Raw genomic sequence first — 57671 nt, 5'->3', positions numbered from 1 at the left:
ACCGGCGGTCGGGGTGCCAACAGTCAGCGTACGGGACTGGGTAGCGTCGAGTGTAGCCGTATCCGTACCCGTGCCGGCAGCATAGGTGCCGGAAGTGTCGACGGACTGGGCATTCGTCGTGAAGTCCTGACGCGTGATAGAGATCGTCGAGGTGGAAACACCCGTGGACGAACGGTCAAGCGAAGACAGGACGGAAAGGCTTTCCGTGCCACCTTTCAGCAGGTTGACACCGTTGAACTGGGCAGCATTGACGATGGACGTCATCTGCTCGTTCAGGCGATCGATATCCGTCTGGATCTTTTCCTGGTCCTGACCTTCTTCCTGTGCGGAGATGATGAGGTCCTTCATGTCACCCAGAAGGCCTTCGATCTGCTCGGCGCCAGCGCGCGCGACAGCAACGGAGGAAGAACCGAGGTTCAGGGATTCATTGATCTTGGAGAAGCCACCGACATCGGATTCCATGACCTTGGAGATCGCCCAGATAGCGGCGTTATCTTTAGCGGAACCAACGGACTTGCCGGTAGAAATTTGCGATTGGATGTTGCCGAGGTTCTTGTTGATCCCTTTCAGGGTATCGAGAGCGACGAGCGAGCTTTGATTGAAATTGATACTGGACATAACACTAATTCCTTAATTCAGGTAGACTGAGAGAGAGCGGCGGCCCCGCTTGGGGGCCGCCATTTCTTCATTAGCCGCGGAAGAGCGACAGGATCGTCTGCGACGAGCCGTTGGCGATCGACAGCGCCTGGACGCCCAGCTGTTGCTGGACCTGCAGGGACTGAAGACGGGCCGAGGCCTCTTCCATATTGGTGTCGGTGAGGGCCGAGATGCCGGCCTTCATGGAGTCCATCAGCTTGCCGACGAATTCCATCTGGTTGTCGATGCGCTTCTCGGCAGAACCGAATTCGGCAGCGGCATTGACCACACCCTGAATGGCAGTTTCGATGGTCGCCAAGGCGGCAGTTGCGCCTTCTGTGGTGGTGACGTCGATAGAAGCGACATCGGTCAGTACACCGGCAGCGACGTTGTCATCGGACGTTACCGTGTCGAGGCGAACGGCGATCGTGTCCGTACCGTCGGTAACACCGGACGTGAAGTCGAGGTCAGCGCCGTCAGCGGTGACGTTCAGAACCGATGTGCTGAGCGAGTTGTCAGCGGCATAGGTAGCGTAAGCAGCAGCAAGGCCAGCAGCAACATCAGCAGCTGTGTCACCTTCGCGGGCGACATAAGAGATGTTGGCAGCACCTGTGGCAGTACCCGCGGTCGTGTAGGTCGCCGGAACGAATGCGGAAGAGTCAGCGTCCGTACCCGTCAGACCGATAGAGTAGGCAACACCTGCTGTAGGGGTGCCGACAGTGATGGTCTGGGTTTGCGTCGCGTTCAGCGTTGCAGCCGAACCACCTGTACCAGCGGCATAGACGCCAGCGGCAGTGTCGACGGATTGCGTTGCTTTCAGGTCTTGGCGGTTGACGGAGATCGTCGATGTGGCAACGCCGGTGGACGAACGGTCGAGCGAAGACAGGACAGACAGGGTGTCCTGGCCTTTCAGCATGTTGACGCCGTTGAACTGGGCAGCGTCGATGATGGAACCGATCTGGTCGTTCAGGCGGTCGATATCCGTCTGGATCTTGTCCTGGTCCTGACCTTCTTCCTGCGAGGAGATGATGAGGCCCTTCATGTCTTCCAGAAGGCCTTCGATCTGCTCGGCGCCAGCGCGGGCGACGGCGACGGTAGAAGAACCGAGGTTCAGTGATTCATTGATCTTGGCGAAACCGCCAACGTCGGATTCCATGACCTTGGAGATCGCCCAGATAGCGGCGTTGTCCTTGGCCGAACCAACGGATTTACCGGTCGAGATTTGCGACTGGATCGTGCCGAGGTTCTTGTTGATCCCTTTAAGCGTGTCGAGAGCGACGAGCGCACTCTGGTTGAAATTGATGCTGGACATAGGTTTGATCCCTCATAATGCGCCTTGAAGACGCTTATTTGCGTTTGCCTGCCCAAATGGACAGCCATTTCGAACTGACAAATTTTGTGGTCAGTAACCTACGTCTTCCTGACGTTTCCGGGGTACACCGGCACAGCCAATCCGGGCTGTATGATCAGACTTTAGACAATCAAACGATAAATTTTAGTTAATCGTCTAAACTGTTTTCTGACGGGAGATAATCGCCTCGGTTGAGATGATGCTTTTGCCGGTTACCGAATAGGCACCGACATTGGATTGCTCGCCTGCGATCTGGGCAAGACGGGACTGTGCGGCCTTCGAGCCGTTATAGGCGGCTTTCAGGAGCACGCCATTATGCCGGGTCAGTTTCTGAAGAGCCGCGAGACCACGCCTCAGACTGTCATCGATTTCATCCGGCCGGGCCTGTGCAATGAAAGTTTCGACGTCCCTTACGAGGGCTGTCTTGCGCTCTGCAATATCGCGCAGGCCGGTATACTCGCCGGACAGGAGGATGATATTTTCCTGCTCCAGCAAGCCGTTCAGTTCGGACAGGGATTGTTTTACGGCATCAGGATTTTGCATATCAGAGACCCTTGTCGAGATCGGGCTGTGCATCGCCACGACCCTGATAGACCGCAAGCCGCTTGTAAATCGTGTCAGCGAGACCAAAACCGCCCTGGTCCGACAGGCGTTCCGCCAGCTGGTCGATATAGAAAGTCGTGAAGGCTTCAGCCCCCTCGCCATCCCCGCTCGTCAGCGACTCGGCAAGCCCGCTATAGGTCAGCATCTGGGCAATGAAGCTCTGCTCGAAGCGTTTCGCAGCATCGCGCAGGCGCGCTTCGTTCTGTTCAGCAGCGTCAGCATCCTGCACATCCCTGCCTTTGCCGGTCAGGACATTGGTCGAAATGGCGTTGATCGATGCTGTGTCGGTCATCACGAAAAACCGTCTGTTTACTTCTCTTACCAATTTCTAAACGCCAGTTCGTAAAGGATTGGTAAACTATTTGAAGGTTAACAAGGTTCGTAGAGTTTGAAAGGTAGTAGATGCAACTCCTGTCTGACCTGTTGTACTCCGGGGAAGACCCGCTGCAGGCGTCCGCAGCACCCGCCGCCAAAGGCTTTGGCGCGCGTGGGGAAACCCGCATCTCCCTTCACCAGCAACAGGAAAGCCGCGCCTTTGCGAGTGCCTTTGACACAGCTTCCCGGACGGAAATTTCCGCTGAACCGTTAACAGACGAAATGTCCACTGCCACAGCAGGTACGGCTGAAATCCCGCAAGACATATTGCAGCGCTATGCCGTAACCGGAAACCGGATATCCCCGACTGTTAATACTACTGTAGAACGCAATGAAAGCCGTGGCCTGAACAGCCAGGGTCTGGCCGTTGCGGATATGACGACGAACAACGCTGAACTTGCCATCGCCGATATATCGCCAGCAGCGACACCCATCGCACCCGATACGCTGCGCGTGCCAAACGCCGCATCTGTCCTGGTCGCTGATGTCTATACGTCTACGGCAGCCGATGAGGCGTCAAGCCCTGAGACGCTGCCGATAATGAAGGCCGACAAGGCTGCAGCAGCCGGCTCGCCGAACGCCACACTGGATACTGCGTTGACAGCGAGGTCTGCCCTCACCCTTGCGGAAGACAAACCCGGCAATATGGGGACGATGGCACCTGGATCCGTGCCGACCATGACAGATCCTGCCGAAGGGTTCGCGCCTGCCACCAGGATTGAGGGCGGGGCGAACACCAGCCGCTCAACCAGCTATGGCGAGGGCCGGGTCGACGCCAACATGGCAAGGCCCGCGGAGACTGCGCTGCCGCTGTCGAAAGGTCCGGACAAGGCGAGTATCAATCCGGGCCAGGCCACACAAACGGCTGCAGGCTCATCTGTCACGACACCTCCCCTGAAGACGGGTGCAGCCATCCCGACTGAAAACACTGGCGATGCTGCGACCACGCTCTCCAGGGCTGAGACTTCCTCGCGCATCTTGCTGACAGGGTCCTTGCAGGAACAGGTTGCAGCACAATCCCCTGCCCATGCCCGGCATATTTCACACCCTCAAGGCGTGAGACTGCCGAGCGTTGCCTTCAACATTACTATCGCCAGTTACACACCGCATGCGGATGAAGCAGCCAAGATAGCACCCGCTGCGCAAGTCAGTCCTGGTACGCAATCGCAGCTCTCAGTACCGGTTGATTTCAGTGCACCATTGGCATCAGCCACTCCTGCTGCCAATGCAGCGCCAGCTGGACCGCAGGGCAGCCAGGTCGCCGAGGTACGGGCATCTTTTGCGCAGTCAACCTCGCAGGCAGGATCGCAGTCTGCGTCAGGTCAGCAGGTTGCGAACCAGTCATCTGCAGTACAGGGCGCCACGCAGCAGACATTGTCATCGTCAACGGTCATACCGACCCCGTCCGCGAACACGAGTGCACTGGCTGACGCCCCTGCCGCGACACTTGCGCCGGCGAGCTCGGCAAGAATGCCAGCCAGCGCTCTAGTACAGGGCGAGATTGCGCCCAAGTCTGATAATGCAGCCACGCCAGTCGAGACAGCCGATGCGCCGGCAAAGACCGTACAGCAATCAATACCGGGTCAGGCGACAGGCCAGTCAGAGGCGCAACAGGCCCTGTTCACACCCGGCAGCACGGCTGCGACACAGGCCTCTGCGTCCAATGCGGGTAGCCTTGCACGGATGATTGCTGACCCGGCGACCCAGGGCCAGGCCCTGCAGCAGGTTGCCACTGCCATCGAAACATCCCACAAGGGATCGGGTCGGATGGAACTGCGCCTTGACCCGCCGGAATTGGGCCGTGTCAGCATCGATTTCCGGTTCGATGGCGACAACCGCGTAACCGCCATTCTGCATGCGGACCAACCGGAGACGGCCACGCTGATGCGCCGCAGCCTCGATGTCCTGATGCGCGACCTGGCCTCTGCCGGCTTTACCGACGTCAATGTCACCATGGGCAGTGGCGGGCGCGACACCGGACATGCTGGACAGCAGCAGCTGGGTCAACAGAACACTGGCCAGCAACAGGCCGAACGGCATCATCATTCAGGTGGACAATACCCTTCCACCCGGGACAGCGAAACAAAGGCGCAGAATGCGCCGCAGGCATACAGGCCGGCATGGTCTGCGGATACAATAGACATCAGGCTCTAGGAAGGAGACTGGCATGGATGTAACAGGTGCAACGTCAACTTCGTCGCAAACCAGCGTCGAGGCGATGAAACAGAGTTCGAACCCCGTCTCTGAAGATTTCAATACATTCCTTACACTGCTGACTGCGCAGATCCGCAACCAGGACCCGCTGGCACCGCTGGACTCCACCCAGTTCGTCGAGCAGCTGGCGACATTCTCTTCCCTCGAACAGCAGGTGCGCACGAACGACCAGCTTGAAAGCATCTCGCTGATGATCGCAGAGATGTATTCGAACGCCGCTGGCGAGTGGGTTGGTCAGGACGCAGCCGTGACGACGTCGTGGCTACCCTATCAGGGTGGTGAGGTCGACTTCACAGCCGATATTCCAATGGAAGCCGACCAGGCGCTGATGGTCATTCGTGACACATCAGGTGAGGTAATCGACACACAATCTCTCGATCCGGCGCAATCACCATGGAGCTGGGATGGCAAGACCGCCAACAACGCGGATGCCGATCATGGCCTGTATCAGATGGTGATCGAGCTTTATCAGGGCGGCCAGCCGCTCGGCATGATGGAGCCGAAGATAATCTCCAAGGTAACCCAGGCCTCGATCGAGAATGGCGAGGTCATGCTCGGTTTCGAAAACCGCATGACCCAGAGTGCTGCGAAAGTGACCCGCATTGCCGGGGAATAAGCAGCTATCGACTACTGATCCTGCCGCGCCATGTCGAGGATCAGCACATCCCTGACACCCTTTTGCTGGATGGTCTGGACAGCGGCAAGCAGCCGTGTACGGATTTCTGCATAGTTTGCCGGATCGGTCATGCGACGATCAAAGCGCCCTTCATTCGACAGGGCGATCAACTCCGTCATGATGACATCGCGAAGCTTCGGGTCCATGGCATAGAGGTCTTCAGCAAGGTTCGGCTCGATCTCCAGGTTCAGGTCGAGAATGACCAATGACTGGACATTGCTGTCACTGACGACCGGCACGATGAACTGGCGAGAGAACTTGTAATAGGCCGTTGAGCCGGTCATTGCTGGCTCACCGTGACCGCCGCCATGGGCATCCTTCTTCGCTGTCTTCTTCTCCTTGGCCGGCTCGCCGTGAGCATCGGCGGAGGCTTCAGCTTCGTCGCCGTGTCCGCCACCGGTTTCTGCATTCTCGAAAAAGCGCTTTTCACCCGGCTTCAGGGCATCGGCGGCAATTGCCCCGCCGATCACGAAGATCACCATGATGATACCGCCGACAAGATTCTTTATCATGACTGTTCCCCTAGAACGGGATGACCTTGTTCAGGATTTTCGAGCCATTGCTGCGCGACACGACATCGTTCAGCTGACCGACACCGCCATAGGCAATCCGTGCCTCGGCAATCTTGTCATAAGTGATCGTATTGAGCCGGGTGATATCTTCCGGCCGGATCAGGCCCGTGACCTGCAACTGGCGGGTTTCGTGATTGACCCGGATTTCCTGGGTTCCGACCACGAAAAGATAATCATTCGGCAGAACCTCGATGACCTGGGCGGCGAGGCGCAGGGTCAGTTTCTCCTGCCGGCTGATCGCGCCATTTCCGGAGGCCGATCGCTCACGGGTCAGGTCGACTGCAGGATTGACGGTCGCGCCATTCGGCAGCACCCCATTTGCCCATTCCGGCAGACCGAACAGGGCGCCTACGGAAAAGTTTTCCTCATTGGCACGACCGGCGGTCATGGAATTCTGGAACTCTGCTTCCTCGTCCAGTTCGATGACCACGGTCACGATATCGCCAAGCTTCGAAGCGCGGCGGTCACCGAACAGCGATGTCGGCCCGCTGCTCCACAGCGACGTCGCAGATGCGCCATCACGCGGCGGCTCGGCATAGGAGACAGCCAGCGGCGCATAGGACGGGCCCGGCGCCGTAATCGGCGCCTGTGCCGGGTAATAGGCCGGTGAGCCTGACGCACAGGCAGCGGTGCCGAGCGCAAGGAGGGCGAGAGCGAGGATGGATTTATTCGTCATTGTACGATCACCTGGTCGGGACCTGTTACCAGCGCCCGGACCGTCTTTCGGGATTCAAGGTTCATCACGTCGACCAGCTCCCCCGTCGAGCCATTCCCCAGCGCCCGGCCCGATGTAACGATGGTCAGTGTACCAAACTTGTAGGTCATGGTGACCATGGCGTTACGCTGGACCAGTACCGGTTCCTGCAGGTGCATCGGCGAGATCTCGCTGCCGGCATAGACCGTGCGCTTGAGCTGTTTACCGACATAGGCCTGGTGCACCATATACGGATCTTCGCCTGCGGCCGGATATATGTCGATGTCCGAAACGGACAGGATGCGACCGCGCTCCAGCGTTGTCACCGCCATCACGTCGGCGGCGATGGCTGGTGACCCGGTCCCGGCGATGAGGGCAATGATGGCAACAAGCTTTTTCATCAGCGCACCCGTGTCGCGGCGGCGAGCATCTCGTCGGCAGCGGAGATGACCTTTGAATTCAGCTCGTATCCGCGCTGGGCTTCGATCAGTTCCGAAATCTCGGCGACGACATCGACGCCGGATTCCTCAAGATAGCCCTGACGCATGACGCCGATGCCCTGCGTGCCCGCCGCTGCGGTGATCGGCGCGCCGGAAGCAGCGGTTTCGCGATAGAGGTTGGAGCCCATCGCCTCCAGGCCTTTTTCGTTGGCAAAGACGGTCATGGTGATCTGGCCGATCTGCTGGCCTGCCGGTATGTCATCGAAAAAGGCAGTGACAGTGCCATCGGCGCTGATCGTAATCTCCCGTGCATCGTTGGGTATGACGATATTGTCCGCTAGCGGATAACCATCGGCGGTAACGACAAGACCGTCAGCGGAACGGTTGAACTTGCCGTCGCGCGTATAGCCGCTCTCGCCACTCGGCAGCTCGACCTCGAAGAAGCCGCGCCCTTCGATGGCAAGGTCAAGATCGCCGCCGGTGTTTTCCAGAACACCCTGGATCATCTCCATGGAGACGACGGACGGACGCACACCCATGCCCAGCTGGATGCCCGCAGGCACGGTTGTGCCTGTTTCCGAAGAGACCGCACCCGGCGGCAGCAATTGCTGGTAATGCAGGTCCGCAAACTGTGCCGAACGCGGCGCATAGGCCGTGGTGCTCATGTTCGCGATGTTGTTGGAGATGACCTCGACGCGCATCTGCTGCGCGGCCATGCCGGTTGCGGCAATCTTCAGTGAGTTCATGAAGGCCTCCTGCCTCTACTGCCGGTACGTCCTGTACCCTTCACTAGTCTGCGGATCGATTGATCCGTATGCCCTGTTCGCAAGCGCTATCCTCGCAGCCTGCTGTCTTTTCGCCTATCAGCCCTGACGCATCGTCCTTGCGACATCACTGACACGCTGGTCTTCCTGATCCAGAATCTTCTGGTTCATCTCGTAATTGCGTTGCACCTCGATGAGGCGGGATATTTCCATGATAGGCTGCACGTTTGATCCCTCGAGATAGCCCTGCATGATGCGGACTTCGCCCTCGACAGGATCGAAACCGTCAAGGGGGCGCCAGAGGTTCGAACCTTCGCGCGTGATCATGCCCGGCGGCGTATCGACTACAACGATCTGCCCGACCGGATCACCATCCGTACTGATCGTACCGTCCTGGGCGATAGCGATCTGGGCAACATCGATCGGGATCTGGAACGGCTCACCCTCGGCGCTGAGCAGGGGCATGCCTTCCGGATTGACGATCTGGCGCTGGTTGTTGAGCATGAAAACACCGGCGCGTGTCAGGCGCTCGCCGTTCAGTCCCTGTACGACGAAATAGCCATCGCCTTCGATCGCCAGGTCCAGCACACCGCCCGTCTGGTCGAGAAAGCCCTGTTCGGTTGAATAAAATTGCGTGCCGACACTGCCTTCGGACAAGTCATTGTCCACATTGCCCTCATTGTCGGCGGCCGACAGGCGATCTACGACTTCCGTGAACAGGAAGCCGCTTTTCTTGTAGCCGGTCGTGTTGACGTTGGCGATGTTGTTGGCAATCGACGACATCTCCCGCAACAGGGAAGATTGCCGCGATACGGTCATATAGGCTGCGCTATCCACTGGTCAGCACCTCCCCTAATATCATCATATCGTCCGGATGCGTTGAAAGGATCTTCTCCAGCGCCTGTATGCTGGAGCGGGTCGGCAACTGGGTGAGTGCCCCTTTCTGCCCGGACATGTAGCTGGCAAGGGCATGACGTGCCTCGATCTCGCTATCAGCATTTTCGACGAGCATGGCTGCATAGGCATCGCGCGCCTGCGCCCACTGGCCGGAAGCCCAGGCAATGCTGGCCTGCCGGTCAAGATTGCGCATGGTGCCCGGCCCGCGGCGCAGAACCTCGATGGCCTCACGGTCACGCCCCAGCCGGTGCAGGGCCGTGGCAGACACGGCCATCATCACCGGATCGTCGCTGCCGCGCGCCAGCGACAGCGCCTCGCTATACCGGCGGTCTTCGACATAGGCCTGCGCGAGAAGCTTCCGCTCTTCCTCGCCCAGTGTCTCGAACGGCAGATGCTGCATCAGGGATATCGCATGCTCGGGCAAGCCAAGGTCCAGCGCGGCCTTTGCTGCTGCAATGTTCAAAGCGGCCTCGCGATCAATGCCATCGAAGAAAGGGCGATGGGCCAGATAGCCATTGAGCGCAGAAAAGCGCGTCGAGGCGCTGGTGCGCGACAACGCCGTTTCGAACAAGCCTGCAAGGGTCGACTTCATCGTGTTGCGGTCGGCAATCGTCGGGTACTGATATTCTGCGGCGATATCGACGGCACGGGAGTATTTGCCGGTCTCAGCAGCAAGACGCACCTCCATGAAAGCCTCCGGGAAGCTCTGCGGTGCACCATTCCTGCGTACGGCGACATTCTCCAGGTCGCGGTAATAGCCCGGGTAATGCTCGCCTTCCTGTTGCGGCTGCAGTTCGCTCAGCATCAGGATAGCCTGTGCCTGCAGTGGACCTTCCTGCTGGGCGAAGCGCTCTACCGTGTTGAGGGCGATATCGACATCAACGCCGTTATGGGCACTGATGAGCGCACGAAGATAGATGACCTGCGTGGTACTCGGCAGGCTTTCTTCCGTTGCGATATCATAGAGTTTCTGCGCGAGAAGCCACTGGCCGTTTTCAGCGGCGGTGACGCCAAGACGCGTCGCGAAGTCGACCCGCAGATGCGGCGGCAGCTGTTTCAGCTCGTTATCGAGCGAGCCCGAGAGAAAAACGGCCGTGGAGGGCTGGAAATCGATCAGGGCAACCGCCCGCCACAGACGGGCCGGACCGGAACAGGCAGCGTCGACGGACTTCAGGATATTGGAATCGCTGATACGCCCGGCCACAGTCTCGCCCATATAGAGGATCGTCCGCGCACGGTCATTTGTGGCAAACGGCTTGACGAGGGACATCGCCTCCTCGGCAAATCCGAGGGCCAGATACTGCTTGGCCAGCCGGATCGAGGATTCCGCGTCCGGTGCAGCGGCCGAGCCCGCAATCGCAACCTGCATGCGGGAAGCTTCTTCCCAGGAGTAGGCACGTTCACGGAAGGCAAAAAGGTCATTATCCTGGCACGTGGCAGCAAGCGTTTCGACAGGGCGCGCTTCATCGGATGAGGTATAGCCTGTTTCCTGAAGGATGGCGCCGATATCGGCATAGCCGTCATTGGAGGGGGGCGTGAGGACAACCGTCTGGCCCTGAGGTGCACTCACGGGGGATGGTTCGGATGCACCAGCGTCTTGCGCCTCGCCCTCTTCTCCTCGCAGGGACACATAGCCCTCTTCCAGTGCGTCCTGCAGGATGCGCTCCAGCGCATCTTCAGTACGCGTCAGGTTGCTACCGGCCTGTTCGCCATTATCCTGGTTCTCGCCCTCATCCTGCGCCAATGCCCCGGCGGTGAGGCCGAGGCTGATGGTCGTGGAGAGGAGTAGCGATGCAAATATCCGCGTCATGCAGCCGCCTTCTTGGATTCTTTCAATGCCTCGTCGATCTCGACAAAGCTTGGACGAACCCTTTTTGGAGCGTTTCGGCGTGCAACCTCAATACAGATATTGGCAGGGTGCTGGTGCAGGGAGGCGACGAGCACTTCACGGATCAGCGCATAGAAGCTGTGCTCCTCTTCGCGCACATGTTTCACATAGGCAGCAAACGGGCCGACGATACCATAGGCGAGGAAAACGCCAAGGAAGGTACCGACGAGCGCGCCGCCGATCATCTGGCCGAGAACCTCTGGCGGCTTGTCGATCGAGGCCATCGTCTTGATGACGCCGAGAACGGCAGCGACGATGCCGAGGGCCGGCAGAGCATCCGCCATGTTCTGCAGGGCATGGGCGCCGTGCAGCGCCTCTTCTTCCATCGTCTCGAGCTGCTTTTCCAGCAGCTCCTCGACCTGATAGACATTGTCGAAATTCATGATCATGGAGCGGATCGTGTCGCAGATCAGCTCGACCGCGTGATGGTCCTTCTGGATCTTCGGATATTTCTGGAAGATCGAGGATTCCTGCGGCGCTTCGATATGGGCTTCGACATCAACCGGGCTCTGGCGCAGCACGTTGACGAGGTCGTGCATCAGGCAGAGCAGGTCGCGGTAGTCGTTCTTCTTCCATTTCGGGCCCTTGAACACGGCCATGATGTCGCCGCCGACATGCTTGATCGTGCCAAAGGAGTTGCCGGCGACGAAGGCGCCCATCGCCGCGCCACCGATCATCATCATCTCGTATGGCAGCGAGTGCAGAATAATACCCAGTTTGCCGCCGGCGAGCATGTAGCCGCCGAAGACCATGACCAGAGTAATGAAAAGGCCCAGCATTGCGTTCATGGTACTGCATTAACCTTTTGATGGTTTACAAAGCGTAAACACTTCTTAACGAAAGCCGGATTGCCTTAAGAAACCTTACCTGTCCCTTGCCGGCCACACTCTTGTTGTCATCCCCCTCGCCTCTCGGCGCCCAGTTCCTCAGGACGCGTTGGCGAAATCGGCAATGAATTCCTCGCACGGATCGCTCATCAGCTTGACCGCCTTGAACTGTTTCATCACGCCCAGTGCCGCCGTCGCCACCGGCAGATGCCCCTGATCGGCCCAGGCTGCGAGGCAAAGCTCGTTCAGGCTGACGCCCGGCAGCGGAATGACCTGGCCGACCTCAAGGCGCGCGCATTCGGCAATCGTCATCGGGCAGCGCTCCAAGACGGCGCGCAGCTGGACGCGGGCGGACATGGCCGCACTCAGCATATGCGGCGGCCACGGATCTTCCGGATCATCGACGGATTTCGACGGCGCATTGGCGAGCAGGATCGAGAGTTTCTCGATCGGCTGGTATGGCATCAGGAAAGTCATCGGCGCGCTCTTGTCGAGGCCGATGGTAAGATCGAAAGTCAGCGCCAGCAGCGGTGCCTTTTCATCCTCGATCGCGATGGCGGAAAGCCTGGTCATGCCGTTGCGATAGGCCGCACCGGAAAACGGGCTCGCCTTTTCAAGGCCATCGCAGGATTGCTTGAAGCCATCGAACAGCGCCGTCATGATCGGCTGCAGCAACAGCACATCGAGCATGCCCGGCTCATGGCTCTGGGCATCTTCACCGGACAGGCTGTCATCGCCAGTCTTGTGGCCGAGAATAATGGCGCTCAGCTCCCTCGACACATGGCCGATGCAGGCGGCGGGCACATTTTTCGACGCCATCAGGAACACGGCCTGCGCCCCATCATTGCCTGTGCGATATTCCTCGAACGTTACGCGCCTGGATGAAATCGACTTGACCATCACAGCGCCGATTTCCTCCTCCTCGAGGCGGCGGGTGACGAGGCGCGCAAAACCGTCCCACAGGGGCTGCAACCCCTTGGTCTCGTCTGTGACAGCCGGCTGTGCCGTCAGTTTCTGGCGCAGGATGGAACCCATGTTTCCGGCATGCTCTGATTTGCGTGACACCTGAAGCCGCGATTGTCTTCATTCACCGGTTTAGGAAAGGTTAACAGCCATGCGGAAATGCCGACTATCCGTGTAAATGAGTATTTACGCCAATCGGTTAGTGTTCACCCTGTTATCGTGTAGTTGCGTATGGGTATCGGGGCGTTGTCAAACCAGGTTCAACCAATCATCAAGCGTAAGAAGAAGGTCATCGCCGCTGGCCACCATGGTGGCGCGTGGAAGGTGGCCTATGCCGACTTCGTCACCGCAATGATGGCTTTCTTCCTGCTGATGTGGCTGCTTAACGCCACGACCGAAGACCAGCGCAAGGGTATCGCCGACTATTTCAACCCGTCGATCCCGATCAGCCGGATTTCCGGCGGCGGTTCCGACGCGCTCAATGGCTCGTCTGTCTTCAGCGACAAGCAGATGGCGCAAGACGGGATCGGCTCCAAGGAAATCAAATATTACGACGGCAACAGCAAGGTCGATGTCGCCGATCTGGGGCTGGAATATTCCGCCACGGATGCCGGTGAGACAGCCAAAACCGAAGTTGACGGCGTTACCGCGAACAGCGTTGCGAGCCTGAAGGAAAAGCTTGCCGGTGAAGCCGCGCAGATTTCCGAGCATATCATGATGAAGATGACAGCCGAGGGCCTGGTGATCGAACTTGTCGAGTCAGACGGCTCGCCGCTGTTTGCCAGTGGCAACGCCAACGCGTCGCCCTTGCTGGAAGACCTGCTGGTGCTGGTCGCCGGTTCGTTCGGCAAGATCAGCAATGACATCAAGCTGGTCGGTCACACCGATGCGCGCCCCTATCGCTCGACCAATGGCTATTCGAACTGGGAGCTGTCGACCGATCGCGCAAACGTTTCCCGCCGCCTGCTGATCGACGCCGGTTTCCCGGCAGGGCAGATCACGGAAGTTGCCGGAAAGGCCGCGACCGATCCGTTGATCGCAGAGGATATCTACGCCCCACAGAACCGCCGGATCTCGATCACCATCCTGCAGTAGGCAGATCATCCTTCCGGCCCCGCAGACAGGTATCAATGGATTGAAAACAATCCGTTAGCCCTTTGTTAACCACAGTGCACAATCCTTGACGCATCATACAGCGATAGGATTTTGCTATGAGTATTTCTTCTTCCCTCAATGCGGGGGTAATGGGCCTTGCGGCCAATGCCTCGCGCCTTGCTTCCATCTCAGACAACATCGCCAACTCCGCAACGATCGGCTACAAGCAGAGCGAAGTCGATTTCTCCGCCATGGTGCTCAACCAGGGCCAGACCGGCTACAGCGCCGGTGGCGTCTCCTCCCGTTCCTACAAGAATGTCGATGCCGAGGGCGCCCTGATCAATACCGGCAACTCCACCGACATCGCCGTCGATGGCCGCGGCATGCTGCCGGTCACGGACAGCAATGGCGTTACCGCCTCTGCTGCGGGCCGCACGCTGATGCTGACGCCGACCGGCTCGTTCACCCCGAACGACCAGGGCTTCATGACGACGCTGAGTGGCCTTTACCTGCTCGGCTGGCCGGCCGATGCCAGCGGCAATATTCCTTCTGTCAGCCGCAACTCCGCCACCGGCCTTCAGCCGGTGAACGTTGCCGCGAACCAGTTCGTCGCCTCGCCGACGACCACCATCAATCTCGGCGTCAACCTGCCTTCTGCCGCGACAGAGGCCGGTGCTACCGGCGCCCCGTTCGACCTGCCGGTCGAATATTTCAACAGCCTCGGTTCTTCCGAGACGCTGACGCTCAGCTTCTCGCCGACCGTGCCGGGTGCAGGTGCCAGCAACGCCTGGACCGTTTCGGTCAGCGACAGCGCCAACCCCGGTGCGCCGATCGCGACCTTCGACATCGACTTCAACACCGGCCTTGCCAATGGCGGCACGGTGAACACGGTCACCGGCGGTGCCGGCGCGACCTATGACGCGACCAGCGGCGAGATTACCATCAACGCCGCACACGGACCGGTCAGCCTCTATGTCGGTACCGCCGGCAGCCGCGATGGCCTGACCCAGCTCGATGCTGCCTTCTCGCCGACAAGCGTGACCAAGAACGGCTCGCCCATAAGCGAACTGCAGTCGATCGAGATCGACGACAAGGGCATGCTCGAAGCCGTCTATGAAAGCGGCCTGCGGCGCACCCTTTACCAGATCCCGGTAGCCGATGTGCCGAACATGAACGGCCTGACCTCGCAGGGCGACCAAGCCTATTCCCTGTCGCGCGATTCCGGTGAGGTCTACTTCTGGGATTCCGGCACAGGCGCCGTCGGCACCACACAGGGCTTCACCCTGATGGAATCGACGACCGATATTGCTGCCGAACTGACCGACCTGATCGAGACCCAGCGGGCCTACTCGACCAACGCCAAGATCGTCCAGACTGTTGACGAGATGCTGCAGGAAACCACCAACCTGAAACGGTAAAAGGTTCCTGACGTAAACTGATGGATCGTCCCGATCCGCATCAACAGGCGATACAATGAGTATATCACGTGCCCTTTCGAACGCGACATCCGGGCTCTCAGCGACAGCGCTGAGAGCCTCGATCGCGTCGAACAACGTCGCCAACGCAAACAATCCCGGCTATGCACGCCGGGATTTGTCCGTTGCGGAGCGTGCCTATGGCGGCGTGATATCCTCCGGCGTCAACCGGGCGCAGGACCTTGTCCTGACCGCCGACCGGCGCATCGCCGAAGCCTCCTATACCCGCGCCGATGTCACGGCGAACAGCCGCATCCAGTTCAGCCAGGCCCTTGGCGACCCTGAGACCGGCTACGGACTTTTTTCCGTCTTCCAGAATTTCGAATCGACCCTGACCGATTTGTCGGTCACGCCGGAGTCTGCAGCGCTGCAGAATGCGCTCCTCCTTGCAGGGAACGACCTGACCGCAGAATTCAACAACCTCAACGACATGATCATCCAGGAGCGCGTTGCCGCAGACGAGGCAATCGCCGCCGGTGTCGAAACGATCAACAAGGCGCTTGAGGATATTCGCACGATCAACAAGAGCCTGATGAGCGCCGATCCGGCGAGCGAGGCCGCTGCCAACCTGCAGGACCAGCGCGAAGCGCTGATCGACGACGTCTCGAGACTTGTCCCCGTCAAGGTGATCCGCAGCGATAATGACCAGGTCCACCTGATGACGCGCGAAGGCGTTTACCTGCTGTCGGAGAAAGTCCACGAGGTCGAATTCACCCGCACCTCTGCAATCACTGCCGGGGACAGCTATCCGACGACAGGGCTTTCCGGCCTCAGCGTCAATGGGGTCGATATCACGCCCGGCGGATCAAGCCAGATGGCGATCCAGTCCGGGGGCATGGCTGGCTATTTCGATATCCGCGACCGCATCGCGCCGGAATTCCAGACACAGGTCGATGCCCTCGCCGCCGATCTCGTCAGCCGGTTCGAAAGCGCAGGCATCGACCCGACGCTGACGGCTGGCGACGCAGGCCTCTTCACCGATGACGGGGCCGCGCTCAATCCGGCGGACATTGCCGGCCTTGCAGGCCGCCTGTCGATCAATGCCGCCGTCGACCCGGCCCTAGGCGGCGACCTGTGGCGGCTGCGCGATGGCATCAATGCTACCGCCGAAGGCCCGACCGGCAATGGCGCGATCTTCAACAACATGATCGATGCGCTGACGACCAAGAATTCATCCCTCGGCGGCGCTGGCCTGCCGGGGAATTTCTCTATGGCGGAGTCCATTGCCGAAGTGAACGGCGCCGTTGGCGAAGCTCGCACACGGGCAGAGGCAACCACCGCTTCCGCCATGGCCCGTGCCGACATCCTCGCGCAGGCGGAACTGAAGGTCAGCGCCGTTGATACCGACCAGGAAATGCAGGCGCTGTTGATGATCGAACAGGCTTACGCTGCCAATGCGCGCGTCATCCAGGCGGTCAACGACATGATGCGCAGCCTGATGGAGATATAAGATGATCAAGGGCGTGCCTAATCTTCTGACCTATACGCGCATGAACCAGGCGACGACAGAGATGCGTGCGCGCATGCAGGATGCTTCGCTCGAAGCCGTGACCGGCAAGCACGCCGACATCCCCGCCGCCACCGGCGCAAAGATCGGCGAGGCGAACCTGATCAAGAAAGGCCTCAACGACATCGACAGCCGCATCGGGCTCTACGGGCTCGTCTCGGCCCGTGTCGAGACGATGGTCACCTCCCTCGGCAATGTGCGCGGCGCGTTCGACGATATCGGCGCGCGGGCGCTGACTATGGTCGATTCCGGCGATTCAACCGGTATGCGGACAATCGCCAGCGAGGCTGAAGTAGCGCTGGAAAGCGTCTTCTCCATGCTCAATGTCAGCCAGGGAAATCGCACCCTCTTCTCCGGTGATGCGGCACAGACTGCGCCGCTTTCCTCCGCGCAGGACCTGCTCGCCGATGTCGAGGCGATCATCATGTCGTCCAGCGATCCGGCGGTCGTCAACGCCGCGCTCGATACCTATTTCAACGATCCGGCAGGCGGGTTCCAGACCAATATCTATCAGGGCGGCGCGAACAACGCCTCCAGCCTCGTGCTCGGCAACGGTACCCGTGTCGATTATACGGTGAAGGCGGATGATCAGGCGATTAAAGACACGATCCGCGGCCTCGCCGTGCTGGCGGCCAACAAGTCGCTGCCGATGGCGCAGCCTGGCACTGATTATCGCACCGTGGTCACGGCAGGGATCGACAGCCTTGAGGTCGGCCGCGCCGGTATTCTCGATATGGAAGCCAGGCTCGGCGTTACACTCGGCGCCATTGAGAAGAGTGTCGACAATGACAGCCATGAGCGCACGGTTCTCAGCGCCGTCTACCAGACCCTTGTCGGCCGCGACCAGTATGAAGCGGCTACTGAACTGAAACAGCTGGAGACACAGCTGGAGACTAGCTACCTGCTCACCTCCCGCCTCTCCGCCCTGAACCTGACCAACTTTATCCGCTAGCCAACTTTAACCGGCACACGAACCACAATATGAGCATCACCATGATGAAAAGAGCAGCAGCCGCCCTCACCCTCGCGATTGGCGCGTGCATTACAGCCCTGTCGCCCGCCAGCGCCGATGTGCGGCTGAAGGATCTCGTGGATGTGGAAGGCGTGCGCGGCAACGACCTCGTCGGTTATGGCCTTGTCATCGGTCTCAACGGCACGGGCGATACGCTGCGCAACTCTCCCTATACGGAAGAGGCTCTCGCCAACATTCTTGAACGCCTCGGCGTCAACGTACAAGGCGAGGATTTCCGTCCGAACAACGTCGCTGCCGTGCTGGTCACCGCAGAGCTGCCGCCGTTTTCCCGCCGGGGTTCGCGCATCGACGTCACCGTTTCCTCCATCGGCGATGCCAAGTCGCTGTCGGGCGGCACGCTGGTCATGACGCCGCTTAACGCCGCCGACAACCAGATCTATGCGGTTGCCCAAGGCTCGGTCCTCGTCTCAGGCTTCAAGGCAGAGGGCGATGCAGAGTCAGTCGTCGAGGGCGTGCCGACCGCAGGCACGATCCCGGGCGGCGCCTTCGTGGAAAAGGAAATCGAGTTCAATTTCGCCCAGATGCCGCGCATTCGTCTCGCCCTGCGCGATCCGGACTTCACCACCGCAGAACGTGTCGAGACCGCGATCAACCAGTCTTCCGGCGCGCCCATCGCGCGGATGATGGATGCCGGTACGGTCGAGCTGTCGCTGGCAGACGGTGTCGACCCGGCGCGCCTGATCAGCCGTATCGAGAACATTACCCTGCAGCCGGCCCAGAAGGCCCGCGTCGTCATCGACCAGCGCTCCGGCACCATCGTTCTGGGGGCGGACGTCACGGTTTCCACCGTCGCCGTCAGCCAGGGGAATTTGTCGATCCGCATTACCGAGACGCCGGTCGTCTCCCAGCCGAACCCGTTCTCGCGCAATGGCGAGACCATCGTGGTCCCGCGTACCACGGTTGACGTGTTCGAGACCGGCCCCGGCAATATCGCGACGGTGCAGCAGAACGTGACCCTGTCCGACCTCGTCTCCGGCCTCAATGCGCTCGGCGTCTCCCCGCGCGAGATGATCGACATCCTGAAGACGATGAAGACGGCCGGCGCCCTCCACGCGGAACTGGTGCTGCAGTAATTCAGCCTGCGTTTTCAACCGCCTGACGGGCCAGCGCCAGCGCCCCGGCAATGCCCGACACATCCGGCAGGCCCGGCGGCACGATATAGACATCCATGTCCCCCGCTGATGGCCCGTCGGCATAAGCGTTCAGCAGCTCAACCGTTTTCCGCCGCACACGGTCGATCAGGCCCGGCGTTTTCATCACACCGCCGCCATAGATGATCTTTTCCGGCATGTGGGTCAGCGTGATGACCACGGCGAGATGGGCGAGATAGAACGCCTCGATCTCGTGGGCGACGTGATCGTCCGGCAATTCCGACAGCGACTTGCCCCAGCGGTCCATTATCGCCGGGCCGCTGGCAAGACCTTCCAGGCACGCCCCATGATAGGGACAGCGCCCGGCGAACGGGTCATCCGCATGGCGCGGCGGATAGATGTGGCCGAACTCGTAATGGGACGTGCCCTGAAGGACCTTGCCTTCCGCCACCAGCCCGGCACCTATGCCGGTGCCCACGGTGACATAGGCCAGTGACCGGGCACCCTGCCCCGCACCCACCCGGACTTGGGCAAGATATTCACCCAGCGCCGCGCCGCTGACATCGGAGCTGACCTTCACCGGCACGCCATAGCCGGAAAAGGCCTGCAGGTAGCTCGCGCCTGGCCAGCCGGGCTTTGGCGTGCGGCCAACGATGCCGTACTGAGCCGATGCCGCGTCGACATTCACCGGCCCGAAAGCGGCGATGCCGAGACCTGCCATCGGCCCCTCCTCATCGATTACACGATCGAAAAATGCGCGGCAGGCAGCGAAGGTCTCTTCGGGTGCGGTAGTGGGGATGTTGAGCGTATGCCGGATGTCGTCCGGCCCCGAACCTGCGGCACAGACAAATTTCGTGCCGCCAGCCTCTATCCCGCCATACAGTTTATCGCCCATGCTTCCATCTCCTTGCCTGTCAGGGATAGACCGCACACCCCACCACAACAAGGATTTTGACCTAGGTCATTCCGCTTGCCATCGCGGCTGCCATGGTCGCACCATGAAGGAAGCCTGGAAGAAATATCTGGACCAATCCGTCCCGCGCTATACCAGCTATCCCTCGGCGCTGTTCTTCGGGCCGATGGACGCCGCGCCCTATCGCCATGCCCTGCGTGAGATAGCCCCCTATGAGCCGGTCTCGCTCTATATCCATGTGCCCTTCTGCAAGCAGCTGTGCTGGTATTGCGGCTGCAATATGCGGGTCGAAAACCGGTATGAGCGCACGAAGCCATACATGGATGCCCTGAAAACCGAAATCCATCAGGTCGCAGCGGAGCTTGGCGGGCGCGGGCGCACCTCGCAGCTGCATTTCGGCGGCGGCACCCCGAATTTCCTCCACGCGGAAGACCTCATCACCATCCTCGACGAGATCGAGAACGCCTTTGGCCTGACCGACGGTACACCCGTCGCGATCGAGCTGGACCCACGGCTTTCCTCGCCCGACAGCATCGCGAACCTCGCCCGCATCGGCATAACCCGGATGAGCATTGGCGTTCAGGATTTCGACCCGTTCGTGCAGGCCGCAATCAACCGCATCCAGCCCTATGAGCTGGTGCATGACTGCGTCGCCGCGATGCGCCAGAGCGGGATCGGCGATATCAGCTTCGACCTGCTATACGGCTTGCCGCGCCAGGACGAGCGCACTTTCAGGGAAACCCTGCGCAAGACCCTCAGCCTCGCCCCCGACCGGGTTTCGCTGTTCGGCTATGCCCACCTGCCGGAGCGGCTGCGCCATCAGCGGCTGATTGATGACGCTGAATTGCCGGGTCGGGCCGAACGCTCCGCCCTTGCAGAGCTTGGCGCGGAAACGCTGGCCGCCGCAGGCTATCGCCGGATCGGGTTCGATCATTTCGCCCTGCCGCACACTGCAATCGCGCGAGCGGACAGCACTGCGCGCCTGAACCGGAATTTCCAGGGCTTCACCGAGGACCCCGCACGCAGCGTCATCGGCCTTGGCCCCAGTGCCATCAGCTCCGTCCACGGCGTCCATGCCCAGAACGACAAGTCGATCACCACCTACTCGAAAAAGCTGCGCGACAGCCAGTGGGCGACGAGCCGGGGCATTGTCAGCACGCCGGAACAGCGCCTTGTCGGCGACTGGATTCATGGCCTGTTGTGCCGCCACGCGGCCTGTCTCGCCGACTATTTCAATATCACCGACAGCGACGAAGCGGCGATGGAAAGCCTGATGGACCGGCTCGCCCCCTTGCATCGCGACGGGCTGGTGCACCTGTCAGGCGACCGTCTGACCATAGAGCCCGAAGCGCGGCTGTTATCGCGGGTTGTCGCCGCCATATTCGATCCGGCAGTGCAGGAAAGCGGCTCGCGACTTTCAACAGCCGTGTGATTTTGCCGCTCTGGCAATTGTGGTCCGAATTGCCTAACCTGCCCCAATGCAAGGGACAGACAAACCAGAGATACATTGCGGCAAGAATATAGGGGCGATGAATTTCTGCTCGCTGTGTGATGTGCGCCCGCAGTCGATCTGCGCGGAGATGAGCGAGGAGGAAATCCGTTCCATCTCCAGGACCATGGCCCATCATTCGGTCAAGGAAGGCCATGCCATCGCCACCGAGGGCGAGCCCGTCACCCATCTCAACGTCATCGTCAGCGGCACCTTCCGCCTCGTGCGGATGCTGGAAGATGGCCGCCGCCAGATTACCGGGTTCATGTTCCCGGGCGATTTCGTCGGCATGAGCCGGACCGACAGTTCCTATACGGCAGAAGCGCTGGAGCCCTCGCTCGTCTGCAGCTTTGCCCATAACTTCCTCGACCAGATGAGCGAGAAGCACCCCGGCATCAAGGACCGCCTGATCGCCCGCGGCTCCAGCGAGCTTGCCAAGGCGCAGGACCATATCGTCCTGCTGGGCAAGAACACGGCGGAGGAACGGGTACTGAGCTTCCTGAAGCTGGTCGGGCGCGCCCGGCGCGGGGAGGACCGGTTCTCGCCGCGCATTTACCTGTCCATGCCACGCCAGGACATTGCCGACTATCTGGGCCTGCGCATGGAAACCCTCAGCCGCACCTTCGCCAAACTGAAAAAGACCGGACACCTGAAGACAGTGTCCGGCCGGTATGTGGAGTTGGGAGAGGCATTCGAACTGGCCGGTTGACCGGCTCTTTTCGGAGGGAAACTTCCTATTCCGGTTGAGGGGCTATATCCGGGCCCGGCTTTTCATCGTCACGCGTTGATTTCAGCTCGAACCAGAGCGCGTTGAGGATGCCGACCGTTGCGGCGAGACCGAGGCCCAGTATCCAGGCAAAATACCACATGGGGGTCGTCCTTTCAGTAAGCGTGTGAGGATTTGGCGATGCCGTCTTCGGTCACCTTGCCGCGCATGACGTGGAACACCCAGGCGGTGTACCCAAGGATCAGCGGCAGGAAGATGATAACGGCGATCAGCATGTTGCGCAGGGTGTTGCGGCTGCTGGAGGCATCAAAGACCATCAGCGAGTGATCAGGCATGATCGTCGAGGGCAGGATGAACGGGAACATGGTCACGCCCACCGTGGCGATGATGAAAGCAACACCCGTACCCGATGCCAGCAGCGTCAACCGCTCAACGCCCCCGGCCTTGAAGCCGAACGCGGCACCGGCCAGACCGACGAACCCAAGCGCTGGCACGATCGCGAGCAGCGGCACGTTGATGTAGTTGGCCAGCCATGCGCCACGGGCGACCTCGACCGACTTGGCGAGCGGGAAGCTCGGGCCAGCCCAGTCCGCCGTGCTGGTCAGGGCATAGCCGCCGAACCATCCGAGCGACAGGATGACCCCGCCAAGGGCGAACAGCGCGATGCTGACAAGGGCAGCATAAAAGCCGATCTTGCGTGCGCGGGTGGCAATATCGCCTTGCGTTTTCAGCACGATCCACGCCGCGCCATGCATCAGGATCATCGCGATGGAGACGATGCCGCAGAACAGGGCCGCAGGGTTCAAGAGGCCGAAGAGGTTGCCTTCATAGATCGGGCGCAGTTCGTCCGTATAGTGAAACGGCACGCCGATCATGGCATTGCCGACAGCAACACCGAAGATGACGGGCGGCACGGCACCAGAGATGAACAGCGCCCAGTCCCAATTGCGCCGCCATGCTTTCCCTTCCCGCTTGGAGCGGTATTTGAACGCGACGGGCCGCAGGATGAGGGCGAACAGGACGATGAACATGGCAAGGTAGAAGCCCGAGAAAGACAGGGCATAGAGCGCCGGCCAGGCAGCGAAGATCGCGCCACCGCCGAGAATGAACCAGACCTGGTTACCTTCCCACACCGGACCGACCGTGTTGATGATGACCCGGCGCTCTTCATCCTTCTTGCCGATGATGGGCATCAGCGCCGCTGCGCCCATGTCGAAGCCGTCTGTAACGGCGAACCCGATCAGCAGGATGCCAAGCAGTGCCCACCAGATCAGTCTGAGTACTTCATAATCGAACAGCATTGTCTTGTCCTCTCAAAGATTATTCTGCAGGGGCCGGGGCTGGCGCGGTATTGCCACCCTCACCCATGCCGGGAACCAGGTCGTCGATGGCATCGACAACAGCCGGGCCCTTGCTGATGGCTGCCAGCATCAGGCGCACTTCGATCACGGCAAGGATGCCATAGACGAGCGTGAAGCCGATGATGGTGATGGCGATATCAAGCAGGGTCAGGTTTGAGGCGGCAAGGAAGGTTGGCAAGACGCCCTCGATCACCCAGGGCTGGCGGCCAAACTCGGCGACGAACCAGCCAAGCTCCATGGCGATCCACGGCACGGCAATCGACCAGACGCACAGGTGCAGAAGCCAGCGTGGCAAGGCGTCTTCGCGCGAAATCTTCCACAGCGCGACGGCGAACAGACCAAGCAGGATGACGCCGCACAACACCATGAAGCGGAAGGTAAAGAACAGAGACGGCACGTGCGGCACCGTATCCCACGCAGCCGCGCGGATTTCCTGGTCCGTCGCCTCCATCGGGTTCTGCGTATATTTCAACAGCAGCTTGGCATAGCCAAGATCGTCCTGATACTGCGCAAACTGTTCGCGCGCAGCGGGGCTGGCCCGGTCGGCCTTGATCGCCTCCAATGCGTCCCAGGCATAGAGCCCGTTGCGGATCCGCTCCTCTGCATGATCGACAAGGTCGTAAATGCCGGGGATCTGGGTGTCGAAGGAGCGTGTGCCGATCAGGCCCATGACCCATGGCACATGAATGGCGAAATGTGTCTCCCGCGCTTCCTGGTCGGGCAGGCCGACGAGGGTGAAGGCGGCGGGCGCATCTTCCGTCTCCCACATCGCTTCCATGGCGGCGAGCTTCATCTTCTGATGGTCGGTAATGGCATAGCCGCTTTCGTCGCCAAGGACGAGCACCGACAGGGTCGAGGCAACGCCAAAGGCGGCAGCGATGGCAAAGGAGCGCTTGGCCAGTTCCATGTGCCGACCGCGCAGCATGTAAAAGGCCGAGATGCCGAGCACGAAGACCGCGCCGGTGACATAGCCTGCACTGACGGTGTGTACGAACTTGGCTTGCGCGACCGGGTTAAACAATACGGCCATGAAGTCGGTCACTTCCATACGCATCGTGTCCGGGTTGAAGGCCGAGCCGACAGGATTCTGCATCCAGCCATTGGCGATCAGGATCCACAGGGCCGAGAAGTTCGTGCCCAGCGCCATCAGCCAGGTGACGGTCATGTGGGCGACGGGCTTCAGGCGGTCCCAGCCAAAGAAGAACAGGCCGACGAAGGTCGCCTCGAGGAAGAAGGCCATCAGTCCCTCGATCGCCAGCGGCGCGCCGAACACGTCACCGACATAATGCGAGTAGAACGCCCAGTTCATGCCGAACTGGAATTCCATGGTGATGCCGGTGGCAACGCCGAGGGCGAAGTTGATGCCGAACAGGACACCCCAGAATTTCGTCATCTCCCGCCAGACCGTCTTGCCGGTCATGACATAGACCGTCTCCATCATGGCGATCAGGATGGACAGACCAAGGGTCAGCGGCACGAAGAGGAAGTGATACATCGCGGTCAGCGCAAATTGCAGCCGCGACAGGTCAACGATTAACGGATCAGGCATGGAAAGCTCCTGTTAGATTTTCCGGTTTCTTGCATGCCCTTTGCCATGACTGTCCTGTGCAGTTTTTGACCTAGCTCAAAATCCCCGCGTCCCTTTCAGGGTAGGTTCCGGCCATGAAGAGAAAGACGACACGCGAAACGGCGCTGGAACGGCGCCTGCGCGGGCAGGCCGGTGCGGCCGCCCGCCTCAGCCTGTTGGCGAGCAGCGCGGGCTACGCCTTGCGCATTTCCATGCTGGCAAGCCTCGCCGTTCTGATCGGGTCGCTGGTCATGGATGGCAAAACCGGGCTGTGGATCACTGTTGCGGCGCTGGCCAGTACAGCCGGGTTTCTCACCCTTCAGTTTGTCGCAGCGCGATCGACGAGACAGGCAGAGCGCGATGTCGCGAAACAGGTCGCGGGCATTTATCGCGATTTCCTGCAGAACCGCACGCCATCGACCGTACATGATTACGGCACAGGCGACCTCATCAGCCGCATTTCCCGCCACCCCAGCGCCATAGCCAGCGGCGTGATCACGGTAAAAAACGCCCGCAGCCTGATGGCCGCAGGGCCATTGATAGCTGCCGCATTTATCTTCTTCTTTTCACCCCTTGCCGCAGGGCTGCTGATTGCGTCACTGCCAGTGATGATCGTCTTCTTCATTCTCGTTGGTGGACTGACGAAATCCCGAGCCGAACGCCAGGAGGCCGCCCTGTCGCGCCTGTCCGGTATGTTCGGCGATCGTATCCGCTGCCTGCCCACCATCGCCGCCAATCACGACATAGACGGACAGGCCGGCATGATCGGGGCTGCGCTGGAAGACCACCGCCGGGTCAGCATGGACGTGTTGAAGGTTGCCTTCCTGAACTCGGCGGTCCTTGATTTCTTCTCATCCCTCAGCATCGCCATGCTGGCGATCTTCTTCGGGCTTGGTCACCTCGGGCTCGTTCACATTCCCGGCTTTTCCGGCCTGCCGCTCGGCTCCTCCCTCGCCGTCCTGATGCTGGCACCTGAATTCTTCAATCCGTTACGCCGGTATGCGGAGCTTTATCATGCTGCTGCCGAGGGCAAGGCAGCTTTGGCGGCCCTCGCTGACATCGAAGAGACACCACTGGCAGAGGAAATGCGCACGCCTGCCAAGGGTCTTCATGACCCTATTGGCTGGCGCAACCTGGTGCTGCCCCATGTCGGTATCATTCCTGACGACACGCTGCCTCGTGCCGGTCTCGTCATCATCAGCGGGGCAAGCGGCAGCGGCAAGACGACCCTACTGCAAGCGCTAGCCGGGATTGAGCCCCAGACTGCAGGGCAGGTTTTCCTTCCTGAAGGCGCGGGAAGTTCATCCAGACAGGCATCCAGACAGGCATGGAGCAGCAGCGATGTGTTCCTGACGGCGCCGATGATCGATGATCTCCGCCGCAATCGGCCTGCCCTTTTCCTCGGGGATCCCCGTTTTATCGAGAGCGGGATCGAGCCGGAAACGCTGTCCGGTGGTCAACGCATGCGCCTCTCCCTCGCGGCAGCGCTTGGCAGCGATGCACACATCCTGTTCATCGACGAGCCGACAGCCAAGCTCGACCCGGCCTGCGCCAGCCGAATTCGCAACACGCTGAAGGCTGAGGCACGCCATCGGCTTCTGGTTGTCGCCAGCCATGACCCGGCGCTGATTGCCGCAGCTGACAAAGTCGTCTCCTTCGACCGGCGGCTGAAAGAAGTGGCATCATGAAACAGTTTCGCGAAAGTCATATCTGGACGGACAGGCGCTGGCGCCCGGCCCTGATAATCAGCCTTGTAACGGCATTCAGTGGCCTGCTGCTGGTCGGCGTTTCAGGCTGGTTCCTGTCATCCGTCGCCCTTGCAGGCGCGGCGGCCGGCGTCGGGATCATGGCTGGCGCTGCGGCCTTTGCCTATAACTATCACCTGCCGGCGGGTCTGATCAGGCTGTTCGCGATCACCCGGACGGTCGGAAAATATGCAGAACGCCTGACCGGCCATGCAGCGGCCATGGGTGACCAGATAAAACACCGCACACGGCTGTTCCGGGGTATGGCGCAAGCACGTGCGGTTCATGAAGATGGATGGCAGTTGTCGCGCGACGACCAGATCGGCGCGTTCATGGACGATGTCGAGCAGGTGGAGTTCGCGAGCCTGCGCGCTGGCCTGCCGGGGCTGACGGGTGCTGTGATTATCGCAGCCTGTCTCATCGCCACTGCCGTCACTGCGCCCCTGGCCTTGCCTGTGGCGGTCATCCTTCTTGTGCTTACCGCTTTCCTGTCACACCGCATGGCGGATCAGGCTGCATTGCGCTGGCAGGAAGATCGCGAGGCCGAAGCCGACTGGTCCCGCATGCTTGGCAGACAGATCCACGCCCTCGTGCCGCTGGCTGGTAACAGCGAGCGTGAGACGGTGCTGACCGCTCCTTTCGCTGCGATTGATCAGAGCGCCGATGCACGGGCAGACCAGGCCCGCCTGCTTGCTGGCGTTGAACTGGTCGCGGGTATCCTCGCCCCGGCCCTCATGATCCTCACCATCGGCACGGCGTGGCTTTCCGGTTTGCGCGCCGAGGCCCTGTTGCCCACTGTCTTTGGCGGATTCCTGTGGCTTGCCGCCGGTGAGGTGATTTCCGGCCTGCCCCGGTTGTTCCTCGCGCGGGCACAGGCGCGCCATGCCGGGCAGTCCCTTCAAGCCTGGCAGGGTACGGATGAAGCAATAGACATGCAAACCACGCCATTACGCCTGAGGGTCGAGCAACGGCACGTATACTCACCGATCGGAACAAAGCTCGGCCATGTTTCGGGCTTCACTGCAGAGCGAGACAGCGCTGTGGCGATCACCGGACCGTCCGGGTGCGGCAAGACTTCACTGATGAAGGAAATCGCCGGGTGGATACCGTGGCAAGCAAGTACGCCTTATCCCCTCGGCACAGACATGCCCACCGTCCGGAGGATGTGCCACCTTAGCCTGCATGATGCAGCCATCATGGCAGGCAGCGTGCGCGACAACCTGTTCTCCGCTGCCGACGACACCCGCCTGTGGCATGCACTTGAAATCGTGGAGATGACCGACCGGGTCAGGGAGAATGGCGGCTTGGACAGCATGCTGGACCGGCAGGCCAGCCTGTCGCTCGGCGAGGCACGACGTATCGCCCTTGCCCGCGCCATCCTGTCGACACAGCCAGTATTGCTGCTGGACGAGCCGGGTGAGCATCTCGATGCGGCTCAGGCAAAGCGCATCATGCAGAAACTGTTGGCGGAATGCCGGAACCGGATCGTCGTCTATGTCACCCATGACGAGCGGCTGGCCGCACTGGCGCATGAACAAATCGCCCTGAAGCGCTAGCAACCTGTCAGCCAGAGGCGGCGCAATTGCGCGCGATATAGTCCTGATGGGTCGGCAGGCTGGTGGCGGTTCTGGCAACGGCCTCTTTCAGGCGGCCCATATTCTGGACCAGCGCATCGGCCGGCAGTCGGTCGACCAGCGCATCATAGCGTTGCGGATCGATGCCCTGACCGAGCATCACGGCAAGCCAGCTATGAGTCGTGAACAGATCGTCCGGGTGGGGAAAGATACGCCCGCTCGCCCGGAAAATCTCCATCTGCTCTTTCAGCGTGTCGGGAATATCCATGTTGGCGACATAGCGCCAGAACTTGGTATCGTCGCGCTGCGTTGCATTGTAATGCAGGACGATGAAATCTCGGGTGCGCTCGTAATCGGCTGTCATCTGGCGATTGTAATGCGCCCGCTCGGCGTCACTGAAGCCGTTGCCGGGCCACAGGGTGAAAACCCTTTGCACACCCATCTGCGCGAGGTGGATGCTGGTCGATTCCATCGGCTCGATGAACCCGCCGGCAAGGCCAATGGCAACGCAGTTCTTTTCCCAGAACACTCGTCGGTGGCCGGTGCGGAAGCGCAAGGGCCGCGGCTCTGCCTGCATCTCGCCGTCAAGGCCGGCAACGAGTTGTGCATGGGCCTCGTCCTGTTCCATGAAGCTGCTGGAATAGACATGCCCATTGCCGGTGCGATGCTGCAGCGGGATACGCCAGCGCCAGCCCGCCCTGTCGGCACTTGCGCGGGTATAAGGCACAGGCGGGCCGTTACTGGCAGTCGGCACGGCAAGGGCACGATCGCAAGGCAGGTATTTGCTCCAGTCGACATAGTCGACCCCGAGAGCGCCCTCATGCAGAAGCGCCCTGAAACCGCTGCAATCGAAGAACAGGTCGCCTTCTATTACCTGCCCATCTTTCAAGGTAACAGATTCGATATCGCCCTGCCCTGCATCCTGCTGCACACTGACGATCAAGCCCTCGACCCGGCGCACGCCCCGCTCCTCGGCATAGCGCCGCAGCATCTGGCCATAGAGCGTTGAATCGATGTGATAGGCATGGCGCATGGTCGACAGGATGGCGTTATTCCCGCCCTGCGGCGGGGAAAAGCGCCCCTGATAGGCGGCAAGGGTGCAGAGATTATAGTCGCTGATCTCGCCTGCCGCGCCTGCGGGGGCATTCCCGTTCGCGGCCATGTCCCTCAGCCGCAGCCAGAGCTGGTGGAAGGCAAACTCAGGCGTGTCGCGGCCATAAAAGCCGAATGGATGGAAATAGCTGTCACCCTTGCGCAGCCAGTCGACAAACTCGATGCCCAGCTTGAACGTACCCTGGCTCTGGCGCAGCATCTCGTTCTCGCTGATGCCGAGAAACTCGTTGAACTCCGTCAGCGTGGGGATGGTCGCCTCGCCCACACCGATGATGCCGATATCGTCGGATTCGACGAGCGTAACCGAAACGCCCGGCGGCGCGGCACGGGCAATCGCCGCGGCACACATCCAGCCGGAGGTACCGCCACCGACGATGACCACATTGCTGATGATGTTGCGTGCGTCAGACATCATGCACGCGCACGGGCCTTTGGCCGGAACCCGTTTGCCACGACCTCGCTGACAAGATCGCGATGCGTCGGTACTGCGGACATGGCGTTCTGGCTCTGCCGGCGGATGCTCTCGAATTCGCGCCTGGCGTCATCATAAAAACGCAGGGCCCCGGCACGGGCACCGATATCGGTCTTGAAGCCCATGCCATAGAGAATGTACTGCCAGCTGTTCTCGTCAAAAATATCAACGCCAGCATCGATATCGAGGAAGGTTGGCGGGCGGTGACGCCACTGCTCCAGCTTGCCGACCAGATAATCCGAGACAGAAGAGTCCGCACGATTGTCGCGCCAGAAATCGGTGTCCGTCCGCTCACTGAGGTAATAATGCAGCTTGATGAAGTCGATGACGTGCAGGAAACGCTTCTTCATGATCGCGTTGAACTGCTGGGCCGAGCGTTCATAATCGCCTGACCAGGGGAACAAGTTGCACAGGATCAGCGCGGCGATTTCGGCAAAGCTGATACCGGTCGCCTCCAGCGGCTCGACAAATCCGCCGGACAGGCCGATCCCGACACAGTTCTTGTGCCATTGCACCTCCCGGAACCCCGCCTCGAATTTCAGGTTACGATGTGGCAGTTCCTGCGCTGCCGCACCGACATAGCGCTGCAGGGTCGCCAGTGCCTCGTCATCCGTACAATGATCGGATGAGTAGACATAACCGACACCGCGGCGGGCGTGCAGGCCGATATCCCATATCCAGCCAGCGTCCTGCGCCGTCGTATAGGTACAGGACGGAATCGGCACATCAGGCCGTTCATAGGGCACCTGCATGGTCACGGCGCGATTGCAGAACAGCTGCTCGCGGTAAGAGGTAAACTCCTGGCCCATCGCCTGGCCGATCAGCCGCGCCCGGAAACCGGTGCAGTCAATATAGAGGTCAGCCTTCAACTCGCCATGGACGCGCGCCGTCACCGAGGCGATGGCGCCGTTTTCATCGAGCGTCACATCGTCGATCGTATCGACCAGCCGCTTGACGCCCATGGCTTCGGCACGCTGGCGCACGACCATGGCAAGCTTGCCGGCATCGAAATGGTAGGCGTAATTCAGTGGCGCATCGTAATTGGGGTGGGTAATGAGTTTCGGCGCAAGCATGGCGTCGACCACGCGTTCCTGCACCGTACAGACCTCTGCCCACGGCCTGTCCCCGGCGACACCGAGCAACCAGTACGGCAACAGGTCCATGTCCGTGTGCTGGGACATGACCTGGAAGGGGTGGAAATAGGAATCGGTGGGATCATCCGCGGGATTGGTCTTCCAGTTGCGGAAGCGAATACCTTGCTTGAACGTCGCATCCGCATGGCGGATCAGATCGCTCTCGTCGAGGCCGATGCGGCCCATCGTCTTGCGGATAATGGGAAAGGTACCCTCGCCAACGCCGAGGATACCTATCTCATCGGATTCTACCAGTGTGATAGAGACACCGCCGGGAGTGTCAGCCGACAACATCCGCGCCATATAGGCGGCGCTGATCCAGCCTGCGGTTCCTCCCCCGACGATCAGGACGCTCTTGCTCATTCTACACCTCTATAAAGTCAGGCAAGTATGCTCAGGAGCGTCCCTTATAACGCACTTAGAAGTCAAAGCCCAAGTGCAGGCTGTAGCGGCGATCTGTCACGAAGACAGCGCGATCGACGAAGACATTGTCGAGAAGCTCTGTCTCGGTACGCTGTTCCTGATCGAGGATGTTCTGAACGTTGAACTTGATGTTCATGCGGTCAGTCAGCTGATAGGAGACACTACCGTCGAGACGCTCCTGCTCGGCGGAGTATACCGGCAGGCCGAACTGGATGACTTCGCCGGTATAGTCCGTATAGGTGTTCGTCGTACCGGAATCGTTGGTCGTCGCCAGGTAACGGTCACGCCAGTTATAGGCAAGACGGGCACTGACCTTCTCATAATCATAGAGAAGCGTTGCAGAGTATGCCCATTTCGACAGACCAACCACCGGCACATTGAGCACATCGCCATTGATGTCACGGGCGAAAGCGTCCGGCGCATCATTGTCGATATAGGTCACGTTACCGGTGACACCGAAGCCACTCCAGGCACCCGGCAGGTTGTCGAAGTACGTCCGGCCGCCAAGCTCGAAGCCACGGATGATCGTGTCGGAGTCCGCGTTCGTGTTCTGGCGTGAGGTAACCGCGCCATCAAGGAAGAAGGACTGGGACGGATCGACGACCGGCGGCTGGGTTGGATCGGAATTGACGACCAACGGTGCTGTCTGGGGTGTCGTGCCGCCAGAGAACAGGGAGCTTGCCGCAAACGAGGCGTTGTCGAAGGTGATGTAGTTGTCGATCGTCTTGTGGAAGAGCGACAGATACACCGTCGAGCCACGTCGCGGGTACCACTCGACCGAAACGTCATGGTTCAGCGACACTTCCGGCTCCAGCGTCGGGTTGCCGGACGTGTTGGTGTAGCCATTGAAGACACCCGGAATGGACGTGGCTTGCTCATCGGTATCGGCGCCATTAGCCAGCCAGTATTCACGGATCTCATCGTTAAGCGTTGAGTCCACCGTCTGGGCTGAGGCGATACCCTGGGCACGAATATCCGGGTAGCGCGGCGGTGTCAGCGTCTGGGTCAGCGCATAGCGTGCAATCCAGCCATCCTGCGGCTCGAACTTTACGTTGAAGGACGGGAGGAAATAGTCCTTCTCGAAGCTGCCGGAGATGTCGTCGGAGAAACCAATCGTCTCCAGAGTGCCAGGATAAGGCGTGTTTTCATTTGCCTCTTCCCAGTCGACAAGGTTTTCAATCCCGCCTATCGAGTCGATGAAGGCCTGCTGGTCAGCTTCCGATTCAAAGAAGGTCGCGCCTCCGTTGAAGTTGAAGTTACCCATGCTGGAGACATCGTAGTTTACCCAGCGTACGCCGAGGTTACCGCTGAAGTTCATCCAGCCTGCACCATCATTGGCAAAACCGACCATGGCATAGGCCGATTGCGTGTCGGCTTCAGTCGTATACATGGACGGAAGCTGGTCGAAGTTCCGGTTTCTCGGATCGCTGCCATACAGATATGTTGTCGTGTCAGGGTTGGAACACTGATAGTACAGGTCCGGACCGCAAGCCGTGTACGTATCATACACACGATCGAACTGATCGGAGGAGTTGACCTGGCGGGTCGGGATCCAGACGGACCCGAGCGGCTCGACATCGCCTTTGAAGAAATCGTCGAAATCTTCAAGATAGAAGTCGCCGTCAGGCGCCGTGCTGGCAAAGGCACGGGGGACACCGTTCCAGCCGCGGCCGGTCGGAGACCACCATGTACCAACGAAGCTGTCGGACTCTTCACGGTCAGCAATCCGGCCGCCGATCTGCGCCTTGCGGAAGAAGCCATCGTCGCTCAGGTCGAAGCTTGCATCCAGCTGGAATGCATGCGCATTGCCTTCGTTACTGGTGTCCAGCCAGTTGATCCGCGAGCCACCGGCCTGTGCAGGGTCCGTCGACAGTTCGTCAACAAAGTTGAAGTACGGAACGTCACCGGTCAGGTCGACTTCGGTCTCGACGATCTGCGGGATAACGGCCAGGCCGATGCTGTACTTGCCGGAACGGGATTCCGCGTCGACATACTGATAGCTACCGCTCAGGTCCCAGCCTTCGCCTTCATATTTGAAGCCGGTGCTGTAGTCGGCTGTCTTGCTGAAGCCCGGTGTAAAGCTGGAGTTCATGGCAACCGCCTGACCGGAGGTCAGGTTGGTGCTGCCAATGGAGCCGCTGACGAACACATTGTTTTCATCGAAAACAGCGCCCGGGAAAACACCCCATGGCGTGCCTGGTTCCGGGCCCATGATCTGGCTTTCACGATTGCTTTCGCGTTCGGAAATGAAGGTCGTGTGGAAGAATTCCAGATTGTCGGTCGGACGCCACTGGATGGCACCATAGTAACCATTCCGGGTACGCTCGAACTGGTCTTGCGTATAGCGGACACCGCCCGGGACATAGACGCGCTCGCCCTCGAATTCAGTCGCATAGAACGGCGGAATGATGATGTTGCTGTCGTGGGATGCGATCTTGGAATAGGCCAAGTCGACCAGAACACCGATCTCACCGATGCCGGTGTCCCAGCGGTTCGACAGCATGATCGAGCCGGCTGGCGTGATCTCTTCCGAATAATCGCCATAGTCGGCCGTAACGGCGGCACTGCCCTTGAAGCCGTCATGGTCGAACGGCATCGCGGTCACGAGGTTGACTGTACCGGAGACGCCGCCCTCGATAAGGTCGGCACGGCTTGCCTTGTAGATCGTAACCGTCTTGAGAAGTTCCGGCCCGACATCCGCCCAGCTCAAGCCGGACCCGCCGTTTGCGGAAAAGACTTCACGGCCGTTGATCAGCGTCTTGGTCTTGTTCAGACCACGAACCTGTACGCCGGAGCCCTCGAACGCGAAACCGTCCGGTGAGCCTTCGCTGCCCGCGCGGATCCGGTTCATGGTCACGCCCGGCGCGCGCTCCAGGATTTCGAGGAGCGACGTGCTCGGAATCTTGCCGGCTTCGTCGAGAACCAGCGAATCACCGATCGTGTCGGATTCACGCTTCAGGTCGGCTGCCGTTTCCAGCGCCTGGCGCTGGCCGGTGATGACAAGCACATCACCCTCGTCTTCGTCATCCTCGACCTCGGTGGCAACCTGGTCATCCTGGGCATAGGCCATGGTCGGCACAAAGCCGGCCCCCATGACACCCAGTACCAGCGTGGAGGCACCTGCCATCGCCCACAGCCTGGTATCGTTAGATTTTTGAGTCATTCTCTTCATGTTCTTCCTCCCTGAAGGCCTTTATTTCCACAGCGCCGGCGCGCTCATCGCGACACCGGGTTTCGCAGCACCGATTGCAACCGATGTCACGCAAACCAACCATTTTACGACCGGGAAGAGCCTGACTTTTCTTTCTAGAAAAATCCAGAAATTGAACTCAAACTGCAATAAAACTATTTCTGTACTGCAGCACTCAGCATCATTTCCTGAACGTCTTTCCCGGTATTTTTTATTTTTACTTGGCAGCTCAAATAGCTTTGAGACCGCTATCAATTGCTATCACACTCATTCGGACACCGGAATGGGGGCTTATGGCGTGAACGCTTTGTAATCGATTGCATAAATGAAATTTGGTCAGTTCGCAAGACGCAGTTACATGAATGCAACAAAAATTTGGGTGATTTTGACAATCGATCTCAATCAAAAACTGGCTAAAATACATAACTTCGAGGGGAGCTTTTCTGTATAAAAGCTCTTTTACGCTACCGATTGCCCTATATTGCGCCAGAACGGCATTGACCCGGCGGGAGGGGTCTACCGCCGGGTCAATCTAGGATAAATACAACAGATTGCCCTTTTCAGAGCTTACGGGTCGTTGCCCTCAGACTAGTTCGAGGCAATCTCCAGATGCTCGATGATGATATTGTCATCGAGGCGCCAGAGCTTCAGCGTATGCGTACCGGCACCGACATCCTCAAACTTTGCGCTGAGGGTAAAGCCATTGTCGCGGACAGCGGCATCCCAGTCCACCTGCTCCTGACGCTCAGCCCCGCAGCAATGGGGGATCAGGTCGAGATTTAGCACCTGTACCGGGCTGTCATTCAGCGAAACGCCAACGCGAACCCCTTCCTCGCCAATCGTGTCCAGCGTCGGGGACATCCTGACACCGACCGTCACGTCAACGGCAGTTTCGACATTGATGTCGTACTCAAGGCGCATGCCGTCCTCGACAGTCGTTGCCGGCCGGCCCTGCGGGGTGGCGATCATCGCGCCGCCGCCGAACTGGCCGAGATTTGCAATGGCGGCCCACTCCAGCTCGCCCGCAGGCACAGCCCGGTCATAGGCAGTCGCATCGATCAGCATTGCCGCCGGCTCAACCTTGCCATCGAAGCGAACAGCGTCAGGCGTATCACCAGCAACACGGATGATTTCAGGCATGACGTCTTCATCGGGCCCGCGCCAGTCCACAAAGCCAATATTAGGCTGGGCCATCATGTGGTTCCACTTGCCGCCCTCAAGCTGGTGATAGGCATCGGCCAGCGCGGCATCGCGGGTGAAGGCCGCCTCGGCCTTGTCAGCGAAATAGTTTGCTCGCGGATCGTCCGCTGCGGCGAGAACCCGGTTCCAGGCAGTCGCCCGATACAGCTCGTAAATATTGGCCATGGACAGGATCGGATATTCGACCAGCTGGAAGAACGCACTGAGCTGGTCCTCGTCGAGATCGCCTTTGACAGCCTCCAGCTCGGCTATCAGCGCCTGCCATTCGTCCACATATATGTCGTATTCGCCCCGCGTCAGGCTGTCGCCATTCATGGTCCCTATCGGCCACGTCTCGGCGTTCATAAGCTCAGGCTTGCGGCGCGCCGCATACTGGCTGTAGCGGGTCATCAGCTCGCCGATAGCATCGGCATGTTCGTCACCAAAGGTTTCCGCAGCCCATTCAGCAGGGAAGGCCTCCACGGCATCCGGTGTCATTTCTTCCGGGTCCCAGGCATGGGCGAGGAAGAAGTCGAGCGGAAACTCCATCGGCTTGATATCGCCGACATTGACGATCCAGATATCCTCGACACCGCGGCGGTAGGCAAGGTCCATCTGCTGCCAGGTCTTCTCGATCTGGTTGGTATTCGTCCATTTGTAGCTGCGCGGCGCACCGACATAATCGAAGTGGTAATAGACGCCAAATCCGCCCTCACGATCGAGATCCTTCGTCGGCAGGCGGCGGTTCTGCCCCCAATTGTCATCGGCGAACAGAAGCGTGACATCGTCAGGCACGGACATGCCCTGATCGTAATAATCCTGCACTTCCTTGTATAGCGCCCAGACCTGCGGGGTCTCCTCCACCGGCTTGCCGGTGACATCGGCGATGATTTCGCGCTGGTCGGCAACAACCTGTTCCAGCAGTCCGATGGCCGTGTCTTCTGACATCGCCTCATCGCCATCGCCGCGCATGCCGATGGTGACGACCTTGTCGAAATCCTTCGACCGTTCCATGCCGTCACGCCAGAATGCCTGAAGGCCTTCCGGATTGGTGTTGTAGTTCCACTCGCCCTCGCCATGACGGCCCCATTCTACATGGGCGCGCATCAGCGGCTCGTGGTGTGACATGCCGACAACGATACCCATGTCATGGGCCAGCTGACCACTGAGCGGATCGTCATCGTAGAGTGACTTCCCCCACATCGCCGGCCAGATATAGTTGCTCTTCAGGCGCAGCATGAGTTCGAAGACATGCTCGTACATGCCGGAATTGACACCGCCGAACTTCTCACGGGCCCAGCTGCCAAGAGCAGGATCCTCATCGTTGATGAAAAGGCCGCGATATTTCACCACCGGCCGGTCGTCACGGGTACCGGCGGTGATGAAGACATTCTCATGCTCTTCGGCTGGCACATCCGCAAAATAGTGCCAGGGGGACACGCCGATATCTTCTGAGATATCATAGGTGCCGAAGACTGCGCCGCGCCGGTCGGACCCGGCGATGACCAGTGCCTCGGGCACATTCGGCAACGGGTTTTCGACCACGGTGATGGAATAGGCCTCCCAGCCACCTTCAATGGCCGACAGGTCGATCAGGCCGGCTTCGGCAAAGCCGTCGATCAGCGTGCTCTGCCCGGCAACGCCGATGATGACAACAGGACCATCGACCTCATTATAGTCGGCGGTGAAAAGCGCTTCTCGACCGCTGACGCGCTCAAGGTCCGTAGCGAAATCCCGGGCAACACGCAGGACGGCCTGATCGGCATCGCCATCGACCAGAACTGCGGCAGGCTTGCCATCGACGATCAGGTCCATGTCACCGCCCTGGGCAGTGAAGCAGACCGACGCCTGGTCGTTGCAATCCTCCGCCAGGGCCGCCGTCATGGCACCTGTCGAGACGGTGGTAACGAGGGTCAGGACGCCCGCAAGGGCAGGCAGCATTGGCTTCATGGTGTTTCCTCTGTTTCTTGCAGCAAACCGGCTGTGACATCGATTGCCCCAAGCTAATTGAAAGTGCCCGGGAGTGCAATCACATCCCCGCGAACTAATGCCGATGTCGTTCTGCGGGACGCGTTTTTCCCAGCAATCATCTGATCAAAAAAAAGCCGCCATGTACAATGGCGGCTTGAGATATTCCAAAGGGGCAAAGCCCCTACCATCGACACCGTAAGGGAGGGCAATCGATGTTATTTTTCACACATATCATCAAGACCCGGTCAGGCGCAAGCAAATTGCAATCGATTGCCTATGCCGCCATTGCTATTGACGGCGACGCTGTACGCCGCAGCTCTCGCGGATCTTAAGGGTCGGCGGGATTGTCACGGGGGCGATATCCTCACCACTGATAAGGGAAAACAGCATGTCCACCAGCAAGCTGCCCCCGACAGGAATGTGCTGACAGATCGTCGTCAGCTTTTGCCCATAGGAATAGGCGAGGGAAATATCGTCATAGCCGATCACCGACACATCGTCCGGCACCTTGCGCCCAGCGGATTTGAGCACGTCCATGACATTCAGCGCGATGACATCGCTGCCACAGATGGCAGCATCGAAATGGCGGCCGCTGGCAACTGCTGCCTGCGCCGCAATCTTGGCGCCGCGCGCATCGAAAGGTACGCGGAACAACAGGGACGGATCGACCTTCAGCCCCGCCTCGGCCATTACCTGGAAAAAGCCCTCGCGGCGCTGTTCCATCTCCGGCTCCATCGGATCGCCGAAATAGGCGATCTTCTTGTGACCCAGGCTGATGATATGCTCCGCCGCAATCCGGCCACCGGTAATGTTGTCGGAGCCGACTGTCAGATATTGCTGGCCCTTCACCTTGGCACCCCAGACCACAAGGTTCTGATATGACGCGGCGAACTTGTTGATCGCCTCATGTTCATGCCCCTGCCCGCCAATCATGATCATGCCGTCGACACGGTTACTCTGGGAGGCATTGTCGCGCATCCACGGCACAGTGTTGAACAGCAGGAGATCGTAATTGCGCCGGGTCAGCTCCTCCGAAATGACGGCGAGCATATCGACATAGAAAGGCTCTGAAATCTGACGGCGCCCGACCGCGGCCAACGGAAACACCACCTCGACCGTGCGCGCCTTGCCCTGACGCAAGGTGCGCGCTGCGGTATTGACCATGTAATTGGCAGCGCGGGCAGCCTCCAGCACGCGCTGGCGCGTCTTCTCGCCAACCTTGGGCGAGCCGGAAAGTGCACGCGAAACCGTCGATGCGGAAACACCCAGATTCTCGGCAAGGTCATAGATCGTCACCCCTGCGGTGACTTCATTGCCTGCCATGTCACTATCATTCTTCTTCTTGGACACGGAACACCCTGGTTTTCAGTCTCCACCCTTTGGCACAAGTTTGCGCCGTATTGCATGTTTTTACAATAAGCCGGGGAATCTTTATCTATCAGGACGTCAATCGCGCACTTTGCTTTTGAACTCGTTACTGCGATTTGACGGATTGAATCGCCAGATCGCCTTCCTGCGCAGCCATGGAAAGGGACGCGATCGAATAGTCAGCCTGCGTAGCTGCAAAAGCCTCACACCGTGACAACGGATAGATCACCGTCTGTACACCATTCAACCAGTGTTCGACCTGGCCGTCCCGGAGGACGATGCGTCCCCTGTTCATCTTGTCGCCATCATAGATCCGGCGAAAGCGCGTGTCGTTTGACAGGTTTTCAGACGGCAGATCGCCGGTCAGCGCCCCCGTCCATGCCGTGCGCGGAAGAGTTTCGCCAACTCCCTCGCCCTCATATCTCAAGGCGAAACTGCCCTCGCAACTGGCATCGCCACCAGCCGCCGTGATGCGGTAGACCGCCTCGCCGGATGTTTGCGGCATCAATCCGAAATCAAAGGAAATCGTCTGCGCCCCCGCCTGAGCGCTGAACTCCACCGGCGCTGCACCGGCACTGGCGACGAGCTTGCCGTCATCGACGCTCCAGCCACCAGCCTCAACGGTGGACGCACCATCCCAGTGCAGTTGCCAACCCTGCTCGATTTCACCGGGCGACAACTCGTTCGCTAACCAGCCCTCCACCGGGGCCTCATGGGCGGTACTCATCGCCGCCTCCAGCTCATCACCGCTGATCAGCCGGATATTGCGCCACTCGGTGATGCTGCCTGCCTCGGCCTCTTCCACGATGCCATGAACCTGCAGGCCAATGCGACCGGCGGCATGGGAGCGGTCATACATGTCCACGCATGGGGTGCCGTTGACCCATGTCTTGATATTATCGCCGATGGCCTGGATGCGCAGGTCGTTCCAGTCCGTATCATGCCATGCACCGATACAATCGGGATTGCGGATCAGGCTGTAGCGCCAGATATCGACCCCCTCATGATAAATGCCGCCGCTCCATCGCCGTGCTGACGGATCGAAGTCGACCTGATAGCCGACCATGCCGTCTGCCGGGTCCTCGAAGAATCCTGACCGGAACTGCACACCCGAGTTCACGACACCGTCGGAGCGCGTTTCCATGGTCAGGATAAAATCGCCATACTTCCCATCCACAACAAGGAAACTGTTCGGCCAGCCGACAGCCGTCGTGCCGACAATCGACCCATCCTCTACATGGTAGGATGCAACGCCCGATGTCTGCTCCCAGCCATCCAGTGTCTCGCCGTCAAAAAGGGAAATGCCGGGCTGATCCGTACCGGGATCTACTTGCGCGGCGTCATCCGATGGCAGGGCATCTCCAGACGCATCATCCTGCGATGCGCTGCAGGCTGCCAGTGCCAGCCCGGCAGACACAAGTACTGTTCTCGATATCATCCGTGTCATAATCTTCCCTCGCTCCTCAGATCGGCTGCATGATGCGCAGCCCTTGCGGTGATAGCCATGTAAGTCAAAGACGGGTTAACGCTGCCGCAGGACGCCATGCAGGCGCCATCGGTCACGAACAGGTTCGGCACGCTGTGCACCTGGTTCCAGCCATTCAGGACCGATGTCCCGGGGTCCCTGCCCATCGGGGCGCCGCCCATCTCGTGGGTCTTGCCGCCAAGCATGATGTGCTCATCCTCGGGGACCCGCCATGTGTCGATATCAGTGCAGCCTGCCGCTTCCAGAATGCGCCGTGCATCTTTCTCGGCCTGCACGATCATGCGGCGCTCATTCTCGCGCACCTGCGCATCGACATGGACGACCGGGATACCCCATTTGTCTTTCTCAGTCGGGTGCAGGGTGATCCTGTTTTCCTTATAAGGCAGGGTTTCACCGGACATGAAGAAGCCGAACCGCCATGGCAGTGTCTGCCTGTCCCGCTCCTTTGCCTCGCGCCCAATGCCGCGGCGATTGCCTGAGCTGCCGGTCGTCCCGCGCTCTCTGGCCCCACCCTGGAAACAATACCCACGGACGAAATCCAGATCCTCGTCATGACGGTGCATGTAATTCGGCATGAGAATACCGTTGGGCTTTCGTCCGTAGGCATACAGCTCATCGATACCCGGCACATGGCCGCTGGCACCCGCGCCGGAGAAATGATCCATGACATATCGCCCGAGCGCATCGGACTGGTTGCCAAGCCCGCGCGGATGGCGCTCGGATACTGAATTGAGCATGATCTGCGTGCTTGCGACGGCGGAGGCGCACAAGAAAATGATCGGTGCCTCGAACCGGCGTGTTGACTTGTCGCCAGCGCCGATCACATTCACACCACTGGCCCGGCCGGTTGCGGGATCGACCTCGACCGAATGGACGACCTGGTCCGACTCGACGGTCAGGAGACCCGTCCTGCGCGCCGCCGGCAGACTCGCCGAAAGCGATGAAAAATAAGCGCCATAGCTGCACCCGCGCATGCACAGGTCACGGGCCTGGCACCTGCCCCGCCCCAGCGCAGAATGATGATCTCGCGGCTCCGACAGGTTCGCGCACCGTCCGCCCACCATCGGCCAGTCCGGCATCGTCTCGCGCAGCGTCTCGATAACCTTGCGCTCCGCCGCGCTCAATTCCCACGGAGGCAGGAAATCCCCGTCGGGCAGGCTGTCGACACCATCCCGATTACCCGCAATGCCGACGAAATTCTCGACATGATCATACCACGGCGCGAGATCGTCATAGCGGATTGGCCAGTCCACCCCGTAACCGTCTCTGGCATTCGCCTCGAAATCGCGGGCTGACCAGCGATAGACTTGCCGCGACCATGTCAGCGAGCGCCCGCCGAGATGATAGCCCCGCGTCCACATGAAGGGTCGCTCCGGCGGGAAGGAATAGGGATGTTCCTTCTCGTCGACGAAGAACTGCATCACCTCCGGCCTGTACGTCCAGCCCTTGGCCTTCAACATGCGATAGCGGCCCTGTTCGTCATAAATCTCCGAGACGAGGCCTCTATTCTCGATCTCCCACGGATTCTGGTCATCGGTGTATTCCGGACTCGGATGGTCCAGATGACGCCCGCGCTCGATCACCAGCACTTTCAGACCGCGCTCGCACAGCTCCTTCGCCGCGATACCGCCCGTCATGCCTGACCCGACTACGATTGCATCAAAATCCATGACTTAAACTGTTTCCTATTCCGTCGCCGCCAGCATGGCCTGATAGTCCTGCCATGACAGGTTCCCCCGATACGCGCCGGGCACGAGCCGGTAGTCCGGGTTTGCTGGTTCCGATGTGTCGTACACATGAAAGATGAGCGACTTCAGCCGCCGATAGGGCTGATTGTGGCCATCCTGCCCAAAAGCCTCCGCGTCTATCGCATCGACGACTGCGAACTGCTCTTCACCTGTCAGCTTGAGGAAGTAGCGCTGGTAAGTCTCATGCGCCCTCATGTCGAAATCCGTCAGTGCAGTGATGAATTGTTGTTGCGTATCGGCACTCGCCCAGCTGACCATCATTTCGTCAATGACCCCTGAAACGCCCGCATCGGCCGCGCCCGGCGTTGATGTACGCGGGATCAAGATATCGGAGACGATTTCCAGAATATGCAGGGCGCGGGCACGGAAAAATACCTCATCGCCGCGGATCGGCAGGACCGGGGGATGCGCTGGAGCAGTCGCTGAACGGGCCGCCCTGTCCTCACCGGAACAACCGGCAAGCGCCACACCATAGGCTGCGCCGAAGCCAGCCAGCAGCTGACGCCGTGTCCACACACGCTCGCGCGCCTTCCCGCCTTTATTGCTGGTTTTGCTGCCTGACGGCATCGAACCTGACCTGTCGTTTCCTGTTATATGTTTTCAGCCTGTCATATTAAGGGCAGCCGCCAAAGATACAAATCTCATGAAATGGATTGCGAAAGGCTGACGACCCGAAATACGGGATGTCGGTTGCCTGTGGTTGACAAAAGGATTTCATGCCACATATACCCCCATAGGGTATAGGAGGCCATCATGGAATATGACTCTGACAAGGAAAATTCTTCCCTCCGCGATGGCGCTGGGCATGCAGTGCTTTATCGCATGGTCATGGACAAGCATGTCTGTCCCTATGGCCTGAAGTCGCGCTGGCTATTGCGCCGCAAAGGCTATGAGGTCGAGGACCACCACCTGACAACACGCGAGGAGACCGACGCATTCAAGGCCGAGCACGATGTGAAGACGACGCCGCAGACCTTCATCGATGGCGAGCGCATCGGTGGCTATGATGCCCTGCGCGAACGCTTCACCGGCTATGACAAAACCAGGAAGACCTTCACGCCGGTCCTGATGATCTTCGCGATCAGTGCCCTGCTGGCCCTCGCGATTGCCGGAACCTTCATCGGCGCGATACTCACCCTGCGGACGATCGAACTTTTTGCTGCCTTTGCGATGACCCTGCTCGCCCTGCAGAAGCTGAAGGACGTAGAGAGCTTTTCGACCATGTTCCTGAATTACGACTTGCTCGCCCGGAGACGTGTGGAATATGGATACATTTATCCGTTTGCGGAGGCCGCCGCCGGCCTGTTGATGATAGTCGGGGGTACGGCGGGTCTTCTTGGCGCGCCAATCGCCCTTTTCATCGGGACCGTCGGTGCGATCTCCGTCTACAAGGCGGTCTATATCGACAAGCGAGAGCTGAAATGCGCCTGCGTCGGCGGCGATTCCAACGTACCGCTCGGCTTTGTGTCGCTGACGGAAAACCTCGTCATGATGGCGATGGGTCTGTGGATGCCGGTCAAGATGATTTTCCTGTCTGGCGCGATGTGATAGCGAGGATCGTCGTCCATCCTGTGAGGAGTGAGTCATGAAATCCGAAACCAAGGATGCCTCGCTGAAGCGCCTCGCCCGGATCGAGGGGCAGGTGCGCGGCGTCTCGAAGATGATCGCCGAGGATCGCTACTGTATCGATGTCGTGCGGCAGGTGCAGGCGATCAAGGCGGCCCTGTCCGGCCTCGAACGCGTCGTTCTGGACGATCACCTCGGTACCTGCGTCGAGCATGCGCTGGCAAGCGACAACCTCGATGACCGCCGGGAAAAGGTCGAGGAACTCGTTGCCATCCTTGGTGGCCGGAAGAAGTGACCAGAAGGTATACGGGAGATACCGGAAGGGCGTTATCTGCTTTGCGAGGCATTACTGAACTGTGACCGGTCAGGGACAATTTGATTTCGTATCCAGCAGCGTGGTCGAGGGATTGCAGTACGTTCCGGATTATCTCGACACGGATACCGAAGCAGCCTTGGTGAATTTTATCGATCAGCAACCATGGCGCAATGACCTGGCGAGACGCGTGCAGCATCATGGCTATGTCTATGACTATCGGACGCGCCAGATCCGTCCCGACATGTATCTCGGGGAAATACCAGCGCCATTCGCAACGCTGGCACAACGACTTGTCGCAGGCGGACATTTCGCCCGCCTGCCGGACCAGGTTATCGTCAATGAATATATGCCCGGTCAGGGCATTGCACCGCACACGGATTGCATCCTATGTTTTGGCGACACCATTGCCTCAGTCAGCCTGTTATCCGCATGCGAGATGGAGTTTCTTCACCCGCCCACGGGACAACGAGAAGCACTTTATCTTGAACCGGGCAGTCTGCTTGTCCTCTCTGGCCCCGCACGGTATCACTGGCGGCACACGATCCGACCGCGCAGATCTGATGTAGTGGGTGGCGTGCGCCTTCAACGCACCCGGCGCCTGTCCCTGACCTTCAGGTCGGTAAGATTGCAAAGAGAAATGAAACCTTTTCGATAGTGCAACCCCTGTTATCATTTACAGGAGCATGAGGAGCGCTACCATGAACCAATTGAGAAATAGTCTTGCATCTGGGCTCACGGCTTTTCTCATCATGCTCAGCGGCACGGCCGTGGCCGAAGAGCCCGCCTGGTGGGAACCTCTGGTGTGTGCGGAGATTGAACCGGATGCACCCGCTGGTTCGAGAGAGACTGCCCGCAAGGTAGACTTAACTGATCTGTTTACGGATATTGATGCTGTCGCAGATACTTATGATAACCTGAATTACGGTCGTGATGACGCCCTGCCGCCGCCTCTGCCAAAGGAAACATTGTCACCAAATTGTCAGTGGGTAGAGCTGGAAGGATATTTCCGGCCTATCCGATATCATGATTATCGCGGGCAAATGCTGTCAGACGTGCGCGATCATTATCTGGGAGGGTCTCCGATCGGCATGTTGATACCCCATTTCTGGGTGTTCAATTGGGCTGAAGACAATATCAGCAGCCATGAGCTTCACAATCGACGATTGCGGATCAGAGCTCGCGTTCATGATCAGTGCCTTGCCATTCTGCAGTATGACCGTCAGCAGAAGGAGAATTTGTTCCGCTTCGGGGGAGCCTGCCATTATGGCGAGAATACCGGCATGATCCTGACTGACGTCGAGGTGATTGAGGTCCTGTCGCCCGAGAAGATTATCGCAAGCCGCCCGGACCTTTCAGACGTGCTTGAAATGTCCGCAGACGATGCTGCCCTTCGCTATCCGTCGGCAAACCAGAAGAAATTCCAGCCGCTTCACACTGTCGAAGGATTGCCGGATGCCGCATTCACTCTTGTCAGGGGCTGGATTCGCCGTGTTCAGTTGGGTGCAGGGGCGGCTATCCAGAAGGAACAAGAAGACGATCGCGATGTCAGCGAGGAACGCCTGGCTGATCTGCGCGAATTATACGCTCATCCCGATGGCGCCTATGGCTACATGAACGCAAAATCGGGATTTGCGAAGCTGAATCCAGAAACGGCCAAGATAACTTTTATCGCAACCAGACCGTTTGGGGAATGGACAGATGCTCCACGCAAATGGGTCGGATACGGATGTGTGGCTCTCTCGCCGGATGTCCGTTGGCCGGTTGCAGAAATCGACGCAAGCGAAGCCATCGCTACATTCGCCTGCACGGAAGTGAGTTTTTGGGAAAACGGTGAATGGGAAGGCGGATATTGAAAATGGGGCACCCAAGGGACGAAGTCCAAACTTTTTAAAAAGTCGGGTTCGGTGTTCGAACGAAGTGAAAATGGCGCGCCTCACAGGAGAATGTTCCAACTCCTGCGGGCCTGAATTATTCGAGGAATTGGAGCGTTGGAACGAGGTCTTGAAGACACTGGAGCATGACGACCTGGGGCCGCAACCATGACGGCCCCGGTATCTAACGCCTTCGAAGAAGCCGCCAGCAAGCCATCGAAATCCAAGCCGAAGTATCCCCCGCCCCTCTCACTGCGCCTGACGCCTAATGAACGCGAACGGCTGGAGCGAGATGCCGGGCAACTCACCCTGAGCGCCTATATCAGGCTTTGCCTTTTCGGCGACAGTGTCCCGAAACACCGGACGCGTGGCACGAAGGTGATCAAGGACCATGAAGCCCTGGCGCTGGTCCTGCATCATTTCATGCATTCGAACATCGCGAACAATCTCAACCAGCTGGCCAAAGCGACACATATGGGCACGCTGCCTATTGATGATGAGACGACATCCTGCCTGAGGGAGGCCTGCACCGAGGTCGTCCAGATACGGGCGGTTCTCGTTCAGGCGCTCGGCCAATCCGGGAGGCGTAAATGATCCTCGTCGGTAACTCACGCGGCGGCGGGCAGGAACTCGCCCGCCACCTCCTCAAGGAAGAAAACGACCATGTTGAGGTGCATGAGCTGCGCGGCTTTGCCAGCAGTGATTTGCATGCCGCGTTCAAGGAGGCCCATGCCATGTCACAGGCCACCAAAGCGAAGAAGTACCTGTTCAGTCTCAGCCTGAATCCGCCTGAAAATGAACAGGTGCGAACAGAGGCGTTTGAGAGCGCAATCGCCTGCGTCGAAAAGGAACTGGGCCTGACAGGTCAGCCTCGCGCTATCGTCTTCCACGAAAAGGAGGGCCGCCGACACTGCCATGCCGTCTGGAGCCGGGTCGATGGCGAAGCGCTGAAGGTTATCCCGATGGACTTCCACAAGAAGAAGCTCCAGGCAGTCGCCCGCGAACTATACCTTGAACATGGCTGGCAGATGCCTCGCGGGTTCATCCGCGAAGAACCCAGCGATCCGAAGAATTTCACGCTGGAGGAATGGCAGCAGGCCAAGCGCCGGGGTCAGGATGCCCGGCAAATGAAGGCTGTCTTTCAGGAAAGCTGGGCGATCTCGGATACAAAAGCGTCCTTCTCCCATGCCCTGAAGGAACATGGCCTCATCCTTGCGCGCGGGGACCGTCGCGGCTTCGTAGCCGTAGATCGCCACGGCGAGCCCTACGCTATTGCCCGCTGGGTCGGGGTGAAAACCAAAGCCGTCCGCGAGAAGCTCGGCGACGCCGACGGCCTGCCCAGCATCGAAGAGGCCATGAAGCTCCATGTAAACGAGATGAAACCCGCTTTCGACCGCTGGTCTGGCGAGTTGAAAGGCCAAGCCGCGACGCTCAAGGCCGTACAGGACAAGCAGCGCCAAGCGCTCATCACGAAGCAGAGGCAGGAACGCGCCGCGCTCAGAGAAAAGCTGGATCAACGCCGGATCGAGGAAGCCAAGGCCCGGCAGGCGCGTTTCCGCAAAGGCCTGCGCGGCTTATGGGATCGCCTGCGCGGCGAACACAGGTCGATCGCTAAGCGCAATGAACGCGAAACACTCGCCTGCGAGAGCCGCGACCGCGAAGAAAAAGACCGGCTCGTCTTCGCGCAACTCTCCGACCGTCGCGCCCTTAGAGACCGGCAGCGCGAACAGATCGAGTTATTGAATACTCGAAGGCAAAGCCTGCGCGATGATTGGAAGCACTATCGGGAAATGCGAGACACTGCGCCCGCTCGAGCCTCGCCGCCGCGCAATCGCAGCGGCCCGGATTTTGAGCGTTGAAGCGAGAGTAGCGGGTAAACCGGCCTACAGGTCGAACAGATCGCGCTGCTTCGTCAGCATCGTCTCGATCTCACGCAGGATCGCGAAGTCATTATAGAGATGATTGTGCTTGAGACTGATGGCCGTATGGACAGCCTCGCAAGCGTTGCCTGTTTTCGTTGAACCCTGATGGCGGTTGCGGCGCAGCTGATTGGCCAGTTCCTTATAGCGGGAGACATCGCGTTTCAGGTCTTCACGGATTTTCGAGCGAAGCTGACGCAGGCTCTGGGAGCGCTTCGGCTCAGACTTGGCATCGATCTCGTCTAGCCTGTCCGGCATATAGCCGCGATAATTGTTATGCTCGGCTTCAAACCTGATTTGCTTCAGGCTCAGGACTTTACCGCCAAGGACATAATACCAAGGATGACTGGGGCAATATCCTGTCTCGTTCGGGGGAAGGGAAATGCTCATGACCGCCTCCCCTAACTCGACCGATAGATCAGCCGCGTCCCGGCGATATCGGTCTCGGTGTAGTCGAAGGACAGATCACGGGCGATGGCGTCCATATCAATGTAGTTCGCAAGATGATCTGGAATCTCACCGAACAGCCCTTCGGCGATGAACTCCTCAGCCAGCTCTTTCAGGCTGCCGAGATGATAAATATCGATCTCGAAATCCTCCAGCCCGACAGTGTCGGGATCGAAGGAATAGCCGACTTCGCCCACCGCGATGATGAAACGCTGCTTCTCCTGTTCGTCCAATTCTTCCGCAAGCGCGAAGAACCGCACCAGAGTGCCCTGGCTCAGGCTCCACGCCTCGGCAAGGGCCGCATCGATGGCCTCACCGTCGATGAACTGTATCTCGAACTCCTCGACCCTTTGGCCGCAATCGTTCCTGAGCGCCGCCGCCTTGTCCGAAAATTCAGCGGCGGATGTGAAATAGAAGCCGCTGGCCGCAAGGTCATAGGGCTGGGCAAAAAGTGTGATCGACATAAAAACCTCCCGTAGGGATAAGGGTTGCGCATGCAACCCTCTGGCCTTCGCCGAGAACGGGGGGTGGGAGCGGAAGGCAAAAATCGGCGCAATTTTCTTGTCTTTCCAAGGCACGCCGGAAAGCAGGAAAATCTGCGTTCTATTTTTGTCGAAGCGACCGGGGGGCTGGCCCCCGAATGCGCGAGGGATCGACGCCGCATGGCCGGGACCGCAACAGGCGGGCCCGGTTCACGAGAGCCCGGCCCGAAGGGTTCGCTAGCCCTAATAGCTATTGTTTGTGGTAAAGTATCAGACGAAAATTCACCGAATCGAAAAAACCATAGTGAATGAGCAACACCATCTTTGATGTAACCCCCGACGAGATTGCCTCTCTCAATGATGAGCAGTTACGAGAGCTGATTGCCAAGCTTTGTCAAAGCGAATGTACACAGAATGATTTGCCCTATTCAGCGATCAGCTGGGGAGGTCATCAAAACTCTGGCGATGGTGGTATCGATGTTAGAGCGAGCTTCGCTTTAGCGGACTTCAAAGGCGACTTCATTCCGCGAAGTGAAACTGGCTTCCAAGCGAAAGCGCAGGATATGCCCGCTTCTGCGATTCAAGCAGAAATGTCACCCAACGGCGAATTGCTGGAAAGTATCATAGATATTGGCAAACGGCGCGGAAGCTATGTAATCGTCAGTTCGAAAGGCTCCGTAAGCGACAAACCACTGAAAAATCGCTTGAAAGCGATGGAAGACTGCCTTGCAATATTGCCACCGGAGGAACGCCCGCATGTGGACTTCTATGACCGCAGGCGCCTGACTGATTGGGTTAATCGGTATCCTCCAGTAGCATCATGGGTCCGGGTTCTGGGAGGCCGCAGCATAAGTGGCTGGCGCTCTTATGATGATTGGTCCAGCAAGCCTGGTGAGATTGATGACGAGTATGTGCTAGACGACTCTACCCGGCTGCATGGGCCAGACATCGATAAAGATAAGGGCCTTTCAAGCGAAGAAGGTATCAATGTTCTCCGAGAAATCCTTACTCGCAAAGGTGCAGCCGTTCGGCTGGTCGGACTATCGGGAGTCGGCAAAACGAGGCTAGTGCAGGCGTTGTTTGACGAACGTATTGGCAAAGGCGCGCTACCGCAACATCTCGCTCTTTATACGGATATTACTCATGGGCCTGAGCCTGTACCTCTGGAGTTGATAGCCCGCATTATAGTATTGAAGCAATCTGCAGTTCTAATAGTCGATAATTGTACGCCAAAGCTACACCAAGAACTCGTTCAAAAACTACGGCAGGCGAACTCAAACCTGTCTCTCATTACGATAGAGTACGATATTACCGATGATGAACCTGAAGGCACGAGTGTTTTTAAGCTTGAGCCCTCATCGGATGAAACACTCAATAAAATCGTCCTTGAGAAGTATCCGCATATCGGTCATCCAAATGCAGATTCTATCGTGAAATTTTCAAGTGGAAATGCGCGAGTAGCCCTTGCTTTGGCAGCGACCCTGCGATCTGGTGAGGATATTGGAAGCTTAAAGGACAGTGAATTATTCGAACGCCTCTTCTCGCAACGCAAAGGCAATAATAATGAACTCTTAAGGGCATCGTCGCTCTTGTCGCTGGTCTATTCTTTTGACATTGATCCTTCACAGAAGGACGAATCGGAGATCGCGCTTCTTGGAGATCTGGGAGGTCTTGGCGAACCGGTGATGAGTGAAGCCGTGGCGGAATTGTCGCGAAGACAGCTTGTTCAGAGTCGCAGTCATTGGCGTGCTGTTTTACCCCATGCCATTGCAAATCGGCTCGCTAAAAGAGCATTAGAAAACTACGGTGGGCTGAAGATAGAGAGATATTTCCGCGAAGAAAGCTCTGAAAGGTTGCTCAAGTCATTCTCAAGAAGATTGAGCTATCTTCACGACAATTGCGAAGCGCAACAAATCGCACAGTTTTGGCTCGGCGAGAACGGGTTCCTCGAATCTGTCGGTGATTTCAATGATCTCGGCCTCACAATGTTTCGGAGTATTGCTCCCATTCACACCAAAGCGACTCTCGATGCAATCGCAAGGAGTTTTGTGGCGAAGGATGGTTTCGACAACTGCGGCGAAAAAAATAGATCGCTTGTAACAGAGACACTTCGACATCTAGCATATGAGCCGTTACTGTTCGATGAATCAGTCCGTATTCTTATAGATCTTTGCAAGGACACGGACTTTGAGGACCACAACAATTCGATTTTGAACAACCTTCGCGAATTGTTCTGGATGTACCTATCAGGCACCGAGGCAAAAACGGACCAGCGTATTGGTATTGTGCGTTCGTTATTGCTCAGCAAAGATTCACAAGAACGGGAAATAGGCTTGTTGCTGCTTCGCTCCATGCTCAAAACTTCGATGTTTTCAAGTTTTCTTGGTTTTGAGTTTGGTGCCAGAGCAAGGCGTTATGGCTGGGAGCCCGTTGGATCAGAAATTCGAGACTGGCTCGATCAAAGTCTGCAACTGGTTGTTGAGCTTGCGAACAAATCTCCGTCACTAAGAGATGATCTCAAAAAACTCTTTTCCCGCAAGTTTCGCTGGTTATGGACGAGTACCGATATGCGAGACGAACTTGAGAAATACCTATTTGCCCTCAAAGGTGACGAGTTTTGGCCTGAGATTTGGTTGGCAACAATTTCGATCATTCGTTTGGACAAAAAAGAAGAACAGGATACTGAATTTCATAATCGTTTGGAGGCGCTGTCCGAAGAACTGAAACCGATTTCGCTTGAGGATCGCATCCGTACGTATACAGCTAGCTCGAGGCACGGTCTGTTAGACATGGTCGAGATTTTAGCCGTAGATGATGATTACAGTGCAGCTCATAAGCTTGCCGAGGAACAGAGTTACGAACTTGGCAAGGAAGCGATGGCCGAACCGGAAACTCTGCGTCGTCTGCTACCGGAGATCATTACTAGTGATGTTTACCACATCTGGTATTTCGGTAAGGGTGTCGGAGAGGTTGTAGATTTAGGTGAAGCTGCAAATCTCTGGGAGGAGGCATTGTCAGCTATTGTAGCCTCATCCAAGCAAAAACAGTATGCTTTTCTAAGGGGGTATATCCAGGCTGTTGCCAATAGAGACCGCAACCTCACGAGCAGATTCCTAGATGACTTACTTGAAAATCCAGAACGGGGTGACATGTTCGTCGATTTCCAGATACGGCACTTAGGCCGACCAAATGACGATGATCGGGTCAGGCAATCATTCGAGCGCGAACACATTCCTCTATGGACCTATGCCAACTTCCAGTTTGCGATGCGTCGCACGGAAACAAGCGATAGACTGCTATATGACGTTATCCAGTTTTTGATCGGAAAAGGGGATGACGGGATAGCAATCGCTAAAGATATTATGAATATGCGTGCTCATTTTATCGCTGATGACAGCCTCTCAAGTACACAGATTGAACGTGACCTCTGCAGGCTCATACTTCTCAAAACAAATTACGAGTCGAAGTCTCGGAAACATGATTACGAGCTCATGAAAATCGCTTCCGTGGCATTCGAGGATCAAGATACTGAGGAATTGGCGGAGCGTTTATGCGAGAAAATCGCATCTTCGTTATATAGCTATCGAGCATACTGTAACGGATATGGCAATCTCGTTCGATTGATTTCAGAATATCATCCGCTAGTTGTCCTCGATCGTCTCATTGGCAACCCATCGAAGGATGATGTGCGCAGCCTGAGCTATTACGAAGATTTGCGTGATTCCGACAAAAATATTGTCGGGAAGATACCGTTGGATACTATTTTAGATTGGGCCGTAAGTGGCTCTATGGACCGGTTCAGAGCATTGGCGAAAGTCATTCACTTCAGGGAAGGAGGTGAAGAAGGGGCATCGTATAATTGGACTGAGTTAGCAATGGAGTTGATCAATGCCGCGCCTGATAAGATTGGTATGGCTGAACAACTGGCAATGAGATTCCGCCCAATGTCCTGGAGCGGATCCCGCGCAGATATAATGGCGCGATATACACCTCTATTAGAAATGCTTTCGGATCATGAAGAGGTTGCGCTTGCGCAATGGGCTGCTGAGCGGCTTAAGGATTACCAGATTGAAATTGCAAATGAGAGAAAATGGGAAGCCGAACGAGACCGTGGGCGTGATGAACGATTTGAGGACTAGAAAGATCATTCAATTTTCCGATCCAAATACGGAAAGATCGCCTTCATGTTCTCCTCTCCATTCTATTTCCAGCGTGACATGAGAAACACCGAATTTGCTGGCTAGTACAGACTTAAGCGCTGTTTTGATCTGAGCTGGTTCGCTATCACTCAGGACAAGGACATGAGCGTCGATTGCGGTTTGGCGTTCATTCATTTGCCAAAGGTGAACATGGTGCACGTCAGCGACACCTTTTACAGCGGTCATCTCTTCGATCACAGCGGGTCCGTCAATATCTGTTGGACTGCCGAGCATTAGGATGCGAATGACCTGACCGATCTCCGAAAAAGATTGCCACAGGATATAGCCGGCAATGGCTAAGGTGATGAGAGGATCGATAAGCCGCCAGTCATAGATGATGATGACCGTACCAGCAATAATGACCCCCACCGATCCAAGCGCGTCGGCCAGATTGTGCAGGAAGGCGGCCCGGATATTGATGCTCTCTTTCGAGAGCGTATAGGTCAGCAGGACAGTCAAAAGGTCGACGACGAGGGCAATAGCGGCGATGATAACGACAATCCAGCCATCGATACCCTGTGGTTCGATAAAGCGCAGGATTGCTTCGTATACGAGATAAAGTCCAATGACGATCAGTGTCGTGTAGTTGATGAGGGCCGCGACTGTTTCGGCCCGGCCATAACCGAAAGTCATACGTGCGTCGGCCGGTTTGCGCGCTATGCGGCGCGCACCAAAGGCAATAACCAGGGCGAGAGCATCGGATAAATTGTGAATAGCATCAGCAACAAGAGCGAGACTGCCGGAAACAATCCCGCCGATAATCTGCGCCACCGTCAGAAGCAGGTTGACGAGAATTGCTCCGAAGACACGGCGATCTCCCGCGCCAGCCTCAATATGATCATGTGAATGAGTCATTTTGTCTCTCTGCAAACATTAAATCCAACGGAATCACGCTGGTGAAGTTCCGCCGGCAGTTTTGGTTTGATCCATTTCCGACCTCGCCTGTCGAATTATGGATACTGCCGAGCGAAGGAAAAGCCCGGCAAGTGCAATGGACATGATAACGTCCGGCCAGAAGCTTCCTGTCACGCCCACCAGAAGCCCCGCAGTGACGACACCGATATTCCCGATGGCGTCGTTTCGTGAGCATAACCAGACGGAGCGGACATTGGCGTCTCCATCGCGCCATTTCATTAAGATAAGGACACTGAGCAAGTTCGCGGTGAGCGCAAGGATACCGATCAAACCAATAGTCGATGCATCGGGTACCTCGCCACCAAACAGCCGCAGGACAGACATGGTGAGAACAGCAAGCGTCATAACGGCAAGCAGAATCCCCTTGAATAGTGCCGCTCTCGCCCGAACAACCAGCGCTGCACCGATCACCCACAGGCTGATCGTATAGGTGGCAGCATCACCGATGAAATCGAGTGCATCGGCCTTCAGAGCCTGCGAGTTCGCCGAAAATCCCGCCATCATTTCAATCAAGAACATCGTGGCGTTGACGAAAATGACGGCGACGAGCGCACGCTTGTACCCAGCGGAGACGCCATCAAATCGACGGTCGTTACAGCAATCAGCCATTGAAAACTCCTTTCACCCCTCCACATTACTCTCTACAGCGGCTGTAGAGGCAAGGAGGTTTTCTATGGAACTCAAGGCCATGACGATCGGTAAACTTTCATCTAGAGCGGGCGTAAAGGTCACTACTATCAGATACTATGAATCGATCGATCTGATGCCTCAGCCGCACCGCAGTGAAAGCGGCCAAAGAATATATGACGAAACCTCCGTAGAGCGACTAAGTTTTATTCGGCACGCACGTGATCTCGGCTTTCCTGTAGAGTCAATTCGGGACCTGATCGATCTCCAGTCAAAGCCTGATCAAGACTGCGCTTCGGTCGACGCGATTGCTCGACGCCAGCTTGCAAATGTGCGCTATCGTTTGAATCAACTGGAAGCCCTGGAAGCGGAATTGAAGCGCATGATCGCTGCTTGCGAAGGTGGTAGTGTCGAGAATTGTACCGTTCTTGCCTGTCTGTCAGATCACAACAATTGCAGGGAAGATGAACATGGACGGTTGAACGGTCTGTTGGAGGGATAAAAAAATAGGCTTGCATCTATAGCCACTATAGGTCTTACAGTCGCATTTGTGGATATCCGCGATAGTGGTAATGAAATACTGAGATATATGTGATATCCGTATAAGGTAATGATGCTTCGCAATGTGCATGGACTGGTAAAAATCGTGCTGATGATGGCCCTGATGGCTTTCGTCGCCACCCCTATTGTGGCCGAAGCGCATGAGCTTGCCGAACTTTCTCATGAATGCGAAACCGGCTCAGCATCTGATGTCGACGATACGTCAGGCGATGAAAAACCGGCTCACAACAAGCATGTGCATCATTGCGGTCCGTGTCACGGGCACATGCTCAGCACGTCCCAACATCTCGTTGAACAGACCCTGATAGCGGAAAAGCAGGTATCCGAAGCGATGCTTCGCCTGCCGCCGCCGCTCGTATACGGATTGTTCCGCCCTCCTCGTGGCTAACCGGCCTTTCTCGCCCTTCGCGGGGCGTTTTTCCGGTTAATCTACGTGGAGAATTTATCTCATGAAACGACACTTATGGGGCGGCCTGTGCGCCCTTGGCATTCTTGCAATGCCGATCCAGGCCTATGCTGGGGCTTCGTGCGGCGGCACTTATCAGCCACGCCTGACATCTGTTCAGGCCGGAATGATAGAAGAAAACGAACCACTGACACTTGATCAGGTGCTGACGCAAATCCGGCTTGCCTCGCCGGAAGTCAGAGCCGCGGCGCTCGAGACGAGAGCACGGGCTGCCGAAGTACGGCAGGCGGGTCGATGGCTGAACCCTTCCCTGTCTCTCGAGGTAGAGAATTTTGGCGGGGATGGTGCCTTTAATGGCTTCGATCAGTCGGATCGAACCTATGCCATTTCCCAGACCTTGCAACTCGGCGGCAAGCGCCAGAAGCAGGTGCGTGCTGCCCGCGCGCTTGAGGCACTAGGCAGTGCACAATGCGAAACCATCCTGCGCGAGGCAGAACTGGAAGCGGCGCTCAGCTTTTACGATCTTCATGCCACCATCCAGCTTGCCGAGATGGCGGACAGTGCCGCCGATCTGGCGGCCCGGTTCCGGGATACGGTCATTAAGCGATATGAGGCCGGCGCGGCGGCACCACCCGACGTCTCACGCGCCAAAACCGAAGCGGCGCGTCTCCAGGCCGCCGCAGCCGATCTGCAGGCTCAAATCATAGTGGAAAAACTGGCACTGGCCGCGCTCTGGGGCGCTGACACCGCCCGGTTCGGTAATCCGATCATTACCGCAACACAGGCTTCACCGTCGCAAGGGGAGGTTTCGACTCATCCGGCGATCGTAGCGGCTGCCGCATCGCTTGAGGCCAGCCGGGCTCAGGTACAGCTGGAACGGGCACGGATCATTCCTGATATCACGGTATCTGCTGGTGTGAGGGAATTCGAGGCAACTGGTGAAAGCGCGCTTGTTGCGGGGCTTGAAGTGCCTTTGCCGCTGTTTGACCGCAACCGGGATGCTGTCGATGCCGCCGCGTTTCGGGCGCAGGCAAGCGCTATCGATGCCGAGGCGACAGAGGCACGCCTGCGCGCTCGCCTGCAGTCTTCTATAGCCCAGCAACAGGCTGCGAGACGACAGCTCGACCTGCTGCAATCAAGTGCCTTGCCGGAAGCTCAATCCGCCCATGATGCGGCCATTAGAGGGTATCAGGCAGGCAAGTTCGACCTGACTGCAACGCTCGACGCCAGGCAAGCGCTGATCGATACGCAGATCGCCGTCATAGAATCCAACCGAAAACTGAATGCGGAAAATGTGCAGCTGCAGAGCCTGATCGGCGCGGCACCATTCTCCGAGGGAGACATCCAATGAAAAACATATTGATACTGATGATGGTGCTGGTCTTTGGCATACCATTGCTCAGCTCGTGCGGTGAAGAAACTGCTGAGACCGGCGCACAAGCCGACCATGCCGCGCATGAAGAAGACTCACATGAAGAAGATGATGATGAACATGGCCATGAGGATGAGGCCGATATCGTTGAAATGTCGCAAAGTGCTGCGAAGGCAGCGGGCATAAGTTTGGCGAAAGCTGAATTGCAGAAGACCAGTGACGATCTGGAGCTGCCAGCCGAAATACGGACCAACCCGGATCGGGTTGCGAATCTCTCAAGTCCTGTCTCCGGCATTGTTACGAAGCTGATGGTCAGCGAGGGTGATCGCGTCACCGCCGGTCAGCCCCTAGCAGTCATCTCAAGCCGAGAACTGGCTGATCTCAAGGCAGAATATCTTGCCAGCGTCTCGGCGGAGGATCTTGCCCGCAC

Annotated in this window: 51 protein-coding genes (1 of these 51 running past the window's edge); 23 read left to right on the top strand and 28 right to left on the bottom strand. The window is 58.4% G+C overall.

All coding sequences use genetic code 11. From position 1 onward, the window contains the following. From FF098_RS00255 to FF098_RS00240, 4 genes are all read right to left on the bottom strand, one after another. Positions 1 to 618 carry the 5' end (the start) of a flagellin gene (locus tag FF098_RS00255; protein ID WP_155135691.1) on the bottom strand. The gene continues 645 nt to the left of window position 1, outside the view, so 618 of the gene's 1263 nt are visible here — the first part of the coding sequence; its start codon is at positions 616 to 618; the stop codon falls past the left edge of the window. A 70-nt stretch (positions 619 to 688) separates the two neighbouring features. Continuing rightward, positions 689 to 1948, bottom strand: a complete 1260-nt coding sequence (locus FF098_RS00250; protein ID WP_155135688.1) for a flagellin — start codon at positions 1946 to 1948, stop codon at positions 689 to 691. Between the two features lie 195 nt (positions 1949 to 2143). Continuing rightward, complete coding sequence (locus FF098_RS00245; RefSeq protein WP_155135685.1) at positions 2144 to 2530, bottom strand: hypothetical protein; 387 nt, start codon at positions 2528 to 2530, stop codon at positions 2144 to 2146. Between the two features lies 1 nt (position 2531). Continuing rightward, positions 2532 to 2882 carry a rod-binding protein gene (locus tag FF098_RS00240; RefSeq protein ID WP_155135682.1) on the bottom strand — a complete coding sequence of 117 codons (351 nt, stop codon included), beginning with the start codon at positions 2880 to 2882 and terminating at the stop codon, positions 2532 to 2534. Positions 2883 to 2992: 110 nt separating this feature from the next. Between FF098_RS00240 and FF098_RS00235 the strand changes: the two genes are divergently transcribed. Continuing rightward, complete coding sequence (locus tag FF098_RS00235; RefSeq protein ID WP_155135679.1) at positions 2993 to 5119, top strand: flagellar hook-length control protein FliK; 2127 nt, start codon at positions 2993 to 2995, stop codon at positions 5117 to 5119. A gap of 13 nt (positions 5120 to 5132) precedes the next feature. Continuing rightward, on the top strand, positions 5133 to 5795 hold the full coding sequence (locus FF098_RS00230) for a flagellar hook assembly protein FlgD (protein WP_155135676.1): 663 nt from the start codon (positions 5133 to 5135) through the stop codon (positions 5793 to 5795). Positions 5796 to 5806: 11 nt separating this feature from the next. On the opposite strand, the gene FF098_RS00225 is transcribed toward FF098_RS00230, so the two are convergent. The 8 genes from FF098_RS00225 to FF098_RS00190 all read right to left on the bottom strand — a co-directional run bounded on the left by FF098_RS00225 (position 5807) and on the right by FF098_RS00190 (position 12972). Continuing rightward, positions 5807 to 6367, bottom strand: a complete 561-nt coding sequence (locus FF098_RS00225; protein ID WP_155135673.1) for a flagellar basal body-associated FliL family protein — start codon at positions 6365 to 6367, stop codon at positions 5807 to 5809. 10 nt (positions 6368 to 6377) lie between these two features. After that, a complete protein-coding gene (locus FF098_RS00220) occupies positions 6378 to 7103 on the bottom strand; it encodes a flagellar basal body L-ring protein FlgH (protein WP_155135670.1) in 726 nt (241 codons plus the stop codon). Further along, a complete protein-coding gene (gene flgA, locus FF098_RS00215) occupies positions 7100 to 7522 on the bottom strand; it encodes a flagellar basal body P-ring formation chaperone FlgA (protein ID WP_155135667.1) in 423 nt (140 codons plus the stop codon). The genes FF098_RS00220 and flgA overlap by 4 nt, the downstream gene beginning before the upstream one ends. Further along, positions 7522 to 8307 carry a flagellar basal-body rod protein FlgG gene (flgG, locus tag FF098_RS00210; RefSeq protein WP_155135664.1) on the bottom strand — a complete coding sequence of 262 codons (786 nt, stop codon included), beginning with the start codon at positions 8305 to 8307 and terminating at the stop codon, positions 7522 to 7524. Before flgG ends, flgA begins: the two co-directional genes overlap by 1 nt. A gap of 117 nt (positions 8308 to 8424) precedes the next feature. Next, positions 8425 to 9144, bottom strand: coding sequence for a flagellar hook-basal body complex protein (locus tag FF098_RS00205; protein ID WP_155135661.1), 720 nt, complete (start codon positions 9142 to 9144; stop codon positions 8425 to 8427). Between the two features lie 10 nt (positions 9145 to 9154). Next, positions 9155 to 11032 carry a tetratricopeptide repeat protein gene (locus FF098_RS00200; RefSeq protein WP_155135658.1) on the bottom strand — a complete coding sequence of 626 codons (1878 nt, stop codon included), beginning with the start codon at positions 11030 to 11032 and terminating at the stop codon, positions 9155 to 9157. After that, positions 11029 to 11898: a flagellar motor stator protein MotA gene (gene motA, locus FF098_RS00195; RefSeq protein ID WP_155135655.1), complete on the bottom strand. Its 870-nt coding sequence runs from the start codon at positions 11896 to 11898 to the stop codon at positions 11029 to 11031. The genes FF098_RS00200 and motA overlap by 4 nt, the downstream gene beginning before the upstream one ends. 138 nt (positions 11899 to 12036) lie before the next feature. After that, positions 12037 to 12972 (bottom strand): FliM/FliN family flagellar motor switch protein, encoded by a 936-nt coding sequence (locus FF098_RS00190; RefSeq protein WP_155135652.1) that lies wholly within the window; start codon positions 12970 to 12972, stop codon positions 12037 to 12039. 174 nt (positions 12973 to 13146) lie between these two features. Between FF098_RS00190 and FF098_RS00185 the strand changes: the two genes are divergently transcribed. The 5 genes from FF098_RS00185 (at position 13147) to FF098_RS00165 (ending at position 19083) form a co-directional block, all read left to right on the top strand. Then, positions 13147 to 13995, top strand: coding sequence for a flagellar motor protein MotB (locus FF098_RS00185; protein ID WP_205967315.1), 849 nt, complete (start codon positions 13147 to 13149; stop codon positions 13993 to 13995). Positions 13996 to 14111: 116 nt separating this feature from the next. Beyond that, entirely contained in the window at positions 14112 to 15413 is a 1302-nt protein-coding gene (locus FF098_RS00180) for a flagellar hook protein FlgE (protein WP_155135646.1), read from the top strand. 55 nt (positions 15414 to 15468) lie between these two features. Next, positions 15469 to 16920 carry a flagellar hook-associated protein FlgK gene (gene flgK / locus FF098_RS00175; RefSeq protein ID WP_155135643.1) on the top strand — a complete coding sequence of 484 codons (1452 nt, stop codon included), beginning with the start codon at positions 15469 to 15471 and terminating at the stop codon, positions 16918 to 16920. Position 16921: 1 nt separating this feature from the next. Further along, positions 16922 to 17929 carry a flagellin gene (locus FF098_RS00170; protein WP_155135639.1) on the top strand — a complete coding sequence of 336 codons (1008 nt, stop codon included), beginning with the start codon at positions 16922 to 16924 and terminating at the stop codon, positions 17927 to 17929. A gap of 41 nt (positions 17930 to 17970) precedes the next feature. Beyond that, positions 17971 to 19083, top strand: coding sequence for a flagellar basal body P-ring protein FlgI (locus tag FF098_RS00165; protein WP_229714492.1), 1113 nt, complete (start codon positions 17971 to 17973; stop codon positions 19081 to 19083). 1 nt (position 19084) lies between these two features. Here FF098_RS00165 and FF098_RS00160 read toward each other — a convergent pair whose 3' ends face one another. Next, positions 19085 to 19996, bottom strand: a complete 912-nt coding sequence (locus FF098_RS00160; protein WP_155135633.1) for an ROK family protein — start codon at positions 19994 to 19996, stop codon at positions 19085 to 19087. Between the two features lie 103 nt (positions 19997 to 20099). Between FF098_RS00160 and hemN the strand changes: the two genes are divergently transcribed. Together hemN and FF098_RS00150 are read left to right on the top strand one after the other, a co-directional pair. After that, positions 20100 to 21446, top strand: a complete 1347-nt coding sequence (hemN, locus tag FF098_RS00155; protein WP_166426246.1) for an oxygen-independent coproporphyrinogen III oxidase — start codon at positions 20100 to 20102, stop codon at positions 21444 to 21446. Between the two features lie 97 nt (positions 21447 to 21543). Continuing rightward, entirely contained in the window at positions 21544 to 22212 is a 669-nt protein-coding gene (locus tag FF098_RS00150) for a Crp/Fnr family transcriptional regulator (RefSeq protein ID WP_166426245.1), read from the top strand. A gap of 25 nt (positions 22213 to 22237) precedes the next feature. Here the strand turns inward: FF098_RS00150 and cydX are convergent, their stop codons facing one another. Genes cydX through FF098_RS00135 form a run of 3 tightly spaced genes read right to left on the bottom strand, consistent with a single transcriptional unit; the run spans position 22238 to position 25140 of the window. Continuing rightward, positions 22238 to 22372, bottom strand: coding sequence for a cytochrome bd-I oxidase subunit CydX (cydX, locus tag FF098_RS00145; protein ID WP_155135624.1), 135 nt, complete (start codon positions 22370 to 22372; stop codon positions 22238 to 22240). A gap of 13 nt (positions 22373 to 22385) precedes the next feature. Next, complete coding sequence (gene cydB / locus FF098_RS00140) at positions 22386 to 23531, bottom strand: cytochrome d ubiquinol oxidase subunit II (protein ID WP_155135621.1); 1146 nt, start codon at positions 23529 to 23531, stop codon at positions 22386 to 22388. Positions 23532 to 23550: 19 nt separating this feature from the next. Further along, complete coding sequence (locus FF098_RS00135) at positions 23551 to 25140, bottom strand: cytochrome ubiquinol oxidase subunit I (protein ID WP_155135618.1); 1590 nt, start codon at positions 25138 to 25140, stop codon at positions 23551 to 23553. 113 nt (positions 25141 to 25253) lie between these two features. On the opposite strand from FF098_RS00135, the gene FF098_RS00130 reads away from it, so the two are divergent. Next, the gene (locus tag FF098_RS00130) at positions 25254 to 26846 is read left to right on the top strand and encodes an ATP-binding cassette domain-containing protein (protein ID WP_155135615.1); all 1593 of its coding nucleotides are present in this window, start codon (positions 25254 to 25256) and stop codon (positions 26844 to 26846) included. Continuing rightward, entirely contained in the window at positions 26843 to 28459 is a 1617-nt protein-coding gene (locus tag FF098_RS00125) for an ATP-binding cassette domain-containing protein (RefSeq protein WP_155135612.1), read from the top strand. The genes FF098_RS00130 and FF098_RS00125 overlap by 4 nt, the downstream gene beginning before the upstream one ends. A gap of 7 nt (positions 28460 to 28466) precedes the next feature. Here FF098_RS00125 and FF098_RS00120 read toward each other — a convergent pair whose 3' ends face one another. The 3 genes from FF098_RS00120 to FF098_RS00110 are packed head-to-tail and all read right to left on the bottom strand — an operon-like array spanning position 28467 to position 34790. Then, entirely contained in the window at positions 28467 to 30005 is a 1539-nt protein-coding gene (locus FF098_RS00120) for a tryptophan halogenase family protein (RefSeq protein ID WP_205967314.1), read from the bottom strand. Beyond that, complete coding sequence (locus FF098_RS00115) at positions 30002 to 31558, bottom strand: tryptophan halogenase family protein (protein ID WP_155135609.1); 1557 nt, start codon at positions 31556 to 31558, stop codon at positions 30002 to 30004. The genes FF098_RS00120 and FF098_RS00115 overlap by 4 nt, the downstream gene beginning before the upstream one ends. Positions 31559 to 31613: 55 nt before the next feature. Next, complete coding sequence (locus FF098_RS00110; protein WP_205967313.1) at positions 31614 to 34790, bottom strand: TonB-dependent receptor; 3177 nt, start codon at positions 34788 to 34790, stop codon at positions 31614 to 31616. Here FF098_RS00110 and FF098_RS00105 point away from each other — a divergent pair. Continuing rightward, positions 34789 to 35121, top strand: a complete 333-nt coding sequence (locus tag FF098_RS00105) for a hypothetical protein (protein ID WP_155135606.1) — start codon at positions 34789 to 34791, stop codon at positions 35119 to 35121. The genes FF098_RS00110 and FF098_RS00105 overlap by 2 nt on opposite strands. Positions 35122 to 35396: 275 nt before the next feature. Here FF098_RS00105 and FF098_RS00100 read toward each other — a convergent pair whose 3' ends face one another. The 5 genes from FF098_RS00100 to FF098_RS00080 all read right to left on the bottom strand — a co-directional run bounded on the left by FF098_RS00100 (position 35397) and on the right by FF098_RS00080 (position 43127). Continuing rightward, complete coding sequence (locus FF098_RS00100) at positions 35397 to 37937, bottom strand: glycosyl hydrolase 115 family protein (protein ID WP_155135603.1); 2541 nt, start codon at positions 37935 to 37937, stop codon at positions 35397 to 35399. 309 nt (positions 37938 to 38246) lie between these two features. After that, positions 38247 to 39308, bottom strand: coding sequence for a LacI family DNA-binding transcriptional regulator (locus FF098_RS00095; RefSeq protein ID WP_155135600.1), 1062 nt, complete (start codon positions 39306 to 39308; stop codon positions 38247 to 38249). A gap of 124 nt (positions 39309 to 39432) precedes the next feature. Next, positions 39433 to 40773: a 3-keto-disaccharide hydrolase gene (locus FF098_RS00090; RefSeq protein ID WP_155135597.1), complete on the bottom strand. Its 1341-nt coding sequence runs from the start codon at positions 40771 to 40773 to the stop codon at positions 39433 to 39435. After that, entirely contained in the window at positions 40770 to 42482 is a 1713-nt protein-coding gene (locus FF098_RS00085) for a GMC oxidoreductase (RefSeq protein WP_155135594.1), read from the bottom strand. The genes FF098_RS00090 and FF098_RS00085 overlap by 4 nt, the downstream gene beginning before the upstream one ends. 15 nt (positions 42483 to 42497) lie before the next feature. Beyond that, positions 42498 to 43127, bottom strand: a complete 630-nt coding sequence (locus tag FF098_RS00080; protein WP_155135591.1) for a gluconate 2-dehydrogenase subunit 3 family protein — start codon at positions 43125 to 43127, stop codon at positions 42498 to 42500. A gap of 186 nt (positions 43128 to 43313) precedes the next feature. Between FF098_RS00080 and FF098_RS00075 the strand changes: the two genes are divergently transcribed. The 6 genes from FF098_RS00075 to FF098_RS00050 all read left to right on the top strand — a co-directional run bounded on the left by FF098_RS00075 (position 43314) and on the right by FF098_RS00050 (position 48172). Then, positions 43314 to 44108, top strand: coding sequence for a MauE/DoxX family redox-associated membrane protein (locus FF098_RS00075; RefSeq protein ID WP_155135588.1), 795 nt, complete (start codon positions 43314 to 43316; stop codon positions 44106 to 44108). A 37-nt stretch (positions 44109 to 44145) separates the two neighbouring features. Then, a complete protein-coding gene (locus tag FF098_RS00070; protein ID WP_155135585.1) occupies positions 44146 to 44421 on the top strand; it encodes a metal-sensitive transcriptional regulator in 276 nt (91 codons plus the stop codon). A 61-nt stretch (positions 44422 to 44482) separates the two neighbouring features. Then, complete coding sequence (locus FF098_RS00065) at positions 44483 to 45097, top strand: alpha-ketoglutarate-dependent dioxygenase AlkB (RefSeq protein WP_205967312.1); 615 nt, start codon at positions 44483 to 44485, stop codon at positions 45095 to 45097. A 43-nt stretch (positions 45098 to 45140) separates the two neighbouring features. Beyond that, entirely contained in the window at positions 45141 to 46295 is a 1155-nt protein-coding gene (locus FF098_RS00060) for a hypothetical protein (RefSeq protein ID WP_155135582.1), read from the top strand. A 186-nt stretch (positions 46296 to 46481) separates the two neighbouring features. Next, positions 46482 to 46907 (top strand): MobC domain-containing protein, encoded by a 426-nt coding sequence (locus FF098_RS00055; protein WP_155135579.1) that lies wholly within the window; start codon positions 46482 to 46484, stop codon positions 46905 to 46907. Then, positions 46904 to 48172, top strand: coding sequence for a relaxase/mobilization nuclease domain-containing protein (locus tag FF098_RS00050; RefSeq protein WP_155135576.1), 1269 nt, complete (start codon positions 46904 to 46906; stop codon positions 48170 to 48172). The genes FF098_RS00055 and FF098_RS00050 overlap by 4 nt, the downstream gene beginning before the upstream one ends. Before the next feature lie 24 nt (positions 48173 to 48196). On the opposite strand, the gene FF098_RS00045 is transcribed toward FF098_RS00050, so the two are convergent. Continuing rightward, positions 48197 to 48622: a hypothetical protein gene (locus FF098_RS00045; RefSeq protein WP_155135573.1), complete on the bottom strand. Its 426-nt coding sequence runs from the start codon at positions 48620 to 48622 to the stop codon at positions 48197 to 48199. A gap of 11 nt (positions 48623 to 48633) precedes the next feature. Continuing rightward, positions 48634 to 49143, bottom strand: coding sequence for an antirestriction protein ArdA (locus tag FF098_RS00040; protein ID WP_155135570.1), 510 nt, complete (start codon positions 49141 to 49143; stop codon positions 48634 to 48636). A 326-nt stretch (positions 49144 to 49469) separates the two neighbouring features. Here FF098_RS00040 and FF098_RS00035 point away from each other — a divergent pair, with 326 nt between their 5' ends. Further along, positions 49470 to 53300, top strand: coding sequence for a hypothetical protein (locus FF098_RS00035; RefSeq protein WP_155135567.1), 3831 nt, complete (start codon positions 49470 to 49472; stop codon positions 53298 to 53300). 9 nt (positions 53301 to 53309) lie between these two features. Here the strand turns inward: FF098_RS00035 and FF098_RS00030 are convergent, their stop codons facing one another. Then, positions 53310 to 54215 carry a cation diffusion facilitator family transporter gene (locus FF098_RS00030; protein WP_155135564.1) on the bottom strand — a complete coding sequence of 302 codons (906 nt, stop codon included), beginning with the start codon at positions 54213 to 54215 and terminating at the stop codon, positions 53310 to 53312. Positions 54216 to 54248: 33 nt separating this feature from the next. Beyond that, a complete protein-coding gene (locus tag FF098_RS00025; protein ID WP_155135561.1) occupies positions 54249 to 54884 on the bottom strand; it encodes a cation transporter in 636 nt (211 codons plus the stop codon). Positions 54885 to 54948: 64 nt separating this feature from the next. Here FF098_RS00025 and FF098_RS00020 point away from each other — a divergent pair, with 64 nt between their 5' ends. The 4 genes from FF098_RS00020 to FF098_RS00005 all read left to right on the top strand — a co-directional run. Continuing rightward, positions 54949 to 55404: a MerR family transcriptional regulator gene (locus tag FF098_RS00020; protein ID WP_155135558.1), complete on the top strand. Its 456-nt coding sequence runs from the start codon at positions 54949 to 54951 to the stop codon at positions 55402 to 55404. Between the two features lie 108 nt (positions 55405 to 55512). Continuing rightward, positions 55513 to 55851 carry a hypothetical protein gene (locus tag FF098_RS00015; protein WP_155135555.1) on the top strand — a complete coding sequence of 113 codons (339 nt, stop codon included), beginning with the start codon at positions 55513 to 55515 and terminating at the stop codon, positions 55849 to 55851. Positions 55852 to 55912: 61 nt separating this feature from the next. After that, positions 55913 to 57220 (top strand): TolC family protein, encoded by a 1308-nt coding sequence (locus FF098_RS00010; protein WP_155135552.1) that lies wholly within the window; start codon positions 55913 to 55915, stop codon positions 57218 to 57220. Further along, positions 57217 to 57671: efflux RND transporter periplasmic adaptor subunit (locus tag FF098_RS00005; RefSeq protein ID WP_155135549.1), on the top strand; the 455-nt coding region annotated here is incomplete at its 3' end. The genes FF098_RS00010 and FF098_RS00005, both read left to right, overlap by 4 nt.

The sequence above is a fragment of the Aquisalinus luteolus genome, from assembly GCF_009712425.2.
GTDB classification, from domain to species: Bacteria; Pseudomonadota; Alphaproteobacteria; order Caulobacterales; family Parvularculaceae; genus Aquisalinus; species Aquisalinus luteolus.
This window is presented reverse-complemented; position numbering and strand designations above follow the sequence as displayed.

What these genes read in the sequence shown, in the direction of transcription:
- FF098_RS00250 (WP_155135688.1), bottom strand. Translation starts at nt 1,948, where the DNA reads ATGTCCAGCATCAATTTCAACCAGAGTGCGCTCGTCGCTCTCGACACG.
- FF098_RS00245 (WP_155135685.1), bottom strand. Translation starts at nt 2,530, where the DNA reads ATGCAAAATCCTGATGCCGTAAAACAATCCCTGTCCGAACTGAACGGC.
- FF098_RS00240 (WP_155135682.1), bottom strand. Translation starts at nt 2,882, where the DNA reads ATGACCGACACAGCATCGATCAACGCCATTTCGACCAATGTCCTGACC.
- FF098_RS00235 (WP_155135679.1), top strand. Translation starts at nt 2,993, where the DNA reads ATGCAACTCCTGTCTGACCTGTTGTACTCCGGGGAAGACCCGCTGCAG.
- FF098_RS00230 (WP_155135676.1), top strand. Translation starts at nt 5,133, where the DNA reads ATGGATGTAACAGGTGCAACGTCAACTTCGTCGCAAACCAGCGTCGAG.
- FF098_RS00225 (WP_155135673.1), bottom strand. Translation starts at nt 6,367, where the DNA reads ATGATAAAGAATCTTGTCGGCGGTATCATCATGGTGATCTTCGTGATC.
- FF098_RS00220 (WP_155135670.1), bottom strand. Translation starts at nt 7,103, where the DNA reads ATGACGAATAAATCCATCCTCGCTCTCGCCCTCCTTGCGCTCGGCACC.
- flgA (WP_155135667.1), bottom strand. Translation starts at nt 7,522, where the DNA reads ATGAAAAAGCTTGTTGCCATCATTGCCCTCATCGCCGGGACCGGGTCA.
- flgG (WP_155135664.1), bottom strand. Translation starts at nt 8,307, where the DNA reads ATGAACTCACTGAAGATTGCCGCAACCGGCATGGCCGCGCAGCAGATG.
- FF098_RS00205 (WP_155135661.1), bottom strand. Translation starts at nt 9,144, where the DNA reads ATGACCGTATCGCGGCAATCTTCCCTGTTGCGGGAGATGTCGTCGATT.
- FF098_RS00200 (WP_155135658.1), bottom strand. Translation starts at nt 11,032, where the DNA reads ATGACGCGGATATTTGCATCGCTACTCCTCTCCACGACCATCAGCCTC.
- motA (WP_155135655.1), bottom strand. Translation starts at nt 11,898, where the DNA reads ATGAACGCAATGCTGGGCCTTTTCATTACTCTGGTCATGGTCTTCGGC.
- FF098_RS00190 (WP_155135652.1), bottom strand. Translation starts at nt 12,972, where the DNA reads ATGGGTTCCATCCTGCGCCAGAAACTGACGGCACAGCCGGCTGTCACA.
- FF098_RS00180 (WP_155135646.1), top strand. Translation starts at nt 14,112, where the DNA reads ATGAGTATTTCTTCTTCCCTCAATGCGGGGGTAATGGGCCTTGCGGCC.
- flgK (WP_155135643.1), top strand. Translation starts at nt 15,469, where the DNA reads ATGAGTATATCACGTGCCCTTTCGAACGCGACATCCGGGCTCTCAGCG.
- FF098_RS00170 (WP_155135639.1), top strand. Translation starts at nt 16,922, where the DNA reads ATGATCAAGGGCGTGCCTAATCTTCTGACCTATACGCGCATGAACCAG.
- FF098_RS00165 (WP_229714492.1), top strand. Translation starts at nt 17,971, where the DNA reads ATGATGAAAAGAGCAGCAGCCGCCCTCACCCTCGCGATTGGCGCGTGC.
- FF098_RS00160 (WP_155135633.1), bottom strand. Translation starts at nt 19,996, where the DNA reads ATGGGCGATAAACTGTATGGCGGGATAGAGGCTGGCGGCACGAAATTT.
- hemN (WP_166426246.1), top strand. Translation starts at nt 20,100, where the DNA reads ATGAAGGAAGCCTGGAAGAAATATCTGGACCAATCCGTCCCGCGCTAT.
- FF098_RS00150 (WP_166426245.1), top strand. Translation starts at nt 21,544, where the DNA reads ATGAATTTCTGCTCGCTGTGTGATGTGCGCCCGCAGTCGATCTGCGCG.
- cydX (WP_155135624.1), bottom strand. Translation starts at nt 22,372, where the DNA reads ATGTGGTATTTTGCCTGGATACTGGGCCTCGGTCTCGCCGCAACGGTC.
- cydB (WP_155135621.1), bottom strand. Translation starts at nt 23,531, where the DNA reads ATGCTGTTCGATTATGAAGTACTCAGACTGATCTGGTGGGCACTGCTT.
- FF098_RS00135 (WP_155135618.1), bottom strand. Translation starts at nt 25,140, where the DNA reads ATGCCTGATCCGTTAATCGTTGACCTGTCGCGGCTGCAATTTGCGCTG.
- FF098_RS00130 (WP_155135615.1), top strand. Translation starts at nt 25,254, where the DNA reads ATGAAGAGAAAGACGACACGCGAAACGGCGCTGGAACGGCGCCTGCGC.
- FF098_RS00125 (WP_155135612.1), top strand. Translation starts at nt 26,843, where the DNA reads ATGAAACAGTTTCGCGAAAGTCATATCTGGACGGACAGGCGCTGGCGC.
- FF098_RS00120 (WP_205967314.1), bottom strand. Translation starts at nt 30,005, where the DNA reads ATGATGTCTGACGCACGCAACATCATCAGCAATGTGGTCATCGTCGGT.
- FF098_RS00115 (WP_155135609.1), bottom strand. Translation starts at nt 31,558, where the DNA reads ATGAGCAAGAGCGTCCTGATCGTCGGGGGAGGAACCGCAGGCTGGATC.
- FF098_RS00105 (WP_155135606.1), top strand. Translation starts at nt 34,789, where the DNA reads ATGTTCTTCCTCCCTGAAGGCCTTTATTTCCACAGCGCCGGCGCGCTC.
- FF098_RS00110 (WP_205967313.1), bottom strand. Translation starts at nt 34,790, where the DNA reads ATGAAGAGAATGACTCAAAAATCTAACGATACCAGGCTGTGGGCGATG.
- FF098_RS00100 (WP_155135603.1), bottom strand. Translation starts at nt 37,937, where the DNA reads ATGAAGCCAATGCTGCCTGCCCTTGCGGGCGTCCTGACCCTCGTTACC.
- FF098_RS00090 (WP_155135597.1), bottom strand. Translation starts at nt 40,773, where the DNA reads ATGACACGGATGATATCGAGAACAGTACTTGTGTCTGCCGGGCTGGCA.
- FF098_RS00085 (WP_155135594.1), bottom strand. Translation starts at nt 42,482, where the DNA reads ATGGATTTTGATGCAATCGTAGTCGGGTCAGGCATGACGGGCGGTATC.
- FF098_RS00080 (WP_155135591.1), bottom strand. Translation starts at nt 43,127, where the DNA reads ATGCCGTCAGGCAGCAAAACCAGCAATAAAGGCGGGAAGGCGCGCGAG.
- FF098_RS00075 (WP_155135588.1), top strand. Translation starts at nt 43,314, where the DNA reads ATGGAATATGACTCTGACAAGGAAAATTCTTCCCTCCGCGATGGCGCT.
- FF098_RS00070 (WP_155135585.1), top strand. Translation starts at nt 44,146, where the DNA reads ATGAAATCCGAAACCAAGGATGCCTCGCTGAAGCGCCTCGCCCGGATC.
- FF098_RS00060 (WP_155135582.1), top strand. Translation starts at nt 45,141, where the DNA reads ATGAACCAATTGAGAAATAGTCTTGCATCTGGGCTCACGGCTTTTCTC.
- FF098_RS00055 (WP_155135579.1), top strand. Translation starts at nt 46,482, where the DNA reads ATGACGGCCCCGGTATCTAACGCCTTCGAAGAAGCCGCCAGCAAGCCA.
- FF098_RS00050 (WP_155135576.1), top strand. Translation starts at nt 46,904, where the DNA reads ATGATCCTCGTCGGTAACTCACGCGGCGGCGGGCAGGAACTCGCCCGC.
- FF098_RS00045 (WP_155135573.1), bottom strand. Translation starts at nt 48,622, where the DNA reads ATGAGCATTTCCCTTCCCCCGAACGAGACAGGATATTGCCCCAGTCAT.
- FF098_RS00040 (WP_155135570.1), bottom strand. Translation starts at nt 49,143, where the DNA reads ATGTCGATCACACTTTTTGCCCAGCCCTATGACCTTGCGGCCAGCGGC.
- FF098_RS00035 (WP_155135567.1), top strand. Translation starts at nt 49,470, where the DNA reads ATGAGCAACACCATCTTTGATGTAACCCCCGACGAGATTGCCTCTCTC.
- FF098_RS00030 (WP_155135564.1), bottom strand. Translation starts at nt 54,215, where the DNA reads ATGACTCATTCACATGATCATATTGAGGCTGGCGCGGGAGATCGCCGT.
- FF098_RS00025 (WP_155135561.1), bottom strand. Translation starts at nt 54,884, where the DNA reads ATGGCTGATTGCTGTAACGACCGTCGATTTGATGGCGTCTCCGCTGGG.
- FF098_RS00020 (WP_155135558.1), top strand. Translation starts at nt 54,949, where the DNA reads ATGGAACTCAAGGCCATGACGATCGGTAAACTTTCATCTAGAGCGGGC.
- FF098_RS00015 (WP_155135555.1), top strand. Translation starts at nt 55,513, where the DNA reads ATGATGCTTCGCAATGTGCATGGACTGGTAAAAATCGTGCTGATGATG.
- FF098_RS00010 (WP_155135552.1), top strand. Translation starts at nt 55,913, where the DNA reads ATGAAACGACACTTATGGGGCGGCCTGTGCGCCCTTGGCATTCTTGCA.